Source organism: uncultured Treponema sp., from assembly GCF_946187725.1.
Lineage (GTDB): Bacteria > Spirochaetota > Spirochaetia > Treponematales > Treponemataceae > Treponema_D.
Genome location: NZ_CAMHSK010000004.1, coordinates 115,343 through 158,852 on the forward strand (window position 1 = coordinate 115,343; position 43,510 = coordinate 158,852).

Genomic DNA, 43,510 nt, shown 5'->3' on the forward strand with positions numbered 1-43,510 from the left:
TTGAGGCTCTGACATATTACATTCAGGCACGAAAAAATGATAAAAAACTTAGCGAGGCAACAAGTCGAATGGCAAACATGACAACTGTTGTGGCAAGCGGAAATTTTGGTGCAAATGCAAAGAATCTGATAAAATTGCGTAATGACTGGGATAAATTACTTCGTGAAGCCGCAGAGTTGATTGCCGCAAATCCGCCGGAATTTGAATTGAAATATTTCACTGACATTAAGGCTCTTGAATTGACTCCGCAGGATTATGAGAATGGAACAATGTCATTTTCTGTAACAACTCCAGTATTAAGTCAAGTTAACGGAAGTGAAAATGAAAAAATTGCAGGAGAACTTTTAACAACACTTCATGGAATTGAACAAAGCAAGAACTGGGGAGATAAAATTAATGGCTTCCCGTGGAGTTACGGTTCCGATATTGGTGATGACAATTGGCTTGAAAAGGCTGTGAAAACAAGAAAAATAAAGGGTTCTTCCTTTTACACTTTGGAAGATAAAGGATATGAAGAAAATGTCTTCGTTTTAACATTGCTTGATAGCAAAAAAAAAGAAATCGCTACAAAGAAAATTTCCTTTTACATAATATATTGTACGGGAACCTATCGGTATGGTTATGCTCTTGATTTTAAAACTCCTGGTATTATGAGTGACAATAGTTACGGAGGTGTAAATTCTCATAGCTATAGCGGAGAAAAAGCTACTCTCATATTTGACAGCGTTCCTGTGAACGATGCTGATACTGATAAACTTTATATAACGGTAACTCAAGAAGAGGGAAGACCTGTATCAATTCTATCGGATGAAGTAAGTCGAAAGACAAAAGTTGAAAAGGATGTTAAGTCGTCTGATTCAATGTTAGTTGACGAAGTCATTCCTATTTTAAAATCAGGTAAGCATAATGGAAAGATTAAGATAGCAGGAAGTCTTGATCAGCATATTATGGATAGAATAATTTGGGCTTGTCATGATGGGCGTAAAAATATTGTACTTGATTTAAGTGAAATGAACTTAGATTCTTTTGTTTTTGATTTTAAGCTTCGAGAGCGTTACGGAGTTATTAAAGAATTAATTCTTCCTTACTCAACAGAAAAATTAATTCTTAACTTTTCTGTTGAGTCTATAACAATTCCGGCAGGTTTAAAAAACATTCTTTACAGTGGCCGGGTTAAAACAATCAATTACATGGGAACGGAAAGCCAATGGAAAAATATTTTGGTAAAATCAAAAATTACCGAGCCTATTAAAGCTAAAATAATCTGCAATTATGACCCAGAAAGAACTAAAGCTGAGACTGTTGCGCGGCAGAAAGTCCTTGAAGAATACAAACGAAATGGCGGTATTGAGGCTTCAAAAGCGGCTGACTTTATTGCTTCTATCACAGCAGAGGACAATTTACACGAAATTACTGTATTAGGAACCATGACCTATCCAGAATTGTTAAAGATTGCTGACGCTGCAGCGTTGAATAAGTCTATAGATTCTTGTCATTTGGGAGCGGTTACGAACTTTATTATCCCAGAAGGTATTGATAAACTTGGAGACGAGTTTTCCTTCATCTTTAAATCCTTAAAATCTGTGACAATACCAGCAAGCTTAACTTCAATTGGAAATGAAGTGTTTAAAGTTTGCGACTCTCTGGAAACTGTAAACTACAGAGGTACGAAAAAACAGTGGAAATCGATAAAAATCGGAAAAGATAATAAGCCTCTTACAAAGGCAAAAATTAACTACGAGTATAAGGGCGAGTAATACTTTTTAAAATTAGATTTTCATCCACGCTATACGGCTTGTCGAGCCGTGGCGTGGAGAGAAAAAAAATTGAGAACAGAGGTGTTAATGTGATTACAGAAAGATTGAAAAATAATTACGCAAAGGAATTTATTGTTAGAACACGAGAAATTATTCGCCAATATGATGAACATGTAATATCGTACTTGGAGGCTAATAAGAGAGACAGTGAATGTTATGATATGACATTGCTTATAAATTGCTTTTATGGTCTTTTGATGATGCCTTCAAAATTAAACAACTCGTCTTTGTTAAAATGTGGCAATGCAGACGAGTTCTTGAGGAAAGGAAATCTTGCCGATGAAATTTCATTTACAGTTGAGCCTGAAAGAGAGATTAATTTTGAAGAATTGGTTCGTTCTATTCGTAATGGGCTTGGACATTGGACACAAAGCAATCTTGTATCAGGAAAAAACAAAAAGCAAAAAACAAATCAATCTGATGTGAAATTTTTTCCGACAGACGAAGGTAAATCCATTGAAGAAATCATTGTTTCTGGTTCAATTGATGATTTTAAGACAACTGTTACTACTATTTTCAAGGTTTCAAAAGAGAAAAATCAACACAAAATTTGGGATTTTCTTGAACTTGTAGGAGGAATGAACTGTTAATCCACTAGGGCTAGGCTATGTAGCCCCGCCGATGGCGTTCCAGAGCGACCGTATGGAAGCGGCGGAATGAAGCGAAAGCGGAAGGGCGGAACAGCCGACCGTGCGAGGCACGGTAGCCCCCAGACAATGAAGAAAACTGTTAAATTGCACTCGTAATTGGCATTGGAATCAGTTTGTAGCCGATGGCATTGAAAATTTTACAAAGTCCAGACGGATGTAAACGCAGGATTGCCTTCTGGATAAAGTGCTTTGTAAAGACTTTCTCTAGTATATTAAATTTCAAATAACTGGTTGTATTTTCAGATTTAAGTCTTGAGAGATTTCATCAAGCTTATATTTCCAATGAAATACAACCGGTTGTAAATTTTCTTCCTCAAAGTATTTAAGAATTCTTTCTTTCACTTCTTCTTTTGATTTTACGCGAATACCTTTCAAGACCTGTTTTGACATTTTGCTGAAAAATCCCTCCACCATATTCAGCCATGAACCGTGTTTTGGTATAAACACAAACTCAAAACGTCCGGGCATTGTCTTCAAAAATTTCTTTGTCTTTTCTGATGTATGTACCTTCAGATTGTCCAAAAGTATTTAGAAAGCATATGTACAACTGTTCCGTCTTCTTTTGTCGCTCCAAGTTCAACATCCCTGTAAAAAAACAAGGACATTCTGCTTTTTCTCCTCAAAATCAGGATCTCTTTTTTCGCAATAATACTCAATTTTGTGCGGTTTTATTGAAAGTGACCTCAGAAGTTTCTGCACATAGGACACAGATACTGTGGAAAGCCTTGGAAATCCGTTTGCTTCTGCCGTTTTGTTTATATGCACTGTAAGTTTTGTCAGTGACCACACTTCTGCGGCATATCCAAATTCAATCGGTTTTCTGCAGACTGTATTCTTTATGAATGCAATTTCTTCGTCAAATATTTCATATTTACGACCACGTCCTTTCTCGTCTTTAAGACACTTCTGGATGTTTGCACCTGTTTTATATTTTTCAATCCAGAGGACGACTGTATTTCTTGATATCTTCAAGGCTCGGGTGATGTCCATATAAGTCTTGCTTCTGTCGTCTCTCGTTTTATTTCTATTTGAGCCGATAAATCGTCTCTGCAGACTTACAAATACTTTAACCCATAGGCAGGAAAACGAATTCACCGATGAAATGTATAATGTATTGGTTGATAAAGTTTACAATGATATTATTGCTCCACAACACACAAGTGATGATATTACAATAACAATTATAAATCTGGAATAAAATTCCTCTAATTTCGGCTAGACACAACATATAAAGGGTATGGAGCACCGCCGTAGGCGTTCCGAAGCGAAGCAGTCCAACGTAGCGGAGCGAAGGAATGAGCGTGCGCGAAGTGCGTAACTCCCTACCTGCCGTAAGGCAGGTAGCCACAGTCTTTAACACCGAATCCTTTAATTAAAAAATTCTGTACATTTGAAAAAGTTCCTTGTTATTTTTTGAAAGGTGTGCGGGTGTATCAAGCAGCTTGAAATTGTGCGTTTGATAGAAGTCAATCAATTTCGTCTTGTTTTCACATTCAAGAAAAACGGTTCTTCCGCCAATCAAACTTTGTATGAATCTAACCTGTGTCAAAGTGATTTCCATCAAATCTTGGCCGGTAATGCTTTGAGAATTTGGGTTGAAATTTCTTCCGAACTGAGCAAGAAGAATTGCAGGACAGTTATAAGTGTCATTCGTTTCGTCAAAATGCGAATAAAGTTTTAAAGTCTTCTTTTCCGAATTGGAAAGCCCAGCCTGTGGAATTCTCAGAATTTTGGATGCAAGCGTAAAATACCCTGCAAAATCAATTTCTGAATCAGAAATATCCTTTGAGATGATGTAAGTGACAGATGTTCTGAGTTTTGTTGATTGAACGGCTTTGTTTTTCAGAAAGAATTCAACATCAGCGTTTAACGAACTAAATGAATCCGCTAAGAGATTAAAAAACTGCTCGCCGTCTGAATAGCTCAGAATTTCGTCAAGACGCTGAATATTATAAGTGTTATTGATTGTTTCCATTCAGTTTCTTGCTTATGATGGCTGCCATGCGTTCTTTTGAAATCTGGTTAGCTCTTACAGTTGAATTATACGCTGCGTTAGAAGAAGAATTTGCAAGCATAGAAACGAAAGCCTTTGCTTCTTTTTTTGAGTCGATATAAAATGTTTTAGAAAGGCTTGAAGTTGCCATTTTCCACCTCCTTGCGGTTTTAATATAACAAAACGGTTTCCTGCCGTCAAGTAAACAATCCTTTTTCCTTTTTTTAACTTTCTATTCTCACTTTCCGATAATATTTCTATGAAATTGTCGAAACTTTGTCTTGTTGTTTTTGGAATGTGCGTGCTTCTTTCGGGCTGCGGTAAAAAAAATGTCTCCATGCACAAAAACCGTAAAATCGACCTTGAGATGGCACAAAAATCCAGCGACCACAAATGGTTCTATTTTTCAAATGACTCCTTCGCTGAAATTGACTTGCCTCAGCACTCGCAGATTCATTCTCTAAAACCATGGACTGAAAGCATCAGAATTTGCGACGGAAATGTTGCCGCTGACGGAAAGGCGATAATGCTTGTAAATCATCTTGGAGCACTTACTTTCGATTCAAGCGACAATCCGCTTTTAATACAGGATTACCAGCTTTTTTCAGATTCGACTGCGGGAAATCTTGTCTTTGAAAGCGATGTTCCGTATTTCACGCTCGTAAAAAACTCTTTCTTCAACAAGAATGGCGGAAATCCGAATCAGAGCCATATCATCCGTCTTTCACCTGAACAGAAAATGTTTTTCCCGGTTGTCACTTATGGCGAACTTAATATTGAACAGTCGGGCGAAGTTACAAGCACATTTTTTGACGGTACGGACTGGTTCAGTTCTGTCAAATCGACAAAAAACAATAAAGTTACCTTCCATTATATTAAGTGGAAATCGCTCGTGGATTTGGCTTCGGTTCAGCCATTTTCTTCGGCACAAAGCACGGGCAGCATCTCAGTTTCAGAAATTTCCGAATCCAGCTACAGAAATTTGGTCACGCCGGAAGATTTTTCAAAGGCACCGTTGCGGCTTAAAAATCTTCTCAAATCGATTCCGAATAATTTCAGTTTCGTTCTCACTTGCCGTGATGCGGGCGGCTCTTCTCCGCGATATTTTTCAAACGGCCTGACCGATGACGGAACTGCGGCCAACGCAATCATCAAAGACAATTGGGTTTGTGCGGTTTTTGGTGACGGCACAACTTATTTTGCAGGTGCAGTTGACGGCTTCCCGCTTATCAACAATGGAAAAACCGTTGCATTCCGCTTGCCCAAATTGCCTCGCCGTTATTCTTATCAGGCTTTTGCAATCAGCGGAAAATATTTAATCGTTGCCTGGGAAGAAAGTGACTTTTACAAGACCGGTCGTGCAGGATTTTTGACCGTCGATATGGAAAAATTGTTCTATTCAAAGTAAAATAGGGCATGAGAAAATAGCCTATGCGAAAGATTGTCGTTTTGTCATCAATTTTTCTGTTTTCTCTTTCATTTCTTTCTGCTCAGGAAGAGCCTGTTCCATCAGAAGAACCTGCGGAATCAGTGTCATTTTTTTCACAAATCGATAAATCGCTTTTCTTTACGGCAGGTCCCAATCTTCTTCTCAACACGGACTCTTCCACAAAATCCGCTCCAAGCCCAGTCATGTATTCTCTTGGAATTGGCGGTGATTTTTCTTTTGTAAATGGTCTGCTTTTACAAACACACGCTTCTTTTTTTACGAATTATTATCTCTGGGATGGGGAAAATGCCCGTCCAGCTGAAGTCGAAAATCGCACTGCAACGGCTCTATCGTTCATGCTTGATTTGACCGGCGGATACACATTTAATCTTGATGAAGGCAAAAAGCATCTTCTTTCTGTTGCGGGCGGCTTAGGCTTTTTATTTCGCCATGCACTTCTTTCAAATGGAGTCGATGCGGATGAGCTGAACCGTGAAACAGGCAGTTCTGCGGGCGATGATGTTTCAGACATAAATGGCACTTTTTTCAGCGATTTGAATTTTCTGTACCCGGAATTCGCATTTTCTTATTCATACATCCTTTCTGAAACCTGGAAAGCTGGCGCTGAATTCCGCACTTATCTTCCAATTGGCGCGCTTGCAAATGGACATGGCGTTGACGGCATGATTTTTTCTCTTGCCGCAAAACTCAATTATCGTTAAAAAAAACTCCCCATGAGCGGGGAGCTTGAAATTACTTGTTTTTTGAATCTGAGCGGGTCTCAACGATTCGCTGCATATCGGCAATGTTGCTGACAAGAATGTAATTGTCAAACATTTCGATTTTGTGCGAAGCTACGAAACGCTTTAACTCGTCTTTTACTACGCTTGGTGGCAATCCTGACCAGTGAATGATGTCTGATTCCGTAACATTGAACTTTCGCCTTCGGTCAGCACCAGGTGTGTTGCCGTTCATTTCGTTGAACATACAGAAGACATCTGCCAGACGAGCCTGTGGATCTGAGATTACGAGAATTCGGAGTCTGCGCTTTTGATCGTAGATTCGTTTGCAGAAAATCTTGAGCAAAATGAGTGCAAGCTGCGGATTGCCTGTGATGAGCATTTCAAAGTTTGCCTTGTTGAATTCGAGACACTCAACATGACCTTTTGCAACGCAGGTTGCCGAGCGCGGTGTGTTGTCAAGAATTGCCATTTCGCCGAAGAATTCACCGGGCTTTAGAATGTCGAGATTCTTGTTGGATTCATTGATGCATTTTGTGAGCTGAACGGCACCGTCCTGAATGAGATAGAAGGTTTCGCCACGCTCGAATTCAGTGATGATGACCTGACCGTTTTCGTAAACTTTCTGGAATCGTTTGAATGCCGGAAGATCAAACATTTTGATTGAAGAGCCGAGAGCAGCCGTAGCGGACAAATCAGAAGTTTCGGAACTTGTGATGCCCTTTTTAACATAGGCATTTGATTTAAGGAGCATTTCCTTGAGTTCTTTATTGGTGACTTCAGATGGATACAATTTGAGGTAGGTTTTGCAGACATCTTCGCAACTCTGCCATTCTTCGTCATTGTAGAACGCTTTTGCAACACTAAAGAGGCCGTCCATCTGGTTGAAACTTTCGTTATTGTTCAGTACGGATTCTGTTTTTTTGTGAATCTGTCGCAACTGATTTGAGAATACTCGAAGCATCTTCATGATGAGCTGCTTGTTGTTGCTGAACATCATTTCAAATTCCTGAGATGTCATTGAAATACAAACGGCATCATCGAGCGTCATGACGGTTTCTTCGCGTGGAAAATGGCCGATTGCTGATTTTACACCAAAAAACTCACCCTGTTTGATTTGTTCTGAAATCTGCGCGCGGGTTTCGACATCTGTAGTAGTGATGTTTGCATGACCTTTCTGAAGAATAAAAACGCGGTCATCAGTATCGCCTTCAAAATAGATAATTGAACCCTTTGTATATGAAATCGCTTTAGGCATCTTGTTTTGCGCTCCTGATTCTTAAATCAAAGATAAAATATCAGCACTAGTATAACATAAGATTCATTTTTATGCTATTATTTTTTGCATGATAGACCTACATTCTCATTCATCTGCTTCGGACGGAATTTTTTCTCCAAAAGAATCCGCAGAGTACGCAATACAAAAAAATCTGAAAGTCTGGGCTTTGACCGACCATGATACAGTTGATGGACTTTCTGAAGCGGCAAAAACCTGTGCCGCAAGCGGAACCGAAATGATTTTTGTGCCGGGAATCGAAGTGAATGTCCGCTGGCCGACAGGTGAATTCCATCTTCTTGGGCTTGGACTTCGTAAATATTCAGAGGAATTAAGGGATTTGACCGCTGATTTGACAGAGAGCCGCCGCCGCCGAAATCAGGAAATCGTTGAAAAAATGAACAAGGACGGCATTGAAGTCACTTTGGAAGAAATTGAGGCGATGTTTTCCGAAAGTCAGCTTGGACGGCCGCATTTTGCAGCATATCTTGTCAAAATCGGGAAGGTAAAGCGTGTGCAGGAAGCATTTGACCGCTTTTTAGGCAAGGGCAGACCGTATCATGTTAATCATGAGGGAGCGGATTTGGATGTGGCCGTTGAAGCAATAAAAAGTTCTGGCGGAATCCCCGTTCTTGCGCACCCGCTTTCACTTTATGTTTCCTGGGGCAAAATGGATGAAACCATCGAAAAAATCAGAAATCACGGTGTTGCAGGCCTTGAAGCATGGCATCCGGCCGCAAGAATCAACGAAGGCTATAAATTAGAAGAACTTGCCAAAAAACTCGGAATGTTTGTCACGGCTGGAAGCGATTTTCATGGCAAAGGCGTGCGTGCTGACCGTCATTTGGGAAAGACCAGCGGCGACCGAAAAATAGACGACCGTTTCTGGTTTGAAGAACTCGCCCCGCATTTGGGTGATTTTGATTATCGGGAAACGGAATGGTGTAATTAGCAATTGGGCGGGGAAAGCCTTACCCTCGCTCCAACCGCTTCGCGTTTTTCGCTACCCCTTCTCCTGGGGCTGTGCCCCAAGCCCCCTATCTCTCATAGCTTGAATTTATGTTCAGCTCGGTGCGGTATTTGGCTACGGTGCGGCGGGCTACTTTTATTCCTTTGGCGGCGAGAATGTCTGAAATCTTCTGGTCGGAAAGGGCTTTTTTGTCGTTTTTGTGCTCTTCAAGAATTGCGGCGATTTCGTATTTTACGCTTTCTTTTGAAATTGGTGCATTTTGCGTGCTGGCAGATGAAGTTTCGCCCGAAACCGTGCCATTTTCTGCTGAGTCTTGCTTTTCTTCCTTTATAGAAGTTTTTGTGCTTGATACTGCGTTCGTAAAAAAGTAGCTGATTGGAAAAATTCCCCATTCGCAGGAAAGATATTTTGAATTTGCCATGCGTGAGATTGTTGCTTCGTGTACACCGAGTTTTTCTGCGATGTCTTTTTGTCTGAGCGGAGCCAAAAATCTAGCTCCCTTGCGGAAAAATTCTGCTTGTGCGGCAACAATTTCCTGTGCGGCTTTTAAAATCGTGCTTTCACGGTATAAAACGCTTTCGATAAAGACTTTTGCTTCATTCACGCTGTTCCGTGCGAATTTAAGTTCTGCTTTTTTGCGTTCAGCCTGCTCGCTTGTATCGCCGTCCATTAATTCAGTGGAATTTATTAGAGAAGTGTATTCTTTTGAAATTTGAAGTTTTGGAAGAAATTCGCGTGCAAAGGTGACGGTAAATTCAGGGCTTTCATCATCGTTTGAATCCTGCTGAATATGACCTGATTCTTCCAAATCATTTTGCTGTGCTAATGCGGAATTTCTTGTGACGATAACATCTGGTGCTATAAAGTGCGACTGTGCTGTTCCAAAGTTACGCGCTGGATAAGGGTCAAGTCTTCGGATAAAATCCAGAGAAAGTTCAATTTCTTCTATCGTAATGTCATCTTTTGAGAGCTGAATTTCACCATCAGGATTGAATTTTAGTTTTTTCTGTGCGGCAATGTAATCTGTAATCTTTTTTTGAATTTTCTGCGGCTGTGGCGGATTCAAAAAAGCGAAATGTTCTTGTGATTCTAGTAAAAAAAGTGCGAGATTCGGAGCAAGCCCGGAAATCTTGGCCTGAACCGAAAGACTTTCAAGAAAATTATTCGTGCAGCAGCCGGCCGGATCAAGATTCTGTACAATTGAAAGGCATTTTTTAAGGAAAGCACCTGTTTGATTTGGTTCATCGGGTTTTAAAAATGAGATTGGTGCTAGAATATGGAATCCTTTTTCGTCGAGGTTATAAATCAGTTTTTCACACAGGGATTTTTCATCTTCTGAAAGGTTCATGGAGTTGAGCTGATGCAGAAGATGGTCGGTCAGAGGCTCCCGCTCGTCGGCATTGCTTTCAAGTGCCGCCTGAAAATTATCGCTTGCCGCACTTCCGTTCGCCGAAGCTGTTCCGTAATGCGTGTTGTCTGAAAAACGGGAATTATTTGCAATCTGTGTATGTGATGAAGCAACTCCCGATTCGAGAGAGTCAGATTTTATTTCTAAGGCGGGATGCTTTTCTGCAAAAGAATAGATTTCGTTCCGCAAATCAGCAGATGACATTGAAAGCAGGTTGAGCGACATAATCTGCGCTTGACTCATTCTTTGTGATTGAACTTGAGCCATGCTTTGAGAAGTTCGCTGCTGCATCGACATCTGCGGGAAATCTGGCATGAAAGTATTATACAAATGAAAGCGGAAAATTGAAAGTTGTGTTTTAGGCGTCTGGGAAACGCTGATTAAGCACGAATGGTTTTAATCAGCATTTCCCGTGGAATTTAGAACAGTCTTCTTGCCTCGACATAGAAACGCTTTTCACTTGCTTCGCCCATGCTGAACGATTTGCGTGGAAGAACGCCGCGACCGTTGATTGTTGCAAAGAAAGAGTCTTTTGCAATCGGAGGAAGCAGAATTGAAAGTGCGTTTTCTTGTTTTCCGAGTTTTACAACATCTTCTGTTCCGTGAATGTAGTCGATGTCATTTTTTTTGTCTTTTGAATGTTCATCAAGATATTCGTCAAGAACCGGCTGAAGTGCGGCAATCGCCAAATCCGTGATTTCAGTCTGCAGGGCACAAAGCTTTTCTTTTCCGCCCACTGTAGTGATGAATCCGTATCTTGCGCCTTTTGCATTTTTGTCACTAACGAAATCTTCAAGTGCTTTTTCTGAATCGAATGATTTGATTTCGCCTTCAAGTTTTTCTTCTATAAACAAGATTAAACTTCCGGCATCCTGATTGAAAATTACGCGATGAATCGGTTCGAAGGTAAGACCTTCATCATAAATATTGACGATTTCGACAAGGGCGTATCGCACAGGAGAAGATTCGAGTTCTGCTCCAGAAAGCGATTTTTTATGCTCATCCCAGACAGCTTTTGCGGTGGCAAGCGAGTGATTTCCGTCTCCAACTGCAAAGAGGAAGCAATTTCCTTCGGAATCAGTGCCGTCTTTTGCAAGAGTTGAGAGTGCTTTTTGAAGCAAGTCTTCTGCTTCTTCGCCTTTGACTGCCCAGCCAGTGATGTGGCCTGAATTGCACATAAGATCGCCGTCATAAACAGGATTGCCTTTTTTTGCAAGAGAAGCCGCTCCGCCAACGAGCAAATCTTTTGGATCATTTGTAAGAAGCATGATGTGTGGAAGTTCAAGCGATGCACCTGTACGGATTTTCATTCGCGGAGGAATGCGTTCTGGAACAGTTGCTTCGGTTGCACGAATTAAAGCTTTTGAACCCGGCTTCCATTCGTATTTTTCCAAATCAACTGCAACAACAAGACCTCTTCGTGTTCTTCCGTATTCAGTTTTTCGCTCAATGTAAATACATTCTTCGCTGGCAGTGAAAATGTCTGAGTCAAGGTAGGATTTCATTGTCTCGTGGATTTTTTTGATTCTCGAGTCTTCGTCCGGCTCATTCAAGTAGACTTCCGGGAAAATCAAATTCAGCGTAGATGGATTTGAGCCAGCACTTTCGGCAGCTTTTTTCCAATATTCTTTATCCTGTGTGTACTGGTCACAGGCAATCACCGACCAGGATTTTAAATCAACATTTTTTGGGAGCAGAATTTCAGGAATCTGCACGCCATATTCAGCAAAATTTTTCATGGGAAAGATTATAGCACATAAAATGTTGGAAGTCACCGCACGAAAAGCTGAAAATGGTGAGATTCAATTGGTTGGGTACAAAAAAGTGTTAGCGCTGGTAGCCCCGCCGCAGGCGTTCCGTAGGAATGGAGCGTAAGCGGAAGGGCGGACATAGCGACCCGAAGCGTAGCGTAGGGGAACACCCGTTTATTATTTCAAAATTTCCCGAGTTCTCTCAAGGGCACCTGAAATGTGGTCGTAGATGTTTTCGCGGCCGAGTTTTTCTGCCATGCCGGTTTTTTCGAGAAGGGTGTACGGCTGGGTGTGGATTCCTGAGATAACGATTGTGATTCCTCGGCGGTCACATGCGGCTTTTGCCTGTTCAAGTGCTCGAATTCCGCCGGCATCGAGATAAATTGTGTTTCTCATTCGCAAAATCAAAACTTTGTAGTCAACGCCTGCTTTTTCGACTGCGACTTCGAATTTTCGGACTGTACCAAAGAAGAGCGGACCGTCAATTTCGTAGACCATTGCACCCTGTGGCAAGTCGAGTTTTTCTTCAGGCATGTCGGTTGCGTGGATTCCTGAAATGAGGGCTTCGCGTTTGTTCTGAACTTCTGACAAATCAATCATCTTCTTGATGAAGAAGAATGCGGCAAGTCCGAGGCCAACTTCGATTGCGACTGTCAAATCAACGAAAACGGTGATGAGGAAGGTGACTGCGAATACTGATGTATCCGATTTCTGACCTTTAATCAATGCGCGGATTGCCGGGAATCCTGCCATGTTCCATGCAACATTGATGAGAACTGCGGCAAGTGCTGCCATCGGGATGTATGAAGCATATTTTCCAAAGAAGAGAAGGATGAGAAGAAGGGTGAGTGCGTGGATGATTCCGGCGATTGGTGTTCGTCCGCCGTTCTTGATGTTTGTTGCCGTTCGTGCGATAGCTCCTGTGGCAGGAATTCCGCCGAAGAGAGGAGATGCGATGTTTGCGATTCCCTGACCGATAAGCTCTGTGTTTGAGTCGTGCTTGCTTCCTGTCATACCGTCAGCAACGACTGCACTTAAAAGGGATTCGACTGCGGCAAGGACAGCGATTGAAATTGCCGTTGGGAAGAGCATTCGGATTGTATTGAGTGAGAAATCCGGGAGCTGTGGGGCAGGAAGTGTCGTTGGGATAACGAAGTGCTCTTTTCCGTTTGCAAAGAATCCGATTGTGTCTGTTTTGAGACCTGCGAATTTTTCGAGAAGGATTGATGCGACGGTCGCAAGAATGAGTACGACAAAACTTCCAGGAATCTTTTTGATGAAGTGTGACCAGATGAAGATGAAGGCTAAACAGATTGAAGCCATGACGAATGAATAAACATTGATTGTCGAAGCTGATTTGATGTAAACGATGATTTTTGGAAGGAAATCTCCTGGCATTTTTGAATATTCTTCGCCGAGAATCTTCATTGGAACAGAAAAGTCTGGTGAAAGACCGAAGAAGTCACCGATTTGACCGGCTGCGATTGTAACGGCGATTCCTGCTGTAAAACCTGTGACGATAGTATATGGAATAAACTTGACAAGACCGCCCATTTTGAAGACTCCGAGCAGAATCAAAAGGATGCCTGCCATGAGTGTTGCGGTAGCGAGTCCTGTAAGACCGAACTGTGCGACTACTCCGTAAACGATGACGGCAAATGCACCTGTAGGTCCGCCAATCTGAACTGTTGAGCCGCCGAATGCTGAAATACAGAAGCCCGCGATGATTGCAGTAAAGAGGCCTGCCGCCGGGTTTACGCCCGAAGCGATGGCGAATGCGATGGCGAGAGGGAGGGCAACGATGCCCACGATGATTCCCGCGATTAAATCCGAGACAAAGGTCTTACCATTATAGCCTTTGAGTGAATTGATGAGTTGTGGTTTGAACATTTCCTTGATTTCCTTATGAAAATTATGCTGTTTTTTACGGTTTTATGCAATAAGCGGAAAAATCGGGGAGATTTTGCACCTTTTTAAGACGATTTGCAGGTCTGAAAGCCATAGAAAAAAATGCAAAAAAAATGAAAAAAAAACTTTTGTTATTTGGGAAGTGGGTTTATAATCATAGGATACTAAAAAAGAGGTTTTAAATGGCTGATGACTACATTATTGAAATGCTTCATATCACGAAGCGTTTCCCTGGAATTATCGCTAATGACGATGTAACAATCCAGCTGAAAAAAGGTGAGATTATGGCCTTGCTCGGTGAAAACGGAGCTGGAAAATCAACCTTGATGAGTGTCCTTTTTGGTCTTTATCAGGCCGAAGAAGGTGAAATTAGGAAGAACGGAAAACCCGTTAAGATTATGAATCCGAATGACGCTACTGCGCTCGGAATTGGAATGGTGCATCAGCATTTTAAGTTGGTTGAAGTGTTCACTGTACTCGACAACATTATTCTTGGTACTGAACCATTGAAACATGGATTTGTTGATCGCGCAAAGGCAAGAAAAAAGATTCTTGAATTGAGTGAACGATATGGTCTTGCTGTTGACCCGGATGCTAAAATCGAGGATATCACTGTTGGTATGCAGCAGCGTGTTGAAATCCTCAAAATGCTCTACCGCGAAAATGAAATCTTGATTTTCGATGAACCGACTGCTGTTCTTACTCCGCAGGAAATCACTGAACTTCTTCATATCATGAAGAATCTTGCGGCTGAAGGTAAGTCAATTCTCTTTATTACGCACAAGCTTAACGAAATTCTTGCTGTTGCTGACCGCTGTGCAGTTCTCCGAAAAGGTAAATATATCGGCACTGTTGATGTTGCAAATGCCACAAAAGAGGGCTTGAGCCGAATGATGGTCGGTCACGATGTAAGCTTTGCTGTTGATAAAAAGCCTGCAAAAATCGGTGAAACTGTCCTTGATGTTCAGCATCTTAGCGTTGCAAGCAAAATCCATGCAAAACTTGCTGTCAATGATGTCAGCTTTAAGGTTCATGCTGGTGAAATCGTTGCAATCGCAGGTATTGACGGCAACGGTCAGTCAGAACTTATCTTCGGTATTTCTGGCCTTGAACCTCCTGCCGGCGATTTAAAAAATACAAAAATTATTCTGGCCGGTCAGGATGTTACAAACAAGTCTATTCGTGAGCGAAGTATTTGTGGTATGAGCCACATTCCTGAAGACCGACACAAGCACGGTCTCATTCTTGATTATCAGCTCGACAAAGACATTGTTCTTCAGCGATATTGGCAGCCTGATTTTGAGAAAAAAGGCTTTATCTTAAAGAAGAATGTCACTGAATATGCAGACAGGCTCATCGAACAGTTTGATGTTCGAAGCAGTCAGGGCAGCAAAACAATTGCCCGTTCTATGTCCGGCGGAAACCAGCAGAAGGCAATCATTGCCCGCGAGCTTGATAAAAAGCACTGTTTCCTTATTGCAGTTCAGCCAACACGAGGTCTTGATGTAGGTGCTATCGAGTACATTCACAAGCAGATTGTTGCCGACCGTGACAAGGGTGCAGGTGTTCTTCTTGTTTCTTATGAGCTTGATGAAGTCATGAACCTCAGCGACAGAATTCTTGTTATGTACGAAGGTGAGATTGTCGGTGAGTTTGATCCTAAACGGACTAATTTCGAGGAACTTGGTCTGTACATGGCTGGTGCTAAGCGTTACGGAAAAATGAAAACGGGGGTCTGATTCGATTATGACAAGTGTTGAAAATAAAAAGAAAATATCAGTGCGCGAAATTGTTGATTCATCATGGTTCAAGGCAATTGCAGCGGCTGTAATTTGTGCCGTGATTGGTATTGTTATCGGTTATGTAATTCTTCTTTTGATTAACGCGGAACATGCTTCAAAGGCTCTTTCCACGATTCTCAAAAACTTCATGTATTACAAAAAGCCGACACAGAGGGCTTACGCGCTAGGAAGTACGCTCGTTAAGTCTGTTCCGATGGTTCTTTGTGGACTTTCGGTTCTTTTTGCTTACAAAACAGGTCTTTTTAACATCGGTGCGGGCGGTCAGTACTGTATCGGTATCGGTGCTGCTTTGTGGAGTGCTCTTGCATGGAATCTTCCATGGTGGCTTTGTGTTCTTATTGCAATCGCTGCTTCTGCTTTGCTCGGTGCTCTTGCAGGATTCTTGAAGGCTTTCTTCAATATTAATGAAGTTATTGCCTGTATCATGTTGAACTGGATTTCGCTGTATATTGTGAATGTCCTTCTTCACAGTGAGCGGGTCATGGACACAAGTAAATCAGAAACTTTCAGCATTAGAGAAGTTTCACCGCAGTCATTGCTGCCTTCTCTTGGACTTGGGGAATTGTTCAATAATAACGAATATGTTTCAATCGCAATTCCTCTTGCAATCATTATTGCGGTTTTGATTCTCATTGTTCTTGAAAAAACAGTTTTCGGTTACGAAATTCGCTCAACAGGTCTCAATAAAAATGCTGCAAAATATGCCGGTATGAAAGAAAAAAAGAACATCATTCTTTCAATGGCAATTTCAGGAGCAATCGCAGGTCTTGCGGCTTCTCTCTACTATTTGACTGGCATTCAGGCTTGGAAGACAAGTTCTTCTGTTCCTGCAATGGGCTTCAACGGAATCGCTGTTGCCTTCCTGGGCGGTTTGCATCCAATCGGTGTTATCTTCGCAGGATTCTTCATCCAGCATATCACAATTGGTGGAAGTCTTATCGACATGCGTTTCTACAATCCGCAGATTGCTGATTTGATTGCTTCTATTATTATCTATGCCTGTGCCTTCGTTCTTTTCATTAAGCATGTTCTTTCAAAGCTTGCACAGAAAAAAGGAGAATAACGATGCTGCTACTTCAATATACTTTAATTTATGCTTCTGTTCTTATCTTCGTCGCTCTGGGCGGTATGTTCTCTGAGCGTTCGGGTGTTATCAATATCGGTCTCGAAGGAATTATGGTTTTGGGTGCTTTGGGCGGCGCATTCGTGCTTCACCTTGCTTCACCGGCTCTTCCTTCTATTGCAATCATTCTTCTCACGCTTTTGGTGAGTGTTCTTGTTGGTATGCTTGCTTCGCTTCTTCTTGCTGTTGCCGCAATCAACTTTAAGGCTGACCAGACGCTTGTCGGAACCGCAATGAATATGCTCGCTACAGCGGCCGCAACTGTTCTCGTAAAATCTTACAACAGTGCTCGTTCTGCTGGTTCAAATGTCAGTGCAATTCTTGATTACATTGAAACTCGAAAAGTTTTCGTTATCAAAACTCCTGCTTTCGATTTAAGCCTCTTTATGTTCCTTACACTTGTTCTTCTTGCATGTGCAATCACGATTCTTTACAAGACTCGCTTTGGTATGCGTCTTATGGCTTGTGGTGAGCATCCTCAGGCAGCAGACAGTGTTGGTATCAGTGTATTCAAAATGCGCTACTGCGGTGTTTTGATTTCTGGTCTTTGTGGTGGTATCGGTGGTCTCATCTATGTATGTGCTTCAAACTCTTCATGGGATTTCCAGTACGGTGTTGCAGGTGCGGGCTTCCTTGCTATGGCTGTTATGATTTTTGGTCAGTGGAATCCTGTTAAAATTGCTCTTGCTGCAATCCTTTTCGGATTCTTCCGTGCCATTGCAGATGCTTATGCTGGCTACGATTTCCTTGTTCACCTCGTAAACGGTGAATTCTACAAAATGCTTCCATATATTATCTCTCTTGTGGTTTTGGCATTTACATCAAAGAAATCTCGTGCTCCAAAAGCAGAAGGTATTCCTTACGATAAGGGCCAAAGATAATTTAACCTGTTCGTAAAACTGAAGCGGTGGCTATATGGCTACCGCTTTTTTTGTGGTTTCTCATCTATTTTTCTGCTATAATTAAAACATGAAAAATCCGCGTTTACCTGCGTTCATCCGCGTTAAAAAATCTGTGTTAATCTTTACCAATCTGTGTATTCTTATCTCCTGCTCAAAAAGTCCGGAAATGTCGCTTTCTGAAATTGAAGCGGTTCGTGCTGCTGGTGCGAATGATTTGATAGAAAAAACAGTGCATCGCCCAAAGACTTCAAATAATTTTGCGGTGGGAAAGACTGGCGGTACTTTCAACGATGTAATCATGGGGGATCCGAAAAGCTTTAATATGCTCGTCGCAGAAAAAGATGGCGAGACGGCCGGCGTGATTTCTCCTCTCGTTCAGTATCTTGCGGATTATGATGTTGTTGAGCGTCGATGGAAAGGTAATATTGCTGATTTTGAGATTAAAATTGACGAAGAGAACGATAAACTCGATGTAATCTATACGATTCGTTCTGATGCGTACTGGTCTTTCTATGGAAACGCGAAGCCAAAAGTCAAAATTACAAGCGATGATGTGATTTTCTGGTACGATGAGATTCAGGGTGATGAGGATTGTGGTTCTTCTGCCTACAATGCACAGTTCATGCCGATGGACGACGGTTCAAGCGAACGCATTACAATCGAAAAAATTGATGATGCAAGTTTTGTCTTTCATTTTCCGAAAATTGTTGCAGAGCCGATTTTAAGTACGAATATGAATTTTGGCCCAAGATTTTTGTACAAGGCCGCAAAGGATGCGGGGGGAGTGGATGCTGTTAAAAATCTTTTTACTGTGGCGACAAATCCAAAAGAGCTTCCAAGCTGCGGCCCTTATTTTCTGGTAGAGTATAAACCTGGTCAGCGGCTTTTATACAAGCGAAATCCTGATTTTTGGGAAAAGGATGCTGCTGGCGAGAACCATTATTATCCAGAAGAGAGGGTGCTTCAAATCATTGGTGACAGAAATACCTCGTATCTTCTTTTTAAGCAGGGTAAAATCGAAGCGTATTCCTTTATGCCTGAACAGCTGGAAGAGGCGGTCTCAAATGCGAAAAACACGCTCACTCCAGACGGAAAAATTATTGAAGAGGTGGCTGGTGCTGAATTAAAATCAGGTTATACAGTATTCAATGCAGACGGTTCAATGGACGCTTCTTTCTGGTCTTTCAATCAAAATCCAAAGAACAAAGATGAGCCTTTCTATGAATGGTTCTGCAAAAAAGAATTTCGTCAGGCTATGAGCTGTCTTTTGAACCGCGAACGAATTATTTCTCAAACATACAGAGGTTTGGGTGAACCGAAATATTCTTTCTTCCCTGAAGTAAACAAATACTATAATGAAGATATTATTCTTCAATACCGATATTCACATTCATTTGCGCAAAAATTGCTTGAAAAGGCCGGATTTTCAAAACATGATGACGGCTTCCTTTACGATGAAAAGGGGCGAAAAGTCGAATTTGATTTGACTTTCAACAGCTCTGCGACAATTCTTTCTGATATTGGGCAGATTATCACTGATGAATGTAAAAAGGAAGGAATCACGGTAACAGCCCGTCCGACAGATTTCCAGAAGCTTGTCGATCAGCTGCTTTCAACTTATGACTGGCAGACGATTTTGATTGGCCTGTCCGGCGGCTCGATTTTCCCGACACAGGGAAGTAATGTCTGGGTGAGTGATGGAAACCTGCATCTGTGGAATCCGCTTCAGAAAACACCTGCGACAGAATGGGAAGCCAGAATCGATGAACTTTACCACACTGCTCAGTGTATCGTCGATTACGATAAAGCAAAACCTTACTGGGATGAATATCAGAAAATCATCCTTGAACAGTGCCCGATTGTCTATCTTATCCGAAGCCGCTCATTCTTTGGCCTTCAAAACCGCTGGAATATGACGAATGTTTATTACGATAATCTCTCTGGTGCTGAAACTGGTTACATTTATCTGAAATAGTTAAAATCTCCGAAAATTTTCTCATAACCTATTGACATACTAGGAATATAGCTTTATATTACCAATACCTAGTGATTGAGTAGGTATATAAAAAGTACAGGAGAAATATATGACGGAATTTTTTGAAAAGCTTGTCAGAGAGAATTTTAGATTTGGAAGAATGATTTCCTGTTTTTCAATGTGTTGCTAAAGGCAAGCTGATTTTGGAGAGATTACAATAAACAGGAGATAATAATTATGGCAAATAAACTTCATTTCGAGACTTTACAACTTCATGTCGGACAGGAACAGGCTGACCCAACCACAGATTCACGCGCAGTACCGATTTATCAGACGACTTCTTATGTATTCCACAATTCTAAGCATGCGGCAGACCGATTTGGTCTGGCTGACGCAGGAAACATTTACGGACGATTGACGAACTCAACTCAGGATGTTTTGGAAAAGCGTGTTGCGGCACTTGAAGGCGGTGTTGCGGCTTTGGCTGTCGCTTCTGGTGCGGCTGCAATCACTTACACGATTGAGGCATTGGCTCAGGCTGGTGACCACATCGTTGCTCAGAAGACAATTTATGGCGGCACTTATAATCTTCTTGCACATACTTTGAAGGGCTACGGAATCGAGACGACTTTCGTTGATGCTCATAATCTTGCTGAAGTAGAAAGTGCAATCAAGCCGAACACAAAGGCTGTCTATCTTGAAACTTTGGGCAATCCGAACTCAGACATTCCTGACATCGACAAAATTGCGGAAATCGCTCACAAACATGGACTTCCGCTCGTAATCGACAACACCTTTGGTACACCTTATTTGATTCGTCCGATTGAGCATGGAGCAGATGTTGTTGTTCACTCGGCTACAAAATTCCTTGGCGGACACGGAACAACTTTGGGCGGTATCATCGTAGATTCTGGAAAATTCGACTGGAAGAAGAGCGGCAAATATGCTCCAATCGCTGAGGCAAATCCAAGCTATCACGGAATTTCATTTGCTGATGCTGTAGGACCAGCTGCTTTCGTAACTTACATTCGTGCAATTCTTTTGCGAGACCAGGGTGCTGCAATCAGTCCGTTCAACGCATTCCTTCTTTTGCAGGGAGTTGAGACACTTTCTCTCCGACTCGACCGCCATGTTGAAAATACAAAGAAAGTCGTTGAATTCTTGAGCAAGCATCCACAGGTTCAGAAAGTGAATCATCCTTCGCTTGCTGACCATCCTGACCACGCTCTTTACGAGAAATATTTCCCGAACGGCGGTGCTTCAATCTTCACTTTTGAAATTAAGGGTGGAAAAGATGCTGCATGGAAATTTATCGATAATTTGAAGATTTTCAGTCTTCTTGCAAATGTCGCTGATGTTAAGTCACTCGTAATTCATCCGGCAACAACAACGCACTCACAGCTCACTGATGCGGAACTTGCTGATCAGGGAATTACGCAGAGCACAATCCGCCTCTCAATCGGTACTGAGCATGTTGATGACATCATCGCCGACCTTGAAGCAGGATTTGCTGCTGCAAAATAAAAGATAAACTTACAAGTCTACATTAAGTCCATTGGCGGCCGCATCGGCTGCCAATTTTTTTCGGAACTCAATGAGTTTTTCTTTTAATTCTGGATACTTTATCGCAAGAATCTGAACGGCAAGATATGCGGCATTTTTTGCACTGTTGATTCCGACTGTGGCAACAGGAATCTGCGGCGGCATCTGTACTATAGAAAGAAGTGCGTCCATTCCTCCAAGACCGTTTGACTTTCCTGGATTTACGCACTCAAGCGGAACACCGATTACAGGCAGCACTGTGGCTCCGGCAATCACGCCCGGAAGAGCTGCTGCAAGACCTGCACCCGCGATAATGACTTCACAGCCGTCTGATTCGACCTGTTTGACGGTCTCGTGGAGCAGGACACCCGCACGATGGGCCGAAAGGATGTATGCCTTATAATCAACGCCGAATTCACGAAGAATATCGGCAGCCTTTTTCATTGTGTCCGTATCGGATTTTGACCCGAAAAAAATAGCAACTTTCATAAATACCTCGTGATAAAAATATATCAAAAAGTACGAAAAAAGTCACAGATAATTTTAAGGGCGTGCCCCTTCGGGTCAGGCTTTCCGCACTTCCGCTGTCGCTCCATTCCTTCGCAATGCTTCGGAACACCTTCGGTGGTGCTCCAATCCTTCACGCGTGGTCTTATGTAAAAATTTTTCTTTCTTTTTCAGCAGTTCAGCCTTATACTAAGATTATGCCGATGATTTCAAACCAGATGAATGTATTTTGCGAGATTCACTTTGTTTTCAGGGAAAATTCCATCATTTTGCAGGGGGATTCTCTGCCTGATGAGAGAGTCGTGCGCCGCTGTCTTGAACTGAATGTGGCGGAAGACTGGTTTGCCGAACTTGAATACGGCTATTCGGCCATGCTTCTTGAAAAGGACACTCCAAATCCTGCTGGCTGTCATGACATTCCTTTGCGGGAATTTTTCCATAAAATCAGGCAGATTGACCGAATTGATGAATTTGTGAGCTACACTGATGAATCGCAGAAAATTTCTGGTTTTGAGATGGCAGGGCTTGCAGCGCGTGCGAGAGGGCTGCTCAATTTTAAATCCACTAAACGCTTCTGTTCAAAATGCGGTGCTCCTCTCAAAGATGACCTTTACTTTACTGCCCGCACCTGCTCTCACTGTAACAAAGTGTATTTCCCGCAGCTGGAACCGGCAATCATCACTCTTGTGAGCCGTGGTGAAGATGAAATCTTGCTTGCACAGCACAAAAAACGAAATGATGGCGTTTATTCTTGTATTGCAGGCTTTGTCGAAATGGGTGAAACGATTGAAAATGCCGTTCATCGTGAAGTGCTTGAAGAAACTGGAATCAAAGTCAAAAATATCCGTTATGTCGGAAGCCAGTCATGGCCGTTCCCCGACCAGCTCATGCTCGCTTTCCGTGCCGAATACGAAAGCGGCGAAATCGAAATCCAGGAATCAGAAATTCGTGATGCCCAGTGGTTTAAAAAACAAATGCTGCCCAAGATTCCGAATCCGGGCAGCATTGCACACGATTTAATTAAAGGTGTGTTTGATTAGAACTTATAGAGTACACCAGCTGTGATTGAGTGTTTCTCCTGATCTTTGTCTGTGCTGATTGAAGCTGATACATTTGCAGAAGCTTTGTCGCTTGCTTTGAATGTAACTGCTGGAGTAATTACAGCGTATGAGTCAAAATCCTTAACAGAAGAGAGATAGAATGAAGCTTCAGCAGAAAGAGTTACAACTTTTGTCAAATCGAAAGAAACTGCTGGTGTGACTTCTGCTGTATATTCACCATCGTTAAGATAGATGTATGAGTAAGCTCCCAAGAGAACCTGATCGATTCCTGTGTATTCACCCCACAAGCAGATTGTTGTAACAGCTTTGTCGTTGTTTTCTGGTTTTGCTTTTGTATCATCTGTGTTGTCGTGGAAAACTTCAGCAACAAATGTCAAACCGTCAACTGCTGTAACACCAACTGAACCGTAGAAGAAACCTGCAACTGCAAATCCTGCTGTTGCAAAGAATTCTTTTGTTTCATATTTAGCTGTTGCACCAATCAATTTAGCGTTGAAAATTACATCGCCTGCATTTGCTTTTTTGTCTTTAACTTTGTCATCTGTAGCTGTGTATTTTTCAGCAAACAAGTCTGTAGCCTGAACTGCGAAAGTGAGACCTTCAACAGCTTTTGGAGCGAATACAACGCGGATACCCTTTCCACCGTCGATTCCTGCATCTTCCCAACCACCAGTTGTTGTGAAGCGGTCGTGGATGATACCAGCTTCTGTGATTACCTGACCGTCAGCGAAGTTAGCATAACCCATTACCCATTTTACATTGCCGTCATTGAAGAACTTGCCATTTGTAAAATCGTTTACATTGTAGCGGGCTGTAATTCCACCAAAAGCTTTTGTATAATCAACATTAACACGGAGCTGTGTAGCACCACCGAAGTAGCCACCATTCATCCATGCATCTGTTGTGTATACAGAACCTTCTGTTGTGTCTGTGATGCCTGCGCGAACACGGCCACTAACTTTCAATCCTTCATCTGCAAAAGCCACTGTAGAAATTGCGGCGAGTGCGACCAAAGTTGCAATAATCTTTTTCATATAAAGACCATCCTTTTTTTTTAATTTGATTAGCAAGAGCTAACCTTAAACAAAGATTAATAAAATTTACCTATTGTGTCAATCGGCTTTTGTTCCTATTTTGTTACATTTCTTTGTGTTTTTATGCAAAATTTTGTATTTTCTTCACAAATTTTGCATATCCTTGAAATCATTCCAATTTGCAGTTCTTTTCTATATAATAGGCTCATGGGAACAATTTTTTTTACTCGTCACGGCGAAACTGAATGTAATACGAAAAAACTTGTCTGCGGCGCAAGGGAAACTCCGCTCACTCAAAAAGGCCACGAGCAGGCAATCACGCTCGGAAATGAACTAAAAGCGCAGATAGAGCAGGGCAAAATCCACATTGATAAAATCCTTCATTCACCGCTTTCAAGGGCAAAAATGACGGCTCAGCATATTTCAGAAATCACTGGAATCCCGATGGAAGAGGAACCCCTTTTAATCGAACGGAATTTCGGTGATTTTGAAGACCATGTGCGCGACGAACCGGCTTTCCGTGACAGCCTCAAGACATTCGCTCTTTCTTTCGGGCGTGAAGTTGGCGGCGAGTCGAATATGAGGACGGCACAGAGAATCTACAATCTTTTGGACAGGCTCACACGAACGGAGGAGCACAAAAATCAGGTGTATCTTCTGGTGGCACATAACGGGCTTTCGAGGGCAGTGAATTCCTATTTTTATGACATGACGAACGAGGAATTCGGAAATTTTTCGGTCACAAACTGTCAGCTCGTGAGGTATGATTTTTAGGCCGGATACAAGCCGAACGCGCCAGTCACTTTATATCTGAATTTTCTTTTAAAAGTGGATTTTTTTGACATGTTGTGCTAAAATTTTGGGGCTGTTAGGAATCAGTGCTATGGAAAAATTTGATCGCAATAAAAATTCAATTTGCGCATTTTTTGCTAAAAATAAATTCATCACTGTCGCAAATGTCATTTTTTTAGTTAGTTTAATATTTATTCTTTCCATGGCTGTCCGTGTTTTTTTTCAGAACAGGACATTCGTGACTTTTACTAAAACTTCTGATTCTATTGAAGGCTGCGAAGACCTTGATATTCAGATGGGAATTCCGTTCAAAAATGCTGTCGAAAGAAACTGCTGGCAGGAAGATAACGGAAACTGGGGCAGCCAGTACGACATTTCAATCTATAATCATTCAAAATACTCTTTCGTTGACTGGGTTCTTGTAATGACTATCCCGGAAGAGGGCGTGCTTGATTCCAGCTGGAACGCAAATTATGCCCTTTCATTAGGAAAGCTCACCATCACCGGCATTGATAAGGCTTTCACCAAAACCATTCATGAGCGGAACAGTATAAAAATCGGCTATGTAATGTATTCCAAAAAACTCATGCATTCGAGCGATTTTTACCTGACAGGTCGGTTTATCCGCAATCCTTTTAAGGAGATTCCTTTTATCATCGGGCTGTTCTGCTTGGGCATTTCTTTAATCGTTATTCTGGTTTCGCTCTTTTTTTACCGCATGATTCGACGGCAGACAGAAATCGATAACGAAAAGATTGACAGCCTCCTCAAACTCTGCGCTAGCTTTATTGATACCCGTGACGAATACACAAAAATGCACTCAACTCATGTCGGTTCTTATTCAAAGCAAATTGCCGCTGAAATGGGCTATGATGAAGATTTCCAGCGAAACATCTATTACATGGGAATGATGCATGATGTCGGCAAAGTTCTGATTCCAAAAGAGATTCTTTGTAAGCCCGGTAAACTTGATGAAGAAGAATGGAAGGAAATGAAGCGCCACACGGTTTACGGCGGTGAAATTCTTGGAAGTTTTAATGCCGTAAAAGGAATCCGTGAAGCTGCCCTTCATCATCATGAACGATATGACGGCGCAGGTTATCCAAAAGGTCTTAAAGGCACAGAAATTCCTGTTCAGGCGCGTATTATTGCGGTCGCTGATTCTTTTGATGCCATGCACACAAACCGCTCTTACCGAAAGCGCCTCAGCGATGAAGTGATTCTTGAAGAATTAGAAAAAAACAAGGGAATCCAGTTCGATCCAGAAGTCGCAGACGCAATGCTTCGTCTTATAAAAAAAGGCAAACTGCGCACGGATGAGCAGTAGGCTCGGAACATTCATTTTACAGCACATTAAGGTGACTTCATTTGATTGGAGTCACCTTTTTTTTATCTCCGCGCTTATCTGCGTTTATCCGCGTCAAAAATCATAATCTGTGAAATCTGCATAATCTGTGGTTTATTAAATTCGCGTTTTATCATAAAATACTCTTACGAGGAAATTAAAAAATGGAAAACGCAACAAAATGTATTCATGCAGGTTATTCACCAAAAAACGGTGAATCTCGAATGATTCCAATCATTCAGTCTACAACTTTCAAATACGACACTTCTGAGGATATGGGTAAGCTTTTTGACCTTGAAGCCTCTGGTTATTTCTATACCCGATTGCAGAACCCGACCAATGACATGGTTGCAGGTAAAATCTGTGCCCTTGAGGGCGGAACTGCTGCAATGCTCACTTCAAGCGGACAGGCTGCAAACTTTTTTGCGGCATTCAACATCGCTCAGAACGGCGACCACATCGTAGCATCTAGCTCAATTTACGGCGGCACTTTCAATCTTTTCAATGTAACAATGCGCAAAATGGGTGTTGACTTTACTTTCATTTCTCCTGATTCTACCGACGAAGAAATTCAGGCTGCATTCAAGCCGAACACAAAGGCTGTTTTTGGTGAGACAATCGCAAACCCGGCCCTTACAATTTTCGACATTGAACGATGGGCAAAAATCGCTCACAAAAACGGCGTTCCTCTCATCGTTGACAACACTTTTGCTACTCCAATCAACTGCCGTCCTTTTGAATGGGGTGCTGACATCGTAACTCATTCAACTACAAAATATCTCGATGGTCACGATGCGACTGTCGGCGGCTGTATCGTTGATTCAGGCAAATTCGATTGGATGGCTCATGCTGAAAAGTTTCCGGGGCTTTGCACTCCAGATGAAAGCTATCACGGAATCACTTATGCTACAAAATTCGGCAAAGAAGGCGCATTCATTACAAAGTGTACGGCTCAGCTCATGCGTGACTTCGGCTCAATTCAGGCTCCGATGAACGCATATCTTTTGAATCTTGGAATTGAGTCGCTTCCTGTTCGAGTTAAGCAGCATTGCGCAAACGGTCAGGCTGTCGCTGAATTCCTGTCTCAGAATGAAAATGTTGCTTGGGTCAACTATCCTGGACTTAAAGGCAACAAGTACTATGATTTGGCTCAGAAATACATGCCGAACGGAACTTGCGGCGTTGTCAGCTTTGGCGTTAAGGGGGGCAGAAAGGCTGCTGAAAAGTTCATGAAGAACCTCAAACTTGCGATGATTGCAACTCATGTTGCTGATGCCCGCACTTGTGTTCTTCATCCGGCGAGCGCAACTCACCGACAGCTTACGGACGAAGAGCTTGTTGCTTGCGGCGTTGGTCCTGACATGGTACGCTTTTCTTGCGGTATCGAAGCAACCGAGGACATTCTTGCCGATTTGAAGCAGGCACTTGCTTCAATCTAGAGCAAATGCCGCCCGCCCCTGTAGCACCTTTAGTTGCAAAGTGAGCGAAGCGAACGGCGCAATGAGGGTGACCGAAGTGCGAAAGGGGCGCGAGACCGAAAAATTTGGCGCATATAAATTTGCTTTTATACGAATTCTCGCCGATAATATATAGAAGAAACTGAACAGAAGGATTTGTACATGAAGAAAATCATAAGTAGAATCTCGTCTTTATTTGCACTTGGGTTTTTAATGACATCTTGTGAACGGGTCGACCTTGAAGGTATTGGTGCACTTAACAAACTTGAATTGTGGTATGCTCCATATACCAGTGATGCCGCACCTCTTCCGCAGGACGGAGTTCTTATCGACTTGGTTGAAAAGGACTTGGGTATTTCGCTTACGACTGTGCCGATGCCGTCAAACAAGGATGAACAGGCGGAAATGATTCTTGAGGCGGCAAAATCTTATTCTCTTCCTGATATCTTTATGGTCAATCGTGATGTTCTTACTCAGCTTGTAAAAGATAATCAGGTTTCACGAGTTGACAGTCTTTATGCCCTCATGCCGACCCGCACCGCTCAGATGTATGATGAAACGGCAATCGCTTCTGCTTCATTTGACGGTATTTCTTACGGTCTTGCGCAGTCTGGCTCAATCGAACGAAACGAAGGTATTTTGATTCGAAAAGACTGGCTTGATAAGCTTGATTTGCCTATCCCTGAAACGCTTGAAGATTACATCAATGTAATGCGTGCGTTCTCGTTCTCTGACCCAGATGGTGACGGTCGTGATAACACTTACGGTTTTGGTGCTTATATTGATCTTCGTGCTGTTGAAGAAGGTCTTGGTGCGCGTTTTGCTCCTTTCTTCGGTGCTTTTGGTGTTGAAGGAACATTCAATGCCAGCAAAGAAAATCCTGGTCTCAACATTCATAAACCGGAATATCGCGAAGCACTTGAATTTATCCGCCGAATGGTTGTTGAAGGTCTCGTTGATCCAAAATGGGCAATTTATAACAAGAATGAATTCCGTGCCGCATGGAAGGCCGGAAGATTCGGTATGATGCGTGAACAGAATGCGGCTTTCGCTCTCGAATCAAATTACAAAGAATTTGACGAAAGATTCCCGGATGCAGAGTGGATTCTTATTAATCCTCCTGTCGGACCAAAAGGCAAGTCATCGGTTGGTGCTTATACCAGCGGTTACAGAACTTATGCAGTTTCGCGCCGTGCACAGGAACTTGGAAAACTGCCGGTCATTGCAAAACTTCTTGAGTGGATGAGCACAGACGGTTACAACACGGTCGTTTATGGTGAAGAAGCTGAAAACTTCATGATTGATGATGACGGAAACATCACTCTTGAAGGTCTTCCTGATCCAAACATGGCTTATACTAAGAAAGCTGCTGCTCCTGTAATTCAGCTTAGAAACTTGGTTTTCTACAACTCAAACCTTGAGCTTGAAAACCGCTATCCAACATGGTATAGCCAGAACGGCAAGGAAATGAGCGCATACACCTTGCTTCGTGAAATGCAGAAATGTCCGTGGACAATGACGGTCAACATTCCGTCTGCTTCTCAGGAACTTCGGGAATTTTACTCAAATGGAGTTCGTGATTTCGTAATAGGCCGTCTTGAACTTAGTACATGGACTCAGTGGCTTAAAGAGTTTGATGCTCGCGGTGGTGCTGACTGGGAACGCCGTGCAATCCTTTGGGCAGAAGAAAATGATATCCTTATGGATAAAATTGTTGTGGTTCAGGAAGATGAAATTTAGTGCTGATTTGCACCAATTGTTAATCAGCGTTTTCCTAAAATCACAAAAAAGAAATTAATTAAAAAATGAAGAAAAGCCGGCGAATTTAAAGCTGGCTTTTTTCGTTTTCTGATTTATAATAGAGGATAGAGTTTTATCAGCCAGTTCAACTAAGGGGTGTTCAATGACTCAAAAACATAAAGGCTTTAAAAGCATTCGTACCCAGCTTGTCGTCACAATCGGACTTTTCCTTCTTGTTCTTCTCACTATATGTTCCGTTTTCATTTTAAGGAATGTTTCCAGCAAATTTGGTGCTGTTTCACGGAATTACCTTCAGGAAATGGCTTCATATTATTCAGAAAGCACAAAATCCATTATTGCGCATGAGTATGTCACCTGTGCGGCACTCAAAACTGCAATCGAGCAGATAGAAAATGTTCCCCCTGCTGAACGCCGTGATTATGTCAATGCGGTTTTGAAACAGGCTTTAATCGATAATGAAACTTTTGTCGATACTTGGGTCGTTTATGAACCAAACGCACTCGACGGTCTCGATGATGTTTACGCCAATACAGAAAATCATGATGATACAGGTCGTTTTATTCCTTATTGGACAAAAGTCGGTTCTACCATTGAGTGTTCGCCTCTCACTGACTATGAAAATGGCTTCTGGTATGTAAATCCTTTGCACAGTCCTACAGGAATTTTGATTGACCCGAATCCTTATGAAATCGGCGGAAAAATCGTGTGGGTGTGCGGGGTTGCTTTCCCAATCTTTGATAAAAACAAAACTCCAATCGGTGTAATCGGTCTCGATATGTCGTTGGATACGCTTTCTTCGCTCTTAAAGCAAGTAAAAGTGTATGATACAGGCTATCTTTCCCTCATTTCTGATTCTGGTTTGATGGCGGTTGATTATAATCCTGAAAACGAAGGAAAAATCTTCGATGAATTCAAGAACGGGCTGTTTGGGGCTGGCAAAAAGTCTCTTGAACCTTTCTCAATGCAAAGGGATGAAGACGGCAAAACTCTCAAGTATTACCAGCCGTTCACAGTTGAAGATGCAAGTCAAGTCTGGTTTTTGGGCTTAAATGTTAAGGAAAGCGAAATTTCGGCTGCCGCAAATGAAATTTTTGCGATTGTTGCGCTTACTTTCCTGGTTACGGCTGCTGTCATTCTTCTCATTTTGTTCTTCATAATTCAGGGTGTTGTTAAAGAAATGAACAAGGGCGTTTCGGCAATGCAGAACATCGCTCAGGGTGACGGTGATTTGACTGTCCGCATGAATGTTAAGACTGATAATGAACTTGGAAAAATGTACAATTTCTTTAATCTTACAATCGAAAAAATTCAGGATTCAATCCGGCAGGTTAAAGATTCTGCAGAAAATCTGAGCGAGCAGGGCAACACTTTGGGTGACAGCATGAACGATACGGCTGCCAGCGCAAATGAGATTACTGCAAATATTGATTCCGTGAACAAGCAGGTTCAGCAGCAGGGGCGCAATGTTCACGAGGCAAAAGATGCACTTTCTTCTATTAATAACAGCGTAAATGAGCTTGTCGAAAATATTCAGAGCCAGAGTTCGAGTGTTGTTGAGTCTTCTTCTGCCATTGAACAGATGGTCGCAAATATCCGCTCTGTAACAGGAATTCTCGAAAAAAACGGAGAAACAATCAAATCTCTCGAAAATTCTTCAGAACAGGGAAAACTGAGCATAAATTCATCTGTAGAAGCAGTCAAAAAGATTCAGGAACAGTCGGGTACGCTTCTTGAGGCAAGTAAAATCATTCAGTCAATCGCAAGTCAGACGAATATGCTTGCAATGAATGCGGCAATTGAGGCGGCTCATGCTGGTGAAAGCGGAAAGGGATTCTCGGTCGTTGCTGATGAAATCCGAAAGCTTGCGGAAGATTCAAACAAGCAGGGCAAAAATATCACTAATAATCTCAAGGTCGTTCTTGCAAGCGTTGCGGAAGTTTCAGATTCTTCTGTCAAACTTCAGAATCAATTCAATGAAATTTACGATCTTACTCAGGCTGTTGCAAGGCAGGAGCTTACAATTATGAATGCCATGCACGAACAGTCAGAAGGCGGTGAGCAAATTCTTGAGGCAATCAAGCAGATTCAGGAAGTTACGGCAGGCGTCAAAGGTTCCAGCAATTCAATGGAAGATGCAACTCAGGCCGCAAATGTCAAAATGGATAATCTCATGCGGCTTACCGAAGAAATTACTTCAAGCATGGAAGAAATGTCAATTGGTATTGAGAGTATAAACAAATCGATTAATGCCGTTAATGACATGACCCATAAAAATACGCAGAGTATTGAAAGTCTCGGCGAAGCTGTCAGCAAATTTAAAGTATAAAAGTAAAATATAGGAGTTTTTATGTCACGACGAAGAGTTGTAATCACCGGAATGGGCGTTGTTTGCCCGGTCGGAAATAATGTTGAGGAGGCATGGAACAGCGTTAAAGAAGGCAAATGCGGTATCTCGAACATTACGCTTTTTGACCCGGCGCGATTGAGTGTAAAAGTTGCCGGTGAGGTAAAAGATTTCGATATTTCCAAATACGGAATTGATTCAAAAGCCACTCGAAAGATGGCCAGATTTTCAAAATTCTGTCTCGCTGCTTCGGCACAGGCAATCGCGGATTCAGGTTACACAGGTGAAGGCCTCAAAGCAGAAAAAATGGGTGTCATGGTAGGAAACTGTCTTGGTGGAATCGAAGCTACTGGTGCTGGTTTCGAAAAATTCTGTGACCCGAATGCAGGTCCGGACCGTTTGCCGCCTCTTACCACACCGCTTATGATTTCAAATGAGGCGGCCGCAAATGTGAATATTTACTACGGATTTCAGGGGCTTTCATGGACAATCAATACAGCATGTGCTTCCGGCACTGATTCACTCGGACTTGCTGCTGATTTGATTCGTTCTGGTCGTGCTGATGTAATGCTTGCCGGAGGAACAGAAGCTGCAATCACTGAATTCAGCATTGCGACATTCATAAAATTGCAGGCTCTTGCTTCAAAGTTCAATGACTGTCCTCAAAAGGCGAGCCGTCCGTTTGACCGTGACCGCGATGGATTTGTCATGTCTGAAGGTTCTGCCATGTTTATTCTCGAAGAATATGAACATGCAAAGGCTCGTGGTGCAAAGATTTACGCTGAAGTTGCCGGTTTCGGTTCAAGCTGTGACGGTTATCATATCACTGCACCTCTCAAGGACGGAAGTGGTGCTGCCAAGGCTGTAAAACTTGCTCTCGAAGATGCCGGAATTGATGCTGGAGAAGTTCAGTATTACAACGCGCATGGTACTTCAACTCACGCAAATGATGTTGGTGAGACCGCCATGCTCAAACTTGCATTTGGTGAAGAAAATGCCCGCAAACTTCATATTTCTTCTACAAAGAGCATGACCGGTCATCTGGTTGGTGCAGCTGGTGCAATTGAAGCTATGTTCTGCGTAAAAGCCATCAACGAAGGTTTCATCCCGCCAACAATCAACATTGAAAATCAGGATGTCGAAGGCGGATGCGATTTGGACTATACCCCAAACAAAGGCGTTTCCTGCGAGGTCAAAGTTGCGGCAAGTGCTTCTTTGGGATTTGGCGGCCACAACGGCTGTATCATTATCAAGCGGTTCGAAGACTGATTCTTCGCGGTGTGTTGAAAAATATTGAAAAATATTGAAATTTCTGCAAAAATGGTGATATGAAGAAATTCTTATCACTATTTTTGTCTTTTGTTTTTATTGCAAATTCTTTTCTCTTTGGCCAAAATGCTGACTCGGAAGCCCTGAATTCTGAGAATACAGAGACGGTTTCTAATGATATAAGCTTCAATGTTGCTCCTTCAGCAGATTCAAATTATTCTGAAAAATCAGGTTTTCTCCACGAAAATGACGGCAAAAAGCACTGGTTTACGGCAATTGGCGGAGTTCTTTTTTTTAATGTCGGACTTGCATCATATAACCGGTTTGTTTTAGGTTCGGGCTGGGCACAGGTTGGCCCGGATGAGTGGAATCGATTTTGGGAACGCGAAATGACTTATGACCGCGACTGGTATTGGACGAATTTTGTCCTTCATCCGTACCAGGGAAGTTTTTATTATCAGGCTTCACGCGGCTCAAATCTAAATGTGGCTGAATCATTCGCCTTAACACTTTTCGGTTCTGCTTTTTGGGAGTATCTTTGCGAAACAAATGCTCCTTCAATAAACGATATGGTCTATACAACGGTCGGCGCGTTTTCAATGGGTGAAATGCTTTACAGGCTTTCCCTCAATGCAGACGAACTTTCTGAACTTTTCGGTCTTTGCGTCAATCCAAGCCGCTGTTGGACTCAGCTTTGGACACGCCAAAAACCTCGCGGAACAACGCACAACATTCATGAATTGAGTTTGAAATTCGGTGTTGGTGCTGCGGCCGCTCGTTCTAATCTCATAAATTGTTCTAATCTGGATTACAAAAAAGATGAAATTTATCCGGTTTTCTTTAATCCGTCTGTTTATGTGGTTTACAATGATCCTTACGGCCATGATTCAAATGAGCCTTATTCTCAGTTTGAGCTTGAAATTTCGGCTTCTGCTGGAAAAGGTTCAGGAGAGGGGGCTGACTGTCAGTATAAGGACTTGGACAAGAAGCTTATGTATGAAATCCGCATTCTGAGTAATGGAATGCTTTTTGCCCGTTCACCACGCTTTTCAGAAAATACCGATACAACAATCGGACTCGTGATGGAATATGAATTCGACTGGCATCAATTTTACGAGCTTTCTTCTTTAGGACCTGGATTAGCACTCAAGCAGCGCGTTCGCTTTGAAAATTCAAATCTTGAATGGCAGCTTCATGGTGCATGGAATGTTCTTGGTACAACCGACTATTACTATTATCACAGACCGATTATTCTGCCGGATGCCAGCGTAGTACGAAATTACAGTTACACAACAGGGCCAATGCTCAATTTAAAAATGCGATATGCTACAGAAAAAGGATATGCCCTTGCTTTAGGACTTCGTGCTTACGGAATGCACGATTATTATTCGCAGCTTCAAGATGATACTGCGGCACATTCTGCAGGCTGGGAGTGGATTGGGGTTCTTAATGGAAATTTTGAAATTCCTGTGTCTAAAATCCTAAGACTTGGACTTGCTGATGAAGTTTATGTAAAACGCGCTGTATATAAAAAAGTTCCCGATGTTTTCCAGGTGCTTAATTCTGGAAGCATTTACGCAAAATTTCAGATGAAATAGAGGTGGGAAAAAATGAAATTCAAAAGCACGAGAAACCGCTCTGAACCGGTGAATTTTGCAAAAGCCGTTCTTGATTGTATGCCTGATGACGGTGGCTTGTATATCCCGGAGGATTTTGCTGATTTACGAAAATGGATTCTTTACACAAATGAAAACACTTCGTTTTCCAGCATTGCGGGTGCACTGACTTCAGCCTGCATAAACGATGAATTTTCTCCGATTATTTGTGAAACGATAGCGACAAAGGCTTTTCCGTTTTCTCCGCAAGTCAATAAGCTCGATGAAAATTTATACACTCTGGAGCTTTATCACACACCGTCGGGAAGTCATAAAGAATTTGGAATTTCATATCTTGTGAACTGTCTTGAAACAATCCTTACAATGAAGGGTAGTTATGCTACTTTTCTTGATGTTACGGCCGGTGAGCTTGGTTCGAGCCTTGCCAGAGCAATCCGGGGTAAAAAAAATCTAAAGGCGGTTCTGCTTTATCCAAGAGGATTTGTGCGTGGCCTTTCTGATGAAGATTTTGTCTGGAACGGTGGAAATGTTCTTCCAATCGAAGTTGATGGAAGCGAGCATACATGTCACGATATTGCCCGTGAGATTTTTGCGAATCGTGCTCTTGTAGAAAAATATCATTTGACTGTTGCAAATACGGCTAACATAGGTCGTCTCATGCCGCAGACCTTCTTTTATCCTTATGCGTTCAGCCGTCTAAAAAAACAGGTTAACGGTGATATTTTCTATGCAATGCCCTGTGGAAATTACTCAAATCTGGTCGCGGGTCTTTATTCATGGCGGCTTTCACTTCCTGTAAACGGTTTCATTTGCCCTACAAGCGATGAAATAAAACTTGATCTTGAAGGTAACTGTGAAATAATGGACAGCATTGTTGAACTTGAAAAGCGCGGTTTTGCTGATCCTGCAAGTCCTTCAAATTTGGAGCGTCTTGAAGATATTTTTGGCAGCAGCTCGCTCATGTTAAAGCATTTCGTCTATCCTGCTCATGTCACGAATGAAGAAACCGACAATGCCTGCCGCAAGCTTTTCATGGAGCATGGAATCTATGCAAATAAATCAACAAGCCGTGCTTATGCCGCTGCCTTAAAGCGAAAAGAAATTCTTGAGGAAGATGATTCTTCTCTTGTGCTTGTTATGCGTGATCATCCGGCCCTTAATTCAGAATATATCCGTCACACTTTGGGAAAAGCCCCGGAACTTCCAGATAACAATCCTAATTCCCTTCTGCATACTGAATTAAAGCATCCTTGTGTAAGTTCGGTCATAGAAGTCATGCTGATTATCGCTGACGAACTCTAAAAATCAGGTTCTTTAAATAAAAAAAAACACGCGTTTGACAGCATTTTGCCGTTTTACGCGTGCTTTTTAGTTTCAGCCTTGAAGTGTTTTATTTCTTTGCTTTAGGCTTGAACTGATTGATAAATTCTTCGCACTTATACTCAGCCTTTTCTTGTGCAGTGTTCAATTTTTTGAAGAGTGAATTGATAGCTGATTTTTTTGCTTCACCCGCACCCAGTGAAAGAATTGCTTTGTAGAGCGCAAGTGTTGATTCCATCTTCTCTTTGTTGAACCATTTTGTGCCATTGAATTCATTAGCACCGAGCAAGAGCCATGAATCGTTTGATTCGCCGAGTTTTTCAGCAATTGCAAGCAAATCTGCCTTTTCGCTGCTTTCGGTAAGCTTTGGCTGTTCACCTTCTGCAAGAGCAAATGCTCTGTCGAAGAAGTTGTAAGAATCCATGCTTCCGATTGCCGTGTTGCCGGTAAGCTCTGCAATCTTTCGCTGGAGGCTCCATTTTCGTGCAAATTTGCTCTGGGCGATTGGCTTGAGAGCTGTGAAAATGTAGAGGTAAATATCTTCAAGAGCAACTTTTGAGCCTTTTGGAAACGCAAGTGTCTTTGGAAGCACGAATTGTGTGAATTTTTCAATTTTGTGTTCGAACTTCGGAGTTTTTGCCTTTGAAGTCTTTTTCTTTGTTGTGCTAGCTGTTTCAACGGCCTGTTCTTCAGCAAGTTTCTTTTCAAATTCAGCTTTTGCTTTTTCAAAAAGTTCCTGCTGTTCTGCGTTGAATTCTGGCTCAGCAAATTCGTTTGCGACAGTGTAGAAGTACTCAAGCGGCTGCTCAACAAGCTGTTTGATGCTTGAAGCTGTTGCTTTTTTGAGGTTTGCATCTTTAAGCTCTTTTGCAGTCATTGTGAGAGTGCCAAGGTTCAAGCAAAGTTCGCTTGAAATGACATTCTGGAATGCCTGATAAAGCTTTTTGTAATGCAAGTCCTGCCATGCAATTTTCAAGTCCGGAGTGCCTTTTCCGTTCAGGAATTCGCAGATTTCTTTGAGTGAACCATCAACATCCTGTTCCTGTCGAATGTCAAGGAAAATCTGTGTTTCAAAGCCGTTGAGTGCGATGAACATACCCTGTTCACAGATGTCGCGTGATTTTCGGATATACCAGAGATTGCTTCTGAATTCGCGGAAAATCATGTAGCGGTCATCTTCACCAGAAAGACCAAGACCTTCTGAAAGTGAGCGTGTGACAAGTTTTTTGTCGTTCTCGCCGCTGCCGGTTTTTACAGCGTATTCACAAGACTGTTTGATCCAGCCCTGAGCGCGTTCATATTTGTTGTTATAGAAGACAACTGAATATTCATTGCCACAGCGGTTTGAATATGCGAAGACATTTTCATTTACGCCACCGTTATCCCAGACATCGTAGAAAAGGAAGTCTTCAACACCAGCAAAGAGGTATCGCTTTTTGAGAAGCGGGAAGATTTCTCGCTTGTGTCTGTCAACAAGATACTGATCCGGCTGCTCATCGCGATAAGCTTTTGTGTATTCCATGCCGTACTTTTCTTCGAAGCCTTCGATTTGACCGTGGCCGAACATTGGAAGACCTGGCATTGTTGCCATAAGTGTACAGACACCAAAATATTTGTCACCTTTACCGAACTGAGCAACGGCTGTTTCTTCATCAGGGTTGTTCATGAAGTTGACATAGCGCTTCAAAATCTGCGGGTCAAAATTGATTGTATTTTTGACCGTTGAACGATATTTGTAGTTTTCTTCTTTTTTGAGCATGTTCATGAATGCAGAGTTGTAAACACGGTGCATTCCAAGTGTTCGCGTGAAGTATCCTTCCATCATCCAGAAAGCTTCTGCGAGCAAAAGCGTGTCAGGAACTTCCTGTGCAACACGGTCAACGACTTCACGCCAGAACTCGTTTGGTATACGATTTTCGAATTCCTGTGCGGAAATTGCGAATTCGCTTCGGGTTGCGATGTCACCGCCTTTTCCTGGCTCTGGGTACCACAAGCGTTTGATGTGCTTTTTGGCAAGGACCATTGCGGCATCAAATCGGATAATCGGGAAGTTTCGTGCAACATGAAGAATTTTCTGCATGACTTCTTCGCGTGCAACTGGATTGAGGAAGTCAATCTGTGCCGTGTCGTTCCATGGCATACCTGTACCATCGTTGCCGTGGTAGATGTAGCGGGTGTCGCCAGTCGCAGTGTCAACTCGTTTGAAAACAACAGAACAGTCTGTCTTAGAGTAGTAATGGTCTTCAAGGTAAACTGCAACTCGTCCGTCATGGCTCAAATTCGGACCATTGAAAGTATATGATGGGAACGGACAATCGCGTCTTTGTACGAATAAATCTGGCTTTTCAACGACCCATCGTGCATCCATACCTGTGTGGTTTGGAACCATGTCGCTTGCAAGTCGGATTCCGCGCTGCCACAATCTTGCACGCAGGTTTGCCAGTGCATCCCATCCGCCCAAATTCCATGCGATATCGTAGTCATCAAGAGAGTATGCACTTGCCGCTGCTTCAGGATTTCCGCAAATCTGCTTGATTGTGCGGCTTGCCTGACTTCGTTCCCAAAGACCGATGAGCCAGAGACCAGTGAAACCTTCGTCGCGGAGCAAATCAAGCTCTTCGTCTGGAATCTGGTCGAGACGGCTGATTTCGCGATTGTATTTTTTTGAAAGCTGATAGAGCCAGACGAGAACAGTTTTTGCCATGAGGACAACGCGCGGCATCCATTCTTTATCGGCACTGAATCTTTCGTATTCTTTGAGAAGGTAGTCGTAATTTGGTGGTGACATGTCGGCATCTCCGCCATTTGTAGGATGCCATGCAGATTTCCATTCTTCTGAAAGCAAATCTTCTCCGCCCAAAAGTCTTCTGAGCCAGTAATCTTCACCATCACCGTCTCCAGGGATAAGAAGCTCTGCCCAGTGAGTGCGGACATAATCAAGCTGTTCCTGCAAATTGTACGGAGAGAAATTGACAGGTTCACGCAGGAAAGTAATCAAATCATGTGAGAAGTTACCAAAAAGGGGCTGTGATTTGAAATAATCCTGAATCTTTTCCCAGACTTTAGCCCAGATTTCATTTGAAGCGAGCTTTGAATCATCGAAAAGTGAAATGAATGGCTTGAAGGCCGGGTTTTCATTATCGAGATGAAGCATAATCAGCTCTTCAAGAACCTGCTCTTTGTTCGTGCGGATTCGGCCTGTTTTGCGTTCTGTAAGCTCCATGTTCAGGTAATCTTCTATTGAAAGATTTCCTTTGTAAACTTCAGTTGGCGGGAATTCAGTACAGAAATCGATGATGATTTTATGAATTTCTTTTTTCCCGAAAGTGTTTTCTAATTCTGAAAGAAGCGATTTGAAGGCATCGGGTGCTTTTCTTCGGCGGTAGATGTAGCAGGCAAGATGGAAAATTTCATCGAGTAAGCCCATGGCGTTGAGCGTGCCTGCCGAAATCTGTGTTAAATTATGATTTACAAGATATTTATTGAATTTTACTTGAAATTCTCGGACAGCTTTAATGTTTGCGAGAATTACATTTCCGGTAGAAGAATAAAGAGATTCCGCAAAATTACATTCATCACGGACTGCCTTAGCGATATGAAATTCATTGTATGAGTAGGACAAGCTAAACCCCCAGGGTAAATAAAATTATACTTAATTATATCACGAAAATTTAATCCTGTAATAAAAAAAATGGATTCATGTCAAAAAAAAACTACGATTTTTATAGTTGAAGTGAAATTTTTACTATTATATAGAAACAATTTTGCAATTTTCTTTTGGAAAGCGAATTTTTATAAGCAGAAAAAGAAAAAGCAGATTTCTTTTTTAAATTTTCAGACTTTTTCCTTTTTTTTTAATTTGATATATGCTAGAATCCTTTTATGATTGAGAATAAAACTGGTGTAGCCGTTCCACTTTCGGCTTTGCGTACGGAATCATCGCCTGTTGTCGGTGAATTTTCTTCCCTTATCGAATTTGCTGATTTTGCCTCAAAGTCGGGGCTTTCTGTGATACAGCTTTTGCCTGTTCTTGATACAGGTGCTCAAAGTTCTCCATACAGTTCGCTTTCAGCTTTTGCCTTGCATCCAATGTATATTCGGATTTCTGAACTTTCTTCTTTCCAAAAGTGTTATGAAACCGACACTCTTTTCAAGAAAACTTATGATGAATTTCTTGGACATAAAGATGATGTCCGCTTTGATTATGATTATGTCGTGCAAACCAAGGATTTTTTGCTCCGCAAGATTTGGGCTTCTACAATCTTTGCTGGCGGCAAACTTATCACGGATAAACAGAGTCTTTTTTACAGATTCATCGAAGAAAATGTCGAATGGATGCCTTTTTATTGTGTCTACAAATATCTGAAGCACAATTACCTTCAGGCCAGCTGGAAATCATGGAAAAAAGAGCATCAGAATCTTTCCAAAAATGAAATTCTCAAAATCTGGAACAACGAGGATTTACAGCCACTCATTCTTTTCTATGCATGGGAACAGTACATTGCATTCAATCAGTTCAAGCAAGCCGCAGATTATGTAAAAAAACTCGGAATTACGCTCAAGGGGGACATTCCGATTCTCTTAAACGAAGATTCATGCGATGTATGGTCTAGCCCGGATGTTTTCAATCAGAAAATGAAGGCTGGTTCTCCTCCTGACGGTGACAATCCTACTGGTCAGAACTGGGGTTTCCCGTGCTACGATTTTGCTGCCCAAGAAAAAAATAATTTTGAATGGTGGCGGCTTAGAATCAGGCTTGCCTCACAGTTCTTTGGAGCTTATAGACTCGATCATATTCCTGGGTTCTTCAGACTTTGGTCTATTCCGAACGGAGAATCTACTGCGGAACTCGGACACACAGAGCCATGCTCTCCAATCAGTGAGGCTCAATTTACAAAATGTGGTTTCTCAAAAGAAAGGCTCCGCTGGTTAAGTCAGCCGCATGTTCCTACCGAAGATTTCATACGCCTTATCGGAAATGCTGATACCACGCGCGAAATCCTTGGTCTTGTCTGTGACAGAATCGGGTGGGAAGAGCTTTGGCTTTTCAAACCGAGCATTAAAACTGAGGCTGACATCCGAAAAATCAAGCTCGACAAATACAATATTGATTCATCAATTCAAGTTGAAATTTTCAACCGACTTGCATATTGGTGGAAAAACAGGGCTTTAATCGAAATCAGCAAAAACAAATACATTCCTCAGTGGAAGTATTACGAAACAAGGGCATGGAACACGCTCTCTCAGGATGAAAAAAACACCTTGCAATGGATTTTCGGCGAAAATTCTCAAAAAGAAGTTCAGCTCTGGCAAAATCAGGCAGAAAAAATCTTTACGGCTCTTGTAAACGAATCTGATATGGTTCCATGCGGTGAAGATTTGGGTGTCGTCATTCCGTGCATGGAATATGTGCTTGATAAATGTGGCATTCTCGGTCTTAAAGTCATCCGCTGGTGCCGAAAATGGGATCGGCCGAATCAGCCGTTTGCAAGTTTGCGTTCTTACCGCAGGCTGAGCATTGTTACAACCAGCGTGCACGATTCTTCAACTTTGCGTGAATGGTACGATGAAGAAATAAAAAAGACTGGAATCCCTGCATGCAACCTTCGTCCGGAAAATTTCTTTGAAAAATATGAAATCGATTCTTTTGACAAATGGCCCAAAAAAGTTGCCTTTACAGAAAAACTTGAGCCTGAAACCGCTCAAATGCTTTTTGAGACATTTGCGGCTACAAGGGGTGCCTGGTTTGTCAATCCGCTGCAGGACTGGCTTTATCTTGATTCAAAATATTACGCGGAAGATTCAAAATCAGAGAGAATCAATGTGCCTGGCTCGGTCACGAACTTCAACTGGACATGGCGAATGAGCGTGTCTGTCGAAGCTCTCAAGGCCGATGACGGTTTGTGTGAAAAAATCAAGAATATCGCTGCAATCCACGACGGAATGCAGGATTAACACCAGCCAAACTTCCAGTGCCAGATGGGTTTTGCAAGCTTGTAGCTGAATGGCTGTTTTTTCTCGAAATCGGGCAGCCATTCGGTGTCGGCACATAAATCTTGATAAAAAAGATAGTCGAAATCGTATGCTTCGATTAAATCTCTCAAATCTGTGTCTTCGCTTTGGCTTACAAGCCTGTTTTCGATAACAGAAAGCGATTTTTTTCGTTTTAAAAGATTTTCTTCGCTGTCCTTGAATGGAACCGGCGTGTACTGACTCATGAGAGAAATAATCGCTTTTCCGTCAGCATTTTGCTTTAACCATTCAAGTACATCCGCTGTCTCAAAGAATCTTCCCGGAAGGAAAAGATGCCTTACAATCACGCCCTGAAGAATTTTGTCTTTTACGACGGTTTTTCCGTCTATTTCTTTTGAAACTTGCGTGAGTTTGAGCGGATTGTGTTCAATCATCCATTTGACGGCTTCTTTTGCTTTTTCGGGGTAGTCAGCTGCCGCACATAATGAGTTTGAAAGTTCTGAACTTAGTGTCTTGAGGTCAGGGAGCCAGATTGTTACAAGACCTTCGAGCAGCTTCAGGGATTCAACTGAATCATAACCGCTTGAATTCCAGCAGACAGGCAGGGTGAGACCGCGTTTTTTTGCTTCTGCAAGACCTTCTGCAAGCGCCGGGATGTGGTGGCTTCCTGTAACAAGATTTATGTTTTCGGCACCGGCTTCTTCGAGTTTCAGACAGATTTCGGCAAATTCCTCTTTTGAAACAGCTGCGCCCATTCCCTGCTGGCTAATCTGATAATTCTGGCAGAAAGCACAGCGTAAATTGCATCCGGTGAGAAAGATTGTGCCGCTACCGCCGTGAACAGTGATTAAGGGTTCTTCGCCAAAATGCAGGCAGGCAACGGCAATTCTGATTTGAGACGGTTCTTTGCAGAATCCAACTGAAGAAGTCCTGTTTATGCCACAGTTTCGGGGGCACTGGCGGCAGTTTTCGTATAAAGATTCCATTTGCGTTTATCTGTGCCTAAAAATTAAGATAATGCATCGTTCTGCAAAATCAGATTCATCATGTTCTGAAGAGAGTCCAAATCGAGGGTTTCGGCTTCATCATCAACAAAATCCCGCAAAGTTTCCCAGTCGTCATCTGTGAGTACAGAAAAATCTTCATCTTCTGCATTGTCCACAAAATTCTGGAACGCTTTGATTCGGTTGATGTTCTCTTCGCTTGGCTCGTTTGCTAAATCTTCTGAGCTTAAAATGTATGTGTTGAGCCAGTAGTCGCTGATTGAAACTGCGAGCGAACCCTGATTTTTGTTGTTGTTTGCAAAAAGTTTTGCAATCTGCGTACATGCTCTTTTTGCATCGTAATGACCGCCGTTATTGGCTCTGTCGTATTTAATTGTCTTTTGAATGTCTGAAAGAAATTTATCAATTGTTGTCATAAGAATATTATAACAAAAAAAAAGTTCCAATGATAGCTTTTTTCTCTTGACTTTTGCCGTAATGAAATTTACACTTTTTACATGGACTTAAAGACAGTATTAACACCTGACACAGTAGAATTGCATCTCAAAGGTAAAACAAAAGAAGAAATTATCGATGAGATGCTTGATATTCTTATCAAGGCTGGTAAAGTAGCAGATAAAGCTACAGCTCGCGAATGTGTGCTTGACCGCGAACGCAAAATGTCTACTGGCATGAAGCATGGAATCGCTATTCCACACGGAAAGACTGACACAGTCGCTGATTTGGTTGCATGTATTGGCA

Annotated in this window: 34 protein-coding genes (1 of these 34 only partly in view); 21 read left to right on the forward strand and 13 right to left on the reverse strand. The window is 42.2% G+C overall.

The annotated features are described in order from the left end of the window. Positions 1-1,757 carry the 3' portion of a CsgG/HfaB family protein gene (locus Q0Q74_RS02965; RefSeq protein WP_294428364.1) on the forward strand. 598 nt of this gene lie to the left of the window's left edge, so only the last 1,757 of its 2,355 coding nucleotides appear in the window; its start codon lies beyond the left edge, outside the window; its stop codon occupies positions 1,755-1,757. 53 nt (positions 1,758-1,810) lie between these two features. After that, positions 1,811-2,407: a HEPN family nuclease gene (locus Q0Q74_RS02970; RefSeq protein WP_294428365.1), complete on the forward strand. Its 597-nt coding sequence runs from the start codon at positions 1,811-1,813 to the stop codon at positions 2,405-2,407. Positions 2,408-2,686: 279 nt separating this feature from the next. On the opposite strand, the gene Q0Q74_RS02975 is transcribed toward Q0Q74_RS02970, so the two are convergent. The 4 genes from Q0Q74_RS02975 to Q0Q74_RS02990 all read right to left on the reverse strand — a co-directional run bounded on the left by Q0Q74_RS02975 (position 2,687) and on the right by Q0Q74_RS02990 (position 4,611). Then, entirely contained in the window at positions 2,687-2,989 is a 303-nt protein-coding gene (locus Q0Q74_RS02975) for a transposase (protein WP_294428366.1), read from the reverse strand. A 54-nt stretch (positions 2,990-3,043) separates the two neighbouring features. After that, complete coding sequence (locus Q0Q74_RS02980) at positions 3,044-3,457, reverse strand: hypothetical protein (RefSeq protein WP_294428367.1); 414 nt, start codon at positions 3,455-3,457, stop codon at positions 3,044-3,046. Between the two features lie 382 nt (positions 3,458-3,839). Then, on the reverse strand, positions 3,840-4,442 hold the full coding sequence (locus Q0Q74_RS02985) for a hypothetical protein (protein ID WP_294428369.1): 603 nt from the start codon (positions 4,440-4,442) through the stop codon (positions 3,840-3,842). Then, the gene (locus Q0Q74_RS02990; RefSeq protein WP_294428371.1) at positions 4,426-4,611 is read right to left on the reverse strand and encodes a hypothetical protein; all 186 of its coding nucleotides are present in this window, start codon (positions 4,609-4,611) and stop codon (positions 4,426-4,428) included. Before Q0Q74_RS02990 ends, Q0Q74_RS02985 begins: the two co-directional genes overlap by 17 nt. Positions 4,612-4,719: 108 nt before the next feature. On the opposite strand from Q0Q74_RS02990, the gene Q0Q74_RS02995 reads away from it, so the two are divergent. Further along, entirely contained in the window at positions 4,720-5,868 is a 1,149-nt protein-coding gene (locus Q0Q74_RS02995; RefSeq protein ID WP_294428373.1) for a hypothetical protein, read from the forward strand. 23 nt (positions 5,869-5,891) lie between these two features. After that, the gene (locus tag Q0Q74_RS03000; protein WP_294428374.1) at positions 5,892-6,611 is read left to right on the forward strand and encodes a hypothetical protein; all 720 of its coding nucleotides are present in this window, start codon (positions 5,892-5,894) and stop codon (positions 6,609-6,611) included. A gap of 31 nt (positions 6,612-6,642) precedes the next feature. On the opposite strand, the gene Q0Q74_RS03005 is transcribed toward Q0Q74_RS03000, so the two are convergent. Beyond that, positions 6,643-7,887, reverse strand: coding sequence for a cyclic nucleotide-binding domain-containing protein (locus Q0Q74_RS03005; RefSeq protein WP_294428376.1), 1,245 nt, complete (start codon positions 7,885-7,887; stop codon positions 6,643-6,645). Positions 7,888-7,975: 88 nt separating this feature from the next. Between Q0Q74_RS03005 and Q0Q74_RS03010 the strand changes: the two genes are divergently transcribed. Next, complete coding sequence (locus tag Q0Q74_RS03010) at positions 7,976-8,857, forward strand: PHP domain-containing protein (RefSeq protein ID WP_294428377.1); 882 nt, start codon at positions 7,976-7,978, stop codon at positions 8,855-8,857. 85 nt (positions 8,858-8,942) lie between these two features. On the opposite strand, the gene Q0Q74_RS03015 is transcribed toward Q0Q74_RS03010, so the two are convergent. The 3 genes from Q0Q74_RS03015 to Q0Q74_RS03025 all read right to left on the reverse strand — a co-directional run bounded on the left by Q0Q74_RS03015 (position 8,943) and on the right by Q0Q74_RS03025 (position 13,924). After that, positions 8,943-10,598 carry an RNA polymerase sigma-54 factor gene (locus tag Q0Q74_RS03015; RefSeq protein ID WP_294428379.1) on the reverse strand — a complete coding sequence of 552 codons (1,656 nt, stop codon included), beginning with the start codon at positions 10,596-10,598 and terminating at the stop codon, positions 8,943-8,945. 104 nt (positions 10,599-10,702) lie between these two features. Beyond that, positions 10,703-12,022: a DUF1015 domain-containing protein gene (locus Q0Q74_RS03020; protein ID WP_294428382.1), complete on the reverse strand. Its 1,320-nt coding sequence runs from the start codon at positions 12,020-12,022 to the stop codon at positions 10,703-10,705. Between the two features lie 189 nt (positions 12,023-12,211). Next, complete coding sequence (locus tag Q0Q74_RS03025) at positions 12,212-13,924, reverse strand: SulP family inorganic anion transporter (RefSeq protein ID WP_294428385.1); 1,713 nt, start codon at positions 13,922-13,924, stop codon at positions 12,212-12,214. 200 nt (positions 13,925-14,124) lie between these two features. Between Q0Q74_RS03025 and Q0Q74_RS03030 the strand changes: the two genes are divergently transcribed. The 5 genes from Q0Q74_RS03030 to Q0Q74_RS03050 all read left to right on the forward strand — a co-directional run bounded on the left by Q0Q74_RS03030 (position 14,125) and on the right by Q0Q74_RS03050 (position 21,268). Further along, the gene (locus tag Q0Q74_RS03030; RefSeq protein WP_294428387.1) at positions 14,125-15,681 is read left to right on the forward strand and encodes an ABC transporter ATP-binding protein; all 1,557 of its coding nucleotides are present in this window, start codon (positions 14,125-14,127) and stop codon (positions 15,679-15,681) included. A 7-nt stretch (positions 15,682-15,688) separates the two neighbouring features. Continuing rightward, entirely contained in the window at positions 15,689-16,807 is a 1,119-nt protein-coding gene (locus tag Q0Q74_RS03035; RefSeq protein WP_294428389.1) for an ABC transporter permease, read from the forward strand. Positions 16,808-16,809: 2 nt separating this feature from the next. Further along, positions 16,810-17,748: an ABC transporter permease gene (locus Q0Q74_RS03040; RefSeq protein ID WP_294428390.1), complete on the forward strand. Its 939-nt coding sequence runs from the start codon at positions 16,810-16,812 to the stop codon at positions 17,746-17,748. Between the two features lie 88 nt (positions 17,749-17,836). Next, complete coding sequence (locus Q0Q74_RS03045; protein WP_294428391.1) at positions 17,837-19,744, forward strand: ABC transporter substrate-binding protein; 1,908 nt, start codon at positions 17,837-17,839, stop codon at positions 19,742-19,744. A gap of 237 nt (positions 19,745-19,981) precedes the next feature. Beyond that, positions 19,982-21,268, forward strand: a complete 1,287-nt coding sequence (locus Q0Q74_RS03050) for an O-acetylhomoserine aminocarboxypropyltransferase/cysteine synthase family protein (RefSeq protein WP_294428392.1) — start codon at positions 19,982-19,984, stop codon at positions 21,266-21,268. Between the two features lie 9 nt (positions 21,269-21,277). Here Q0Q74_RS03050 and purE read toward each other — a convergent pair whose 3' ends face one another. After that, on the reverse strand, positions 21,278-21,775 hold the full coding sequence (gene purE / locus Q0Q74_RS03055) for a 5-(carboxyamino)imidazole ribonucleotide mutase (RefSeq protein WP_294428393.1): 498 nt from the start codon (positions 21,773-21,775) through the stop codon (positions 21,278-21,280). A gap of 116 nt (positions 21,776-21,891) precedes the next feature. Here purE and nudC point away from each other — a divergent pair, with 116 nt between their 5' ends. Further along, positions 21,892-22,833, forward strand: a complete 942-nt coding sequence (gene nudC, locus Q0Q74_RS03060) for an NAD(+) diphosphatase (RefSeq protein WP_294428394.1) — start codon at positions 21,892-21,894, stop codon at positions 22,831-22,833. Here the strand turns inward: nudC and Q0Q74_RS03065 are convergent. Next, the gene (locus tag Q0Q74_RS03065) at positions 22,830-23,888 is read right to left on the reverse strand and encodes a hypothetical protein (RefSeq protein WP_294428395.1); all 1,059 of its coding nucleotides are present in this window, start codon (positions 23,886-23,888) and stop codon (positions 22,830-22,832) included. The genes nudC and Q0Q74_RS03065 overlap by 4 nt on opposite strands. Before the next feature lie 207 nt (positions 23,889-24,095). On the opposite strand from Q0Q74_RS03065, the gene Q0Q74_RS03070 reads away from it, so the two are divergent. From Q0Q74_RS03070 to Q0Q74_RS03105, 8 genes are all read left to right on the forward strand, one after another. Then, entirely contained in the window at positions 24,096-24,662 is a 567-nt protein-coding gene (locus Q0Q74_RS03070) for a histidine phosphatase family protein (protein WP_294428398.1), read from the forward strand. Between the two features lie 220 nt (positions 24,663-24,882). Beyond that, positions 24,883-26,007, forward strand: a complete 1,125-nt coding sequence (locus tag Q0Q74_RS03075; protein ID WP_294428399.1) for an HD domain-containing phosphohydrolase — start codon at positions 24,883-24,885, stop codon at positions 26,005-26,007. 182 nt (positions 26,008-26,189) lie between these two features. Then, a complete protein-coding gene (locus Q0Q74_RS03080; protein WP_294428401.1) occupies positions 26,190-27,464 on the forward strand; it encodes an O-acetylhomoserine aminocarboxypropyltransferase/cysteine synthase family protein in 1,275 nt (424 codons plus the stop codon). A 231-nt stretch (positions 27,465-27,695) separates the two neighbouring features. Then, a complete protein-coding gene (locus tag Q0Q74_RS03085) occupies positions 27,696-29,222 on the forward strand; it encodes an extracellular solute-binding protein (RefSeq protein WP_294428402.1) in 1,527 nt (508 codons plus the stop codon). 163 nt (positions 29,223-29,385) lie between these two features. Further along, the gene (locus Q0Q74_RS03090) at positions 29,386-31,569 is read left to right on the forward strand and encodes a methyl-accepting chemotaxis protein (RefSeq protein WP_294428404.1); all 2,184 of its coding nucleotides are present in this window, start codon (positions 29,386-29,388) and stop codon (positions 31,567-31,569) included. 21 nt (positions 31,570-31,590) lie between these two features. Continuing rightward, positions 31,591-32,856 carry a beta-ketoacyl-ACP synthase II gene (gene fabF / locus Q0Q74_RS03095; RefSeq protein WP_294428406.1) on the forward strand — a complete coding sequence of 422 codons (1,266 nt, stop codon included), beginning with the start codon at positions 31,591-31,593 and terminating at the stop codon, positions 32,854-32,856. A 59-nt stretch (positions 32,857-32,915) separates the two neighbouring features. Further along, positions 32,916-34,454, forward strand: a complete 1,539-nt coding sequence (locus tag Q0Q74_RS03100) for a DUF3943 domain-containing protein (protein WP_294428408.1) — start codon at positions 32,916-32,918, stop codon at positions 34,452-34,454. Positions 34,455-34,466: 12 nt separating this feature from the next. Then, positions 34,467-35,774, forward strand: coding sequence for a threonine synthase (locus Q0Q74_RS03105; RefSeq protein WP_294428409.1), 1,308 nt, complete (start codon positions 34,467-34,469; stop codon positions 35,772-35,774). An 88-nt stretch (positions 35,775-35,862) separates the two neighbouring features. On the opposite strand, the gene Q0Q74_RS03110 is transcribed toward Q0Q74_RS03105, so the two are convergent. Beyond that, positions 35,863-39,414, reverse strand: coding sequence for an alpha-amylase family glycosyl hydrolase (locus tag Q0Q74_RS03110; RefSeq protein ID WP_294428411.1), 3,552 nt, complete (start codon positions 39,412-39,414; stop codon positions 35,863-35,865). Positions 39,415-39,674: 260 nt separating this feature from the next. Between Q0Q74_RS03110 and Q0Q74_RS03115 the strand changes: the two genes are divergently transcribed. After that, positions 39,675-41,747: a 4-alpha-glucanotransferase gene (locus tag Q0Q74_RS03115; RefSeq protein ID WP_294428413.1), complete on the forward strand. Its 2,073-nt coding sequence runs from the start codon at positions 39,675-39,677 to the stop codon at positions 41,745-41,747. Here the strand turns inward: Q0Q74_RS03115 and Q0Q74_RS03120 are convergent. Continuing rightward, positions 41,744-42,751, reverse strand: a complete 1,008-nt coding sequence (locus Q0Q74_RS03120) for a radical SAM protein (protein ID WP_294428415.1) — start codon at positions 42,749-42,751, stop codon at positions 41,744-41,746. The two genes, Q0Q74_RS03115 and Q0Q74_RS03120, sit on opposite strands and share 4 nt — an antisense overlap. A 23-nt stretch (positions 42,752-42,774) precedes the next feature. Continuing rightward, positions 42,775-43,185, reverse strand: coding sequence for a hypothetical protein (locus tag Q0Q74_RS03125; RefSeq protein ID WP_294428417.1), 411 nt, complete (start codon positions 43,183-43,185; stop codon positions 42,775-42,777). 81 nt (positions 43,186-43,266) lie between these two features. Between Q0Q74_RS03125 and Q0Q74_RS03130 the strand changes: the two genes are divergently transcribed. Then, positions 43,267-43,510: PTS sugar transporter subunit IIA (locus tag Q0Q74_RS03130; protein ID WP_294428418.1), on the forward strand; the 244-nt coding region annotated here is incomplete at its 3' end.

Coding starts and splice junctions, on each gene's coding strand:
- Q0Q74_RS03125 (WP_294428417.1), bottom strand. CDS start 43,185: ATGACAACAATTGATAAATTTCTTTCAGACATTCAAAAGACAATTAAA.
- Q0Q74_RS03010 (WP_294428377.1), top strand. CDS start 7,976: ATGATAGACCTACATTCTCATTCATCTGCTTCGGACGGAATTTTTTCT.
- Q0Q74_RS03070 (WP_294428398.1), top strand. CDS start 24,096: ATGGGAACAATTTTTTTTACTCGTCACGGCGAAACTGAATGTAATACG.
- purE (WP_294428393.1), bottom strand. CDS start 21,775: ATGAAAGTTGCTATTTTTTTCGGGTCAAAATCCGATACGGACACAATG.
- Q0Q74_RS03040 (WP_294428390.1), top strand. CDS start 16,810: ATGCTGCTACTTCAATATACTTTAATTTATGCTTCTGTTCTTATCTTC.
- Q0Q74_RS03085 (WP_294428402.1), top strand. CDS start 27,696: ATGACATCTTGTGAACGGGTCGACCTTGAAGGTATTGGTGCACTTAAC.
- Q0Q74_RS02985 (WP_294428369.1), bottom strand. CDS start 4,442: ATGGAAACAATCAATAACACTTATAATATTCAGCGTCTTGACGAAATT.
- Q0Q74_RS03100 (WP_294428408.1), top strand. CDS start 32,916: ATGAAGAAATTCTTATCACTATTTTTGTCTTTTGTTTTTATTGCAAAT.
- Q0Q74_RS03005 (WP_294428376.1), bottom strand. CDS start 7,887: ATGCCTAAAGCGATTTCATATACAAAGGGTTCAATTATCTATTTTGAA.
- Q0Q74_RS03000 (WP_294428374.1), top strand. CDS start 5,892: ATGCGAAAGATTGTCGTTTTGTCATCAATTTTTCTGTTTTCTCTTTCA.
- Q0Q74_RS02990 (WP_294428371.1), bottom strand. CDS start 4,611: ATGGCAACTTCAAGCCTTTCTAAAACATTTTATATCGACTCAAAAAAA.
- Q0Q74_RS03045 (WP_294428391.1), top strand. CDS start 17,837: ATGAAAAATCCGCGTTTACCTGCGTTCATCCGCGTTAAAAAATCTGTG.
- Q0Q74_RS03020 (WP_294428382.1), bottom strand. CDS start 12,022: ATGAAAAATTTTGCTGAATATGGCGTGCAGATTCCTGAAATTCTGCTC.
- Q0Q74_RS03065 (WP_294428395.1), bottom strand. CDS start 23,888: ATGAAAAAGATTATTGCAACTTTGGTCGCACTCGCCGCAATTTCTACA.
- Q0Q74_RS03050 (WP_294428392.1), top strand. CDS start 19,982: ATGGCAAATAAACTTCATTTCGAGACTTTACAACTTCATGTCGGACAG.
- nudC (WP_294428394.1), top strand. CDS start 21,892: ATGCTTCGGAACACCTTCGGTGGTGCTCCAATCCTTCACGCGTGGTCT.
- Q0Q74_RS03075 (WP_294428399.1), top strand. CDS start 24,883: ATGGCTGTCCGTGTTTTTTTTCAGAACAGGACATTCGTGACTTTTACT.
- Q0Q74_RS03080 (WP_294428401.1), top strand. CDS start 26,190: ATGGAAAACGCAACAAAATGTATTCATGCAGGTTATTCACCAAAAAAC.
- Q0Q74_RS03090 (WP_294428404.1), top strand. CDS start 29,386: ATGACTCAAAAACATAAAGGCTTTAAAAGCATTCGTACCCAGCTTGTC.
- Q0Q74_RS03120 (WP_294428415.1), bottom strand. CDS start 42,751: ATGGAATCTTTATACGAAAACTGCCGCCAGTGCCCCCGAAACTGTGGC.
- Q0Q74_RS03030 (WP_294428387.1), top strand. CDS start 14,125: ATGGCTGATGACTACATTATTGAAATGCTTCATATCACGAAGCGTTTC.
- Q0Q74_RS02995 (WP_294428373.1), top strand. CDS start 4,720: ATGAAATTGTCGAAACTTTGTCTTGTTGTTTTTGGAATGTGCGTGCTT.
- Q0Q74_RS03035 (WP_294428389.1), top strand. CDS start 15,689: ATGACAAGTGTTGAAAATAAAAAGAAAATATCAGTGCGCGAAATTGTT.
- Q0Q74_RS02980 (WP_294428367.1), bottom strand. CDS start 3,457: ATGGACATCACCCGAGCCTTGAAGATATCAAGAAATACAGTCGTCCTC.
- Q0Q74_RS03025 (WP_294428385.1), bottom strand. CDS start 13,924: ATGTTCAAACCACAACTCATCAATTCACTCAAAGGCTATAATGGTAAG.
- fabF (WP_294428406.1), top strand. CDS start 31,591: ATGTCACGACGAAGAGTTGTAATCACCGGAATGGGCGTTGTTTGCCCG.
- Q0Q74_RS03105 (WP_294428409.1), top strand. CDS start 34,467: ATGAAATTCAAAAGCACGAGAAACCGCTCTGAACCGGTGAATTTTGCA.
- Q0Q74_RS03015 (WP_294428379.1), bottom strand. CDS start 10,598: ATGCCAGATTTCCCGCAGATGTCGATGCAGCAGCGAACTTCTCAAAGC.
- Q0Q74_RS03115 (WP_294428413.1), top strand. CDS start 39,675: ATGATTGAGAATAAAACTGGTGTAGCCGTTCCACTTTCGGCTTTGCGT.